We start from the raw sequence: 57671 nt of genomic DNA, 5'->3' as shown, positions 1-57671 counted from the left end.
TATAGTGGCAATAGTTCACCGCCTCTTGTGCCTGCTTCGCATTTTCAATACGCGGAAACACAATGCCTGCTACCCCTGCATCGAGCAAAGGTAGAACTAAATGATTAGCGTTTAAAGGCACTCTTACAAACAGATCGAGGCTCATGGCTCTAGCGGCTAAAATCATGGTCTCGACTTGAGACGTACTAAATAAAGTATGTTCCAAGTCGATAATAATAAAGTCATAGCCCGCAAGTGCCAGTTGCTCGACATTAATCGGAGAAGCTACGGAACAAAATATTCCGTAGAGTGTCTCACCATTTGCTATTCGTTTCTTAAAAGAAATCGAATGCTTATTCATATTCAATTTCCTTAATGAGACTGAGCGGGTTTGGTGTGGTTTGTACTCTTAAGCGAATTTCCGGAAGGAATCGGCGGCTTGCGAGTTGTTCAATATCGATGGTGTCATCTGTAAAGTTAAATAATTCATATCGCTCAGCAAACTCTGGGTGAGCTTCTTTATGCTGATTAATAATGCTTCTTAACATGGTCCAGAATTTGATTTCATCGAAGTCATAATGTTCATTTAAGAAAATCGCTAACTCTGCGAGATTTACAAACCAAAGCGCATCTTGGGTAAAGTCTCTTAACTCATTTGGAGAGTGGGTTTCCAAGAATGAGTTTGGGTTAATCTTGGCATGTTCTTTTGGCGCATCTTGCAAGTTAGGTAAAAGCTCTGGCTCACGTAAAAGATGACGGCTAAAACGGATACCATCGTGGAAATCTTTCAATGCAGCTTTAATTGGTAGACCATTTTTATGAATCAGTACCATGTTTTGTGCATGTGACTCTAAAGCCAGACCGTGGCACCATAAAATATGCATGATAGGTAAATAAGCGTTGGTAAGTAATTTTTCTAACCAGAACTCAATACCGTACTCTTGAATCCACTCATCGATTAGTGGTTTTTGGTCCGTATCAACTTGCATTAGACCCGTTACTGGTGTTGCTGATTCGCCTTCTTTTAAGTAGCTGTAAATACTTTCGCGCCAAATGCAGGCGAGTGCGCCGTATTGAACAGGTAGCGCAATTTGCTGGTTAACTGAAAGACCGCCAATCTCTCTTAAAATAACAGGCTTACGCTGTTTTTCTAAAATATGGTCTTGTTCAACAATGTTATAAAGCCAGTCACTCATTTTGGCTGCATTTTGAACAGTATGTGGTGCCAATACACGAGAGGTCGAAGTATTGACTAAGTTCATTGCCAATTTAAGAGAAAGTGCCGAGATATCGCTAATATTTGATAAAGTTCGAATCGATTGCTGTGGTAAATAAGTCGGACCTTCAATATCTAACGGAATGATCAGTTGGTTGCTAATCGCATCTTGATAATATAATTCAATAATTTTATCCCACTGCCACGGGTGAATTGGGGTGAGGATATAATCTTTAAAATCTACATTTTGCTCTTTCAATTGATTATTAATGGCTTGTAGATCTTTTTCTGAAAAATGCTGTTTATAGAGCTGCTCTAAGTTAATGGTTTCACTTAATACCAGTTTGCATAAGCTGTTATGAGTCGCTACCCATTGAACCGTAAAACCTTCAGAAAGCTCTGGTGCATATTTTTGATTTTCTTTTAAATCGAAGCCAATACGAGACTTAAAACTCGGGTGATATAAATGTGCGTTGGTAATCCGTGCTTCTTGTTCTAAGTAAGGCAAATTTCTTAAAGGTTGAGCAGGTGCTTGGCTCAAAGTCTGCGCATGTTTAACGTAAGTTAAATTCAGCTCATCATTAAAGTTTTGCCATTTAACTGGGTCAGCTTCAATAATATTTTTGAGGTCGGCAAGTAGCGTTTTTAAGTTAGGGCGAGTTTCAGTGCCTAAAGTAATATCAGAACGGACTAAGCTTGAAGGATCTAACTTAATTCGTTTAAAACTAAAATGTCGTTTAGCCGCGCAAGTATAGAAAACAGTATCAGAAATATAAAACTTGATCTGACCTTTAGAAAACTCGTATTTAAAAGTATTTTCAAAAATAAGTGCTTCTAATAATTGGCCCATTACGCGATTTTCCGCAAGGGTTTTATAATTGGTTTGTTGTGTTGGTTGAAGAGGGCAAAGTGCTTCTGCGCCGCGATATTTATAAATAGGGTTTTCAACTTCAATCCAGATTGGATTGCCACCACTGTGGTAGAGCGTATTTAACATATTTGCCTTGATTGGTAATGTGAGTGAATGAATTAATAAGTCGCGGTACTGTTGGCCTTTGCCGCTAAAGTTTTCTTGTGTGAGCGTAAGGCGAGTGGCTTGCCAAAGTTCAGATTCTTCAATGGCTGTAATACGTGCAATTGCACTGATGAGATGAGCAATGTGATTGATCACGAGGTAATATTTTAAAAAGGTCCAAGCATCTTTTTGAGAGAACCAAACAGTACTATCTTCAGAAATAGATGAGTCGTCTTCTATCATTTCCGGAACAATGCTAATGCCTTCCATATCTCGAAGAATAAGGCGATGTGGATAGCCGTTTTTAAATTCCATTAAGCTGTTTTGCATATGCGCTTCTACGCTAATACCTTTGTTTGCAAACAATTCAACTAATGGAATAAGCGAAACTTTAACGTACTGTTTCCACCAGAAAGTAATGAAGTCTTTCGCATCGGTCGATTGTAAGTTTTGATTCGGTGCTGCTTGTTGAATAAAGCTTAAAAGCGGGATTTCATGGTTTTCGTTTTCTTCAACCAAGCCACCGAGCATTCGGGTATTTTCTAGTACAGCAGGAGTCAGCCCAGCTCGATAAATAATGCCAAATGAACTTTCAAGCTCTGGGATTTTGACTGTTTTCGCCTCTAATTCCGGCAGAATCATAAGGTCTGGGTATTGCTCGTTAATTTTGTGATTAATAATAATTTTGCTCGCATCAATGGCACGTTCCATTTCATCCATTGGGTTATTACGAATGAAACTGGTAATTCGCACATCAATGGAAAGCTTTAAGAATAGATTCGATTGAGGTAACCAAACCGTGCGAACGGATGAGGTCGGCCATACCGTTTGACCCAAAGCGCCCAGATAGATCACGTCTTGGCTGTCTAAATATTTCTTTAAAGATGGGTGTTGAAGTAAGAAATTGGCTTGCCACGGATGTGTTGGCATAAGCTCATAATTAGTGAAATTCTCTTGTAAATGGTCTTTTGCAGCTTCTAAAACTTTATCTTCAATATGGTGAGAAGGTTCGTTCTCGCTGACCAGTTTTTGGATTAAAGAAGAATGAACCGCAAAGTAATGGAGTTGGAAACTTGCACCTAACTCAGGGCTATACTTTTTCATGTCCTCTTTAGAAAAACCTAAGTTGGCTTTAGAGGTCACATGAAAAGGGTGCCCATATAACATGCCTTGCTCAGTAGCCTGAAAACCGCTTAATGCTTTAGCTGTTGTTTGGTAGGGCTTATTTTCTAAAAAGAATTTTGTGTTCTCGATACTATTTACAATATCTGAGTACAAATTCTTATTTTGGTTTTTATCTTTAAATAAGCTATTCAGTTCATCTGTAATCAGCCTCACTAACTGCTTAGGGTCGGTGAGCGAGTCAAATGTATTGTCGTTTAAGTTTTGCAGAACAAAACCACGTTGATATCTATGATAACCAGTGGTGGATAGATGCTGAACTGCGCCATAAGCAACCGTGTTAGATGCATGAAATGTATAAGCAAAACATAGCGTGTCTGGTTGCTCTGCATATAGGGTGAATAAAGGAGAGTCTTGAGCTGGAATAATGCATTCTTCAAGATTCACTTTGAGTTCACGAAAGAAAGTATTCAGGTACTGTTCGAAAAGTTTATAAGACCATGCATCTGTTGTAATAATTGAGTTCATTCTTGTGCCTCTTTTAAAATTGTATCCATTAAGAATTTGTTCAAAATCACCACTAATCCCGCACCGATAAAAAATAGTGAGGTGCAGATTAATGCAGCGGTAATATTGAAAAATGAGTAGGTGAGCGTGATGGTGATTGGGCCAATAAGTTGCCCTAAGACAAAGGCACTGTTAGAAATACCAATCACTTTTCCTTGGCTTTGAGCGCCAGCTTTTAGAGAAATGGTGTGTAAGATCGAAGGAATAAGGGCTGCAAAGCAAAAACCTTGTATGAGTCGTAATACAAGAACTAGCCAGATATTCGAAACCCAGATCAATGCAAAAATCGTGATGCCGCAAATCAAAGATGCGTAAACGAAGTTATTAAAAGAATCTCCTTTATCATCATTTCTTTTTCCCCAATAGGTCGCAGCAATAAAGGCTGCTCCCCATGAAAGCGCATGAATGGTTCCCGTTAAACTCGCAGCAGATAACGATGAGTGAGTGCTTTGGCTTATTTCACTAATGTATAAAACAAAGCATGACACCAAACCAAAGCCGCCCGCTTGAACTAAAATGCCAGCGCTTAACCATGAAAAAATCGTTCTATCAAAGAAAGCTGGAAGCTTAGATTTCTCTTTGGTTTTTGTGGTTTCAGTTTTAACGGGATTAGTTAATAAAAATGACGCAATCACAATGAGTGTCACAACAACAAATGCTGTTGCGTTAAGTAATACTTCAACCCGCCATTGATCCATAAATATCCCGCCGAGCACGGGACCACATAGGCAAGCTAGCGCAACACTACTTTGTAGTTGCCCAAAAGCGGCACCTCGTTGTTGTTCATTGGAAAGATATGAAACATAGGCATTTAAAATCACGGAAAGACCGCAAAAACCGAGTAGAATTCGCGCGAAAATAAATAGGTATAAATGCTGGGCGCTCGCCATGAGCAATATTGAAATACAGAAACCAGCCAGTGAAAGTAATAATGCTTTTTTATGGCCGAATGTGTCGGATAGGTGTCCTACAATTGGTGCTGTAAATAAACTGCCAATAGCCGGAGCCGCGAGTGCTAAACCTGCCCAGATAGTGGGAGCACTCATATGCGCCGTCAGTTTTTCCATATAGAGCGGCATGATTGGAATCAGCACCATAAGCCCAAAAGTGGAAAAAAACTGACAGAGCAAAATAATGAAATGATCTAGGCGAGATGAGCGCATGATTTAGATATCCATGGTCTCATAGCTAGAAACAGATAAGCTTTGATAGGGATTCGGCGTAGTTCCGATTTTACTTGGCATGCCTGTTGAGTCGCTTTCTTGCGCAAGTAAAGGCGTAAGTAGCTGTTTGAACGGCCAAGTCTTATTGTCAAAAAGATAGGTTTGAATTTGTGATTTTGTTTGTTCTGAAATGGGTTGGGTTTCTACAAAATCTTGAATAATGTCTTGAACCATCTCCCAAAAATCGCTTTCTGTACGACCTGTATATTTCAGAGTAGCTAGAGCAATTGGGTAGAGGTTAATTTGAATCCCTAAGGTAATGAAGTAGTTAAATAAGTCTTCATTTTGAGTAAAGATAAGATTATTTGGCGTGCTGGTATCAATGGTATAAACCGGAGGTGTAAAACCGCTTTCTTCAATGGCTGTGGTACATATTCTTAAGGTATCGTGGTCACGTAAAATAAAGCATTTCAACTTGTTATTTTCATAACACACCATGGTGTTTTGCCCGTGGCATTCAGGCATGACTCCTTTTGCCCAAAGCGTTAAGAATGTTTGAATAAAATGAACGCTTAAGTCTTTTAGTAATGTCCATTTGTCACCCTTAATGCCTAAAGTTTCCCAAGGGTCAACATAGGTACAGCTTAAAGCTGACATAGTGATTGATGTGACATTTTTGTCTTGGCAAAAGTCAGGTAAATGTCGGACTTGGCAACCAATTACACCTAAATTCTTTACAATCGGCTCTTGTTTACCCAGCACCCACCAGTGCGTTTCGTTACTTAAAAAGAGACGATTTTTTATTAAAGCAGTTTCATTAATGACGTCATTTAAAAAATCATAAGCCGTATGCCCATTCATTAAATAACGGCCTGGCATAGAGCGGATTGCACCTAATGTTTTGGCATTGGTTGAGAGTTTTAAATGTAGAGTAGGGTTTGCGTTGTGAATAAGCGTTCTTAAAGAAGAAGTCGGTAAACCAATTGTGGTGACATGGTTTAGGTCAATACCGCCGTATTTATTTTCATCAAACTTTAAATAGCGATGTTGAGTCTCTAACAGAGGCAGGGCTAAGTAGTCATCTGAAAGCTGAGCCATTTTGTCAGCAATAAGACTTTCCTCAACTTCGGATAATAGAAGCTCTTTGTGAGGAATCGACTTCATATTGTTGATGACATCATCCTTCTTAAATGCCCACCAATACACCTCAATTTCTTTTTGAGTTGTGAGTGGGGCAAGTTCACCTTTTGAGTGAGCGAACGGATGAAATGGACGATCAGCGACCAGCGATAGCAGCTCGCTTTTGATTAAAGGCGAAGACAATGAAAGGGCTGACTGTAAAATTTGAGGAATTTTTTCAGCCGTTACTAAGTTGTCTAGCCAATAATTAATTGCTTTTTGATGGTGTGGTGACGGCCACCAAGTTGCTTGAGTTAAATAGTTAAAAACTTCAGAAATAGAAATTTTAGAAGTTGTATTGCTCAACAGGTTATGAAGCAAAACTTCGGGTTGGGTAACATAGAAAGGATTTACACCATCTACTTTTAAACAGTTGAAATAGAGCTCCAACTCATCATTGAGAGTAATTGCCAGATAAGGCTTTTTATAGGAAATATGATCTTTAAAATCTCCATAATTCTCCATGTAGAGTGCATCTATCGTTTTTTGTAGTTGTGCTGTGTAAATCCGATCTAACATTTTAGTTATTCCTATTCTTATAAAAGCGGTAGAACCGTGCCAACGTTTTGTTCTTGTGCAGCATTGAAGAACCATTTAGCGCAGACAATATCGTCAATCGCCATACCCATTGGGTTGAGCAAAATGATTTCATCTTCGTGTTCGCGGCCGTTTTTATGACCAATAATGATGTCGCCAAGTTCAGCATGCAGTTTTTCACGGCTGAATAGACCATCTTCAACCAACACGTTGATGACTTTCTTTTCTCGGTTTGATTGGTCCCAGTCATCTACAATCACTTTGTCCACTTTTAAGAAGACTTCAGGCTCAATATCCATAATTGAAATGTTTGAAACAAAGCAGCCTTTTTTTAGCCAATCAAACGGAATGTAAGGTTTATCTGAAACTGTGCAGGTAATAAGGACATCTGCTTGCACAATCGCAGATTTAGCACTGTCATGAATTTCAATTTCTAGATTTGGATATTCTGATAAGAACAATGCTTTGAGTTTTTCAGCCGCTTCAGGGTTTACATCAAATAAATGTATTTTTTTCACTTGAGCGTATTGCTCAAGTACCGTCTTAATCTGCATTTGAGCAATTGGACCACAGCCAATTACGGTAATGTCTGAAAAGTCCTTTTTCGCTAAATACTTAATAGAAACACCCGTAATTGCCGCAGTTCGCATGGCACTGATGAGGCTGCCTTCCATCACTGCAACCGGATAATTTGTTTCTGAATCATTTAAAACAATCAGTGCGCTGGCACGCGGAATATTGAATTTTTTAGGGTTATGTTGTCTTGAACCAATCCATTTGATTCCGGCAATAGGGTCGTTGCCACCTAAATAGCAAGGCATTGCAATAATACGGTCCGCAATATGGTCAGCACCTTGCCAGCGAAGATAAGGTTTTAAAGGTTGTACAAACTGTTTATTTGCATGCAGGGTTAAACCTTCAGTAATCGCTTCAATAAATGAATTACTATGATTTGCACCAAGATTTAATAAATCTGATTGACTTAAATAGCGAAGGGTAGCCAAATTGCTCATGAATATGTCCTAAGGAGAAAGTTAAACAACATTTTGTAAAGTAAGGTTTTCTTGACGTCGTAAGTTTCGATTGAAGTGACGTTTCTTGATCATTTCGAACCATTCATCTTCATAAACAAGATCGAGATAGCGGTCGCCGCGATCAGGCAGCAGCGTTAAGACGCATGAACCTTCGGGAATGGTTGGAATCAGTTTTTTTATGGCTGAAATGGACGAGCCGCTCGAACCGCCTGCAAAGATTCCTTCATGTTCAAGAAGTTCTCTACAACCGAGTGCCGATTCATAGTCATCTACATAAATGACATCATCAATTTCATCGGGGGAGAGGAGAGCTGGGACAGTACTTGCTCCAATGCCGGGAATTTCGCGTGGACCAGATGTACCACCGAACAGCACAGAGCCGACAATATCGACAGCGATGACTTTTAATTCTGGAAATCTTTCTTTAAGGCGACGAGACACGCCCATAATCGTGCCGGAGGTACTTGCTCCAATCACGAGGTAATCAATCTTGCGATCAATTTGATTTAAGATTTCTTCTGCTTCACCAAAATAGTGACTTTTCCAGTTGTTTGGATTGGCGTATTGATTAATCCAAACAGCATTTGGTAGTTGTTGGCAGAGTCGTTTTACGGTGTCAATTCGGGTTTTTAAGTAACCGCCGTTTTGGTCTTTTTCAGAAACCATTTCGATATTGGCTTTGTAGAGCTTCAGCATTTGTAGGTTTGCTGAGGCAATTTTCGGGTCAATAACGGCAGTAAATTTTAATCCATATATTTTGCAGGCCATTGCAAGCGCAATAGCTAAGTTCCCTGATGAACTTTCAACAATATGGCTGTCTTTATTAATCACTCCAGATTTCAGGCCTTCCTGTAGCATGAATAATGCTGGACGGTCTTTAATACTTCCTCCTGGGTTTAACAATTCCATTTTCGCAATCACTGAGACTGATTGATGCGTGAATAGCCTTGATAGTTGTAATAGTGGCGTTTTACCTATGCATTCGAGAATATTTTCATGGATCATGGCAGATCTTCTCAGGTTTTTATGTGTTGTAAATGATAATTATTATTAATTAAATTATTATTACGATTTATTCCAAGATTGTTGCTGTTTGTAAAGAAAAAACAGGGGGAGTTATAGGAATTTTCACTAATTTTTTTGTTCTAATTCTTTGAATAATAAAATCTATATTTTACAAAAGGTTAAATTAATAAACTTTTTAAATATAAGCAGATAGGCAGGAACTTACTATTTTATAAAAATTAATCACAGTGAAAAAATAAGTGAGTTGACGAAAAAATGAAGAAAAATAGGTGATGAGGAAAGTTTTTTCATTCATAACTCTTCATACCAAGGTAAGTTTATTGAAACAAAAAAGCTGTAATTTGATAAAAAGAGTACTCCCTATGAAGGAGCTAAGTAGATAAAGCAGTGTTGAATAACTAGTCTTATTTTAAAAATGAAAATCTACTTATTGCCTACTTGAATCATTTTTCTAAAAATTAATCTAATTTAGCGATTAAGTATTATAGACGTGTTGTATTTATGACGACATATGTAAACAAGCCTTAATCTATAACATACGAACACTTTAAAATTATTGAAAATAAAGTTGTAAGGTGTAAGGGTTTGGATTTTTTTAATTATTATCGTGATCTTCAAGCTGAGTTAAGCAACTATCCTTGGCTAGAAATGATAGTTTCACTCACAATTTTGATTTTATTTGCTGCGTTGGCAAACTTTATTGCTAAGCGAATTATTGTTAGGGGAATCCGTCATTTAGTGACTAAAATCAAGTCACTTAACCAATCTGTTTTTGCTCAGCATAGTGTTATTAAACGATTTGCCAATATTGTGCCAGCCATTGTGATTATGAATGGTATTACCACTGTTCCACACTTATCTGAAAAAGCCATTGCTTTGGTACAGATGGGCGCACAGGCATTTATTTTCCTGACTATTGCACTCACTATTAGTGAATTATTAAATATATTTAACTTAATCTATCAGCGTAATCCAAAGTCTAGAAATAAGCCGATTAAAGGTTATTTACAACTCGTTAAACTCATCATTTTTGTTGTTTGTGGTTTGATGATTTTAGGTACCTTCCTTAAAAAGGATGTATTTACCTTACTGGCTGGCTTCGGTGCAATGGCAGCCGTATTAATGCTGGTATTCCAAAATACCATTTTGTCATTGGTCGCGAGTGTACAAATTGCTTCTTATGACATGGTACGTATAGGAGACTGGATTGAAATGCCATCGTTAAATGCCGATGGTGATGTGATTGATATTTCATTGCATACTGTCACAGTCCAGAACTTTGATAAAACCTATACCACCATTCCAACCAATAAACTCGTAACGGACACTTTTAAAAACTGGCGTGGTATGAGTAATGCCGGTTGTCGCCGTATGAAGCGTTCTCTTTATATTGATCAAACTAGCGTTCACTTCATGACTGAAGAAGAGCAGCAAAAACTTAAAGATTTTCTATTATTAGATCAGTATCTCAATGCCAAGCAATCTGAAATTGAAGAATTCAATAAGCATCTAGGAAGTCAGTCACGTTATAACAAAAGACGTTTAACCAATATTGGGACATTCAGAGCATATATTGAATTCTATTTACGTCAGCATAAGGGCATTGCTCAAAACCAAACTCTTATTGTTCGTCAATTACAACCGACGAGTGAAGGTCTACCTTTAGAAATTTACGCTTTTACCAATACTACGGCGTGGGTTTCTTATGAAGCAATTCAGTCTGATATATTTGATCATCTCATCGCGATATTGCCAGAGTTTGGCTTAAGAGTGTATCAGGCGCCTTCAGGCCATGATTTTCAAAAACTAACAGTAGAATAACCAAATAGAAGAATGCTATCTTTTTTTGATTTTTCAAATAGATAGCATTCTTTTAATAATTTTATACATTAATTAATAATTATTTTTGGAAAATTATTATTAAATAGCGGTATAAATCGACTATACCAAGTTATGTGCGTTTCATAACTTGAAAAAGATTAATTTTTAAGCAAACTCGATCTATAACTTTTCAGGAGTAAGGCTTAAGTAACAATTTTGACACTTTGAACAAAGAAAATACTAAATGTTTAAGAATAACAAACAATAAAGTTGCTTTACTAAAATTTGTTAGGTGAGTTGGAGTGTTTGAATGGCTACAGCAATAGAGAACCGAGCTAGACAACTTAAAAACGCAAAACGTGGAGGATATGCGCCAACCATTGCCAAAGATGTAAACAAACACAAAGTCCAAAAACTAAGGAGAGCTCTAGACGAAGCCCGGCGATATGTGAGTGAACTAAATGACGAAACCATTATCTTTGACGATCAAGACGCAAGGCAAAAGGCTGAAGGAGCCAAAGCAATAATTGAAATGTTTGAAGCAGCTTTAAGCGGTACATGAGTACCATCAAGCTAAAACATAAATTATAAAAGACCTTGCTGAAGACACGGTTAAATTTTCAGTCCCTCGACTAAAAACTCGTTATTCAGCAAGGCAGCAAATAAAAAAATAATTCAAAAATTTCTATATTCTATTTTTAGATAAGACATCACAAAAAATATAATTCAAATAATATTATTGATGAGCTTAATTTTTTTCAGAAAATTATTACCAACTATAAAATCTTTCCGCACATAAAATGCGACGAATTTTGCATTTTATTTAATTGCTGTGGCTTATTATGGAAGGCAGTTTCATAACCCTCTTATTGATTACATTTGGCATTTCAACACTTACATACTGCAATAATATATCCATCATACTTCCCTAAAAATCTGATCAATCACCAAAGTCAGAATAAGAGGGAAGGAACCATGCCAAAATTTCTAGTAATCGCCGAGAAGGTGTATAAAAAATTCGAAGAAGATAAATTGTTCTCTGATAACCTGATTGAACAACTAAATAATTTGGTCAGTATTATTCGAAAAGAGATAAAGGGAACCCCTGTAAACTCAAATATAATTTTATAGACTTTGAAGAATGTCTAAGTAAACCCTTAAATGAATGTTCAATTAAACTCGACATGAGCTTAATGCCTAAATATAAAAATAAGGGTGAATATATTATGTGGTTAGCAAGCTTTATTGAAAGAATTACAACAGGTGGTCAGCCAAAACTTCCACCACTTTCAAGTATTGTACCTGCTGACTTTAATACTAAAAAAGAAACTCAATCCGTACTTGAAAGTAAAAAGGCAGTATCAGAAGAAAATGCCAAGATGATCGTGAACTATTTTAATTCCGAAGAGTATAAAAAAAATAATAAAAAAATAAATCTGGTTTAAAACCTATAAAAGTGTGTGTCCACCGCACTTTTATAATTGCTGATAAATTTCAGCAACCGCCTTCTGGGGCGGTTTTCTTTTATATAATTTATTTACTTTATTTGATGGTGACAGTCTTATAATATGCACTTTTTAATTATCATAAGCGAATATTACATATTATGAAATTACGATTTTTTATCTTGGGTTTACTTATTTGTACTAACACTACGGCGGCACCAAACACAAGCTTTGAAGATGAATATTATAGTCTTTTAGAAAAATTCCATATAGCTCAAGCACAAAGAGATACTTTCATCAAAAAGAATGCGAATAAAAATTTAACCAGTTCGCAAAGGAAAAAGCTAGATTCAATAGAATGTAGCTATATGCAATCCGAATTAAAATATAACGAATTTCTTATTTCTAGATTTAAAGAATATAAAACTTTCATGAAAAGATCTGGTCTAGTAGTAGCTGCTGATAAAGAGTTAATTCAAATGGATATTGATTCTTTAAAAGAAGAAATAAATGGTCCTAATGGAAAGTGTAAATAACTATAAGCACCGATAACGGTGCTTTTTAAAAGGAATTTTTTTATTTTCAATACGATATACATTACATACTTAAACAATTAGATCATAAAAAAATCCATAACTTATCTGTATAGCATGTTAAGTTTTTCTACACATATAAATTATAGAAGGACTAAAACATGAAATGTTCATATCAAGATTTGGATGGAAACAGTGTTGAAATAACTTGTGAAAGTTACATACATATACCATCAGGTGCAGGAGTAAACAAAATAGCCGGGAATAATCGGTCGGCAGACCTAATACATATTACCGAAGATTTCAGTTTTTTTAAGAAAACACAAGCAGATTCAATACCCATCTATCGATTTGCTGTTGATGATAATTGTAATGTTTTTAATAGTGATGAGTTACCAGCTTTGGCACAGATTGGAACAAATTGGAAGGTTTTAGATGAATAGTTTTTAAAATGAAAACATAGTCTATAAGTTAATTTTAAATATTTTGTAAAATTTATCAAATAGTAAATATTTAACTAAACTTAATAGAGGTATTATAGACAGCTAAATTAGATGTAGTCTGAATATTTATAGGCAGTTTTAGACTAAATGTTGCATAGTGAGAAAGAACATGAAGCGCCTTATTACATTATTTTTATTGCCTTATGCTACGGGTACATTCGCTCAAGAGCCCTTCGAAGTCAGTAAAAGCTGTTTTGTTGTGAATGGTAAAAATAGTACTGAGACTTGCTTACTCTCTTCTACGAATAACTTAAGTTCTAACTTTGAAAGATTAACTTTTCCAAATAGCAAAGTATTTATCAAAGAATCAAATATTTGTTCTCATGAGGATTCATGTATTTCTGTGGGAAGTAATTTATCGAATTTAAAAGATGCGATTATTTATTATCGTGATTTTAAAACTAAAAAGATTATTGAAGCACCTGAAAAAGATTCATGGACATGCTTTAAGCAACAGCATGATCGGTTAGATTTTTGTGTTTCCTACAATTAACAAAAGCTTACCTCTAAGAGTGATAATTAAAGTAATGGGCGAAAACTAGTTAAGTATTTCTCTCACCCCTAAAACTGCTGCTATTTAATTATCAATACTTTAATTATGTGTGCTCCATTCTAATTTACATTTCTATGCGAGAAGTACAAAAAAGTCTATAAACCTATGCTGATCGTAATATGGATAGTCAGTATTTATAACCTAATCAATGGAAACTATATGAGGTAAGACATGACTAAAATTATAGCTACCCTAGGTTTAGCAGCAATTATTTCAGTCTCTGTTGCGGCATGCCAAGGCGAGAACGATACCAAACAGCAAGATAAAACCACAACGCCGCACTCATTAGATAAAGACTCATAAAACTAAAAAAGCCCATCAATAGATGGGCTTTTTTAATCTTATTTTCATTTAAAAAATGGATTACTCACAAACACTAAACCGACTGAAAAAAATGAGTCATCTTTAGTCTGATTTAAACGGTTACCGTAACTTGCGTTGAACTGTATATTTTCTTTGTACAACATATATTTAATACCGGTTTGATAAAATGAATCACTTCGATCATTTCCATACACTTCAGCAGTAACCGTTAAGGGTTTCGTAATGAATGTTTCTGTACCCACACCCCAAGTAGTTTGCTCGCGGTGAGTGGTGTGTTCTCTAAGCCAGCCCACATTAGTATGCAATAAGAAATGGTCATCCAACATAGAAATACTTAAGGGCACATTCACAGTCCAATCTTTTTCACTAGTGTGGTTGTTATTAATTTGGCTAGAAAATGAAACACCAATTCCCCAGTTATTGGTCTCAAGTGGTTTTATAAGCGTTTTCCCTTGAACAGTTGTATAAGTGATATTACCTGCCTCATCAGAAAAATGACGCCCCAAACCTACACCAAACTCAAAATTGTTACCAATATTGCAAGAAGGAATAACCCAATATTCTTTATCTTTAGGGTTATTCTGCATCCATGAGTCAAGTTGACAAGAATGGGCTGGGACTAAAGAAGCATCATCAACGACCATTGGTCGTCCAGCATAGCTACAAATAAATGCCAAGCAAGTGCTAAAAAAAACGATAGATTTTTTAAAATTAAGAAATAGCATTGATGACTCCAAAACAACAAGGAGCATATGTAAGTATTTACTTGTTTTTTAAAACAACTGATAAATAAGAAATAAAGCAAAAGGGAAGGACTCTCTTAAATCCACAAGAGAGCCAGTGGGCTTTAGTGGATACTTAAATCTGAGTCGATGATTTATTCTTATCAATCGAGCAAGTACTCACAATGAAGCCCCTAAAAATTCGTTGCGCGGATTCTAAGGTGGTTTTTATGAGCTGGCAAGTTAAAGTTTCATGACATATATTTTTTGAACAACTATTAAAAGACTTACAAACTCAAACGTTACTCATCAAATTTATACATAAAGTAAAATTTAATAAAAAGTATCTTTTTTTATAATTATTTAAAAGAATTTTGAGGGTTAAAAATGAAAAAAAATATTAAAATTTTATTATTAACAGGATTAATTGCAACTTTACCATTAACTGTTGTTGCTAAAAATGTTGAAACCAAAGTAAGCTTTTTAAAAGGTTCTGATCAAACAACTTTAACAGGAAAATTTCAGGGCTATGATGATGTAAGGTATCGAGTTTTCGCAAAAAGTGGTCAGGTTTTAAAATTTAACATTAATAGTTATAGTAACTTAGCTTATATTAATGTTTTTGCTCCAGGTCAAAAGCCAGGCAAAGATAAGGCATTATTGGTAGGCTCGACTACAGGCTCTTCAGGAGAAGTAATACTACCCGTTGATGGTGACTATATTATTCAAGTTTATCAAATGAGAAATAGTGCACGAAAAAATAGAACCGTATCATTTAATTTAGATCTTCAAATAGTAAATAATAAAAATATAAAATACTAATTAAGGCAATCTTCTATAAAAGCTCTAATAATTAGAGCTTTTATAGAAGATTAAAAAATATTAATTTAAATAAATTGACTCATGAATTCCGCACTTTTCAACAAAAGCTAAATCATGAGAGACTAATAACACTGCACCTTCATAGCTAGAAATAGCATTTGCAAATAGCTCTCTTGATTCAATATCTAGATGATTTTCTGGTTCATCGAGTAATAAAAGTTCAGGCATAGTCTCTGCATGACTTAAACCTAACAATGCGACTTTTAACTTCTCACCACCACTCAGTTGAGCTAAAGGATAAGTCCCTTTTTCACCACGAAGCCTAAGCTGACCTAGTAGATTTCTCCACTCTAACTCAGAAATATCAGGATTAATATTTCTTAAATTCTCAACAGCAGAGAGATGGTCTAACAAAAAGCTGAAGTTCTGATCTAGATAGAAGCAATTTACAAACAGGCTAATTTCATCTGTAGGCGCTACAGCAGATTGAACAATCTGTTTAAGCAAGGTTGATTTACCGACACCATTACGACCAACTAAGTGAGTTTTTTGAGAAGCTTTGAGGGCAAAATTGATGGGTTGCTGTGTTCCATAGTGAAGTTTTAAGTCATGAACTCTAAGAATTTCTCCTGAACGTTTTTGAAAAGAGGGGAATATAAATTGTTGAGGTTTAACAGTTTCCAGAAGTGATTTTTTATTTTTCAAATCCTGCTGGCTTTGCTCAATTTGACGGTGATGTTGAGACTGGATTGCTCCTAAACTTTGTCCAGCCTGTTCTTTTTTAAAGTCGAGTAAAATTTTAGCTTGTGAGTTTGAATCACGAAGTTTGTTGCCAGCACGCTCACGTTTTTGTGCTTTCATTAAAACATCATGTTGCTTCTGCTTCATGTGCTTAACTTCACGTTGATGTTGATGTACAGACTGTTCTAAAGCCTCAACTCGTGTTTGATATTGCTCATAAAAAATTTCATAGTTTCCTGTAGTGTGCTGTAAGCCATGTTCATTTAAGTGATAAATATGGTCCACTTCATTTAACAAAGTTAGATCATGGCTAATGATAAGAGCACCCGCCGGATGTTTCTTGAGGTGATGAATTAACCACTGTCTAGCATCTTGGTCGAGATGGTTACTTGGTTCATCAAGCAATAGATAGTGGTCGGTTTTTAAAAATAATGCTGCTAACGCTAACTTGGTTTTTTGTCCTTCACTTAACTGTTTCATCGGAAAGTTTAAATCGGTTGGTAAGTGAGCCGATCGCAATAAGGCTTCCCAAACAGAAGGGAGATCCCAATTACCTTCTAATAAATCATAATCATCGAATTCAGCTTCGCCTTGTTCTACTCTTTGTAAAGCTTTATAAAGATGGTCAATCTCTAAAGCTTCTGCAATGGTGGATGAAGAAAGGCGCGTTAATTGAGCTAAATACGCATGCTTAGACAGCCAAGTAATTTGACCACTAATGTGCATTTCTTTGGTGGGCGAAATCTTTTGGAGCAATTGCATAAGTAAAGACTTACCTTGACCATTGCGGCCAATTAAAGCTGATACTTGATGATGCTCAAGTGAAAAATTTAATTCTTTAAACATCACTTTTGAAGGAAATTCTAAAGTGAGCTGCGATACTACACATGCCTGCTGAGTCATAAAAAACCTCATAAATACAGGATGTACAAAATAGGAAAGTTAAGCTTTAAATAAAGACGTTAAGTCACTAAAAATAGTCTATTTTGCACATCAAAAAAGAGAAAATTGATGAGAAAAAGACTTACTTCATTGGCGTGACTCACAAAATAGAGGGGGAAAGACACTAATAGTTTATAACGGTTTTTAAGCTGTGTAAAACTTATGCTTTTTTTACGTAGAAAAGCCTAATCAACTGATTAGGCTTTTATTTGATAAGCAATTATTCTTTTACGACTAAAACTTGGATTTTAGTGCTGTTTAGAACATCTTGTGCAAAACTACCTAAAATAAGTTTTTGGAAACCTTTGCGACCATGAGAACCAATAACGATCAGGTCTGATTTTAAGTCTTCTACAGCTTTTAAAATGCCATCAGATGAGATTTCACCTTGAATAATTTGTGTATCAATATCAACGCCTTCTTCAGCACATAAGGCTTTTACCTTGGCAAGCGTTTTTTCAGCATTCGCACGCGCTTCAACAAAATAATCTTTTACAACAGGAGAGATGTAATAAAAATCAACACCACTAAATGGATCTACTGCAACAAGACTAATTGCTGTAAGTTTACTACCAAAAGCTTTAGCAATATGGGCAGCTTGTCGGGCTGCTGCCAAAGAAATCTCGGAACCATCCACAGGTACAATAATATGTTGATAATTCATAATGTTATTCCTCTTATTTACAAGTTGTTATATGTATGAAGCTTTTCTTACTTAAAGATTAACACATTTGTTTAAAGGTAGAAATCAATTCAATTAAGTTGTCATTAAATTAAATAAAAATGAAATATATAATTGATTTTTATTGCTTTTAAAATGAAATTGCTTGATCGATATAGAGTAGAGTGAAAATTTTATTTTTTAGATGAACTTTACAATAAATTACTTTTCATATTTTTGTCATACAGAACTCGTATAACCAAATAGTATATTGAGTGGGGGAGTATAAGAATGGCAGATTTAACAGCAAAGAAAGTAAGTAAACTTATTGAAGAATTTCGCCAAACAGGTAAAGAACCGGAAAAATTAGTAATTGGATATAAAACTTATGCAAGACTTATGGCTGACGATAAGTTTGCTGAAAAAGTAGTGCCTTCACTGGAAAATTCAAAAGATCGTTTATATAAAAATCTGAAAATAAAACTTATTACTGAAAAGCACTATTTTGAAGTTAAATAAATTATAATTGTGATATTTGTCACAGTTTATTTTTTATTATTAACATTTAGCAAGAATTATTAACATATTGTTTTTGAGTTAATACAAAGAAGGTGTGTATTCAACATTTGAGAACAGTATTTATTGCTAAAAGCGCTAGAATGAGTTGATTTTATCGTAAATGGTTGAATAAACTAAATGTTTAAGTTAATTATAATTTTATTTTATCTACTCACTATTCTAGGTGTTTTATCTATACTAGGAGGTGTATTAACTTTAAGCTTCTTTTTGATAATTATTGGTTTAGGACTAATCTGTGCTGCATTACTATTGAAGAAAGAATTTAAAATTGATGTTTTGTTTTGGAAATAATCAGCCGTTATATATTATTAATTCAATAAAAATAATTAAACCACCTCATCTAGAGTGAGGTGTATATAAAATACTTAAATATTATATATGCTGTTATAATTTATTGGTCTCAACAGTACTTATTACAATTCTAAGTAAAATAGAAAATTAAAAATTATTTCAAGTATTTAAAAATAAAAAGATTTCCTTTAGGATTAAAGTAAAATGAAGTTGTCTCTTTAGTATAAGGCAAACGATAACAAAACAGAGGTGTACGCATGAGCTATAAATACGAATATGCAGGGTTCTGGTTACGATTTGGTGCAATGATTATTGATACACTTATTCTCTTTTTAGCAATTATTCCAGCTGCATGGGTTTTTTATCGTGGAGATTATGATCTGATATTTGCGACAGGAATGAGTAGTAAACCGCAAAACTATTGGTTTGATCTGATTGTAAATTATGCTTTTCCATTTTTATATACCGTTTTATGTTGGCTCTACTTTGCAGGTACACCAGGTAAACGCCTTATGCGTTTAAAAGTTCTCGATGAAAAAACGGGTAATAAGTTAACTTTGATGCAATCCATCATTCGTTATATTGGATATATTCCATCCATCTTAGTATTTTGTATTGGTCTTATTTGGGTGGCATTTGATCCTAAAAAACAAGGCTGGCATGACAAAATGGCGAAAACTGTGGTAGTCAAAGAGCTGTGATTTTAAGCTGGAATTTTGTTAATAAAAAATTACAAAAAAATTCTTGTGTGTTATAGAGTAAAACATATACTTGCCGCGAGTTTATTTAATGGAGATCCTAAATGGGTAGTTGTTCGAGGTTCGAGTTTAATTATCAATTAAACCAAAGCCAATACTGAGCAAGATAACCATTAGGAAGGGCTATCTTGCAATGAGATAGCTTTGTAAAAAATTAGATTAAACCTATACAAATTATTTTTTGTAATTAAGTACTTCAAGCACTTATCTATTTAGTTTCTCGCTAGAAATGGGGAGAAGCCAATGTTCTTATATGCTTCCACACACTGCTATAACTACCAAAATTCAATTTTGGTAAATAATTCGTCTCATACGATTCAAAGTATTCGAGCTATGTTCAAGCCCGCGACTTTCCGTCAGCGTTGGTTCGGCTTTGGGCTAATTTTCTCTTCTTCATCGTAACTTTACGATCTCCGATTCCTTTCTAAATTTTAAATTTTTATAGACTTTATTTATCAATAAGGTCGAGAGCTTTGTACGCCTAAAAAATGGAGGATTTCGCGATGAAATTCTGGCAACGACTCTTCACAGCATTTTTACAAAGATTTCATTTGATGCGTTTTTTTGGTCGTAATCGATCTTTTAAAGAGCTACATCAATCTAGCTATGCTCAAGAAATTAGCAAAAATTTATCTATGCGTTTGCTCGATGCATCAAGAGCCCAATCAAGTGATTTATTAAAACAATTCGATACTCATTACACAGGGCTTACAGAAGAACAAGCACATACCCAGCAAATGGCAGTGGGGCTTAATGAGATCACTCATGAGAAGCCATTAACTTGGTGGCAACATCTTTGGTATTGCTACCGCAATCCGTTTAATATTTTGCTTAGCCTTTTGGCATTAATTGCTTTTTTTACCGATGATTTAACGGGTTCAACCATTATTAGCGTGATGGTTATTCTCTCGACGTTACTTCGTTATTGGCAAGAAGCAAAATCAAATCAAGCTGCGGATGCTTTAAAGGCAATGGTAAGTAATACCGCTACAGTACTGCGTCATCAAGTTAGTGCAGAAGATTTAGAGCTTATGCATGAGCGTTATGGCATTGATATTAAAAACCAAACCAATCACCAATTTGAAATGCCAATTCAATATTTGGTGCCAGGTGATGTGATTTTATTATCTGCAGGTGACATGATTCCTGCTGATTGCAGAATTTTAAATGCCAAAGATTTGTTTGTCTCTCAAGCTGCAATGACTGGTGAATCAATGCCTGTCGAGAAATTTCCATTGCAGAAAAATCTCGAAGAAACGAGTGCTTTAGAGTTAGATAACATTGTATTTATGGGGACCAATATTGTTTCTGGTTCGGCTCAGGCAGTTGTTTTAAGTACGGGTATTCAAACATATTTTGGTGCACTCGCTCACCGTGTTACAGCTACTGATCGAAGTAACACGGCATTTCAAATGGGTGTCAACAAAGTCAGTTGGTTACTTATTCGTTTCATGTTGGTGATGGCACCTGTTGTACTTTTTATTAATGGTTTCACTAAAGGTGATTGGACAGAGGCATTTTTATTTGCATTATCGGTTGCTGTTGGTCTTACTCCAGAAATGCTACCGATGATTGTGACTTCAACTTTAGCCAAGGGTGCGGTTTTCTTATCTAAAAAGAAAGTAATCGTTAAACGTCTAGATGCGATCCAAAACTTTGGTGCAATGGATGTTTTATGTACCGATAAAACTGGAACGCTAACTCAAGACAAAATCTTTTTATCTAAACATATTGATGTTCATGGGGAAAAATCAGACTTTGTACTCATGCAAGCATTTTTAAATAGTTACTATCAAACAGGTTTGAAAAATTTGCTTGATGTGGCTGTGTTAGAAGCTGTTGATGATCAGATCAAAACTCAAAAGTTACGTTATAAGAAGTTAGATGAAGTTCCTTTTGATTTTGATCGCCGCCGTATGTCGGTTGTTGTAAAAACCCCTCAAGAAAAAGTGCGGATGATTACCAAGGGCGCAGTTGAGGAAATGTTAAAGGTTTGCCGTTATGTCGAGGTAAATGGCAAAGTAGAGCCTTTAACAAAACAACGTGAAGTCGCAATTGAAGCATTAACTCAACGTTATAACCGAGATGGCTTGCGTGTTGTTGCTGTAGGGTATCGTGAGTTTGATAATAATCAGGAAAATTATTCGGTTGTTGATGAAAGTGATTTAATTTTAATTGGTTACGTCGCATTTCTTGATCCACCTAAAGAGTCTGCTCGAGAAGCAGTACAAAGTTTGCATGCTCATGGTGTAACCGTAAAAGTACTTACTGGTGATAATGAGTTTGTCACTCAAAAAGTGTGCCGAGAAATTGGTCTGAACTATGACCAAGTTCTATTGGGCGGTGTAATTGAAACCTTAACCGATGAGCAGCTCAAAAGAGCAGTAGAGCAATACCACATTTTTGCGAAGCTTAGCCCTGTACATAAAGAACGTATTGTTGAGCAGTTAAAAGCCAACGGTCATGTGGTTGGTTTCTTGGGAGATGGTATTAATGATGCCGCGGCTATACGCGCTGCCGATATTGGTATTTCAGTAGATACGGCAGTAGATATTGCTAAAGAATCAGCAGATTTAATCTTGCTTGAAAAAAGCTTGATGGTACTTGAAAAAGGTGTAATTGAAGGCCGTAGAACTTTTGCCAATATGTTGAAATACATCAAAATGACGGCGAGTTCAAATTTCGGTAATGTTTTTTCGGTATTAATTGCGAGTGCTTTTATTCCATTTTTACCAATGCTGCCTATTCACTTACTCATTCAAAACTTACTTTATGATGTGTCACAAATCGTGATTCCATTTGACAACGTTGATGAAGAGTTAATTGCAAAACCGCAGCGTTGGCAACCTGAAGAAGTCGGCCGTTTCATGGTGGTGTTTGGACCGATTAGCTCTATTTTTGACATTATCACTTTTTGTTTAATGTGGTTTGTGTTTTCGGCAAATACACCTGAACATCAGACTTTATTCCAGTCTGGCTGGTTCGTAGTGGGGTTACTCACTCAAACGTTAATTGTGCATATGATCCGTACGGCTAAGATTCCATTTATTCAGAGTCGTGCTGCAACCCCATTGTTAGTTATGACAGTAGTGATTATGTGTATTGGTATTTTCTTACCAATGGGCCCTTTAGCAAGTTATTTAAAACTGCAAGCTTTACCATTAAGTTATTTCTTATATTTGCCTTTAATTTTAATTGCTTATATGTGTATTACTCAATGGGTGAAAAAAATCTATATCCGCCGTTACGGCTGGCAATAAAATTATAGGTGCAAGATGAAGTTGCAATTTCTACAACATGCAGATTTATCTAATATTGTTGATACATTAATTAGTCTCTCAGTTGCTTTTATTTTAGGGGCGTTAATTGGATTTGAACGGCAATATAGGCAACGGACTGCTGGCCTTCGAACCAATGTACTGGTCGCTGTAGGTGCTGCAATTTTTGTGGATGTTGCAACAAATCTTACTGGAGCAGATGGCGCTGTTCGGGTCATTGCTTATGTGGTTTCGGGTATTGGTTTCTTGGGCGCAGGTGTAATTATGCGTCAAGAAGGTAACATCCATGGCTTAAATACCGCAGCAACTTTGTGGTGTTCTGCTGCGGTAGGGGCTGCTGCGGGTTCTGACTTAATTATTGAAGCCATACTGGCAACAGCTTTTATTTTATCTGCCAATACGTTGTTAAGACCGATTGTTCATATCATTGACCGTCGTCCATTAGACGATGATACAGAGGTTTTACATGTAATTTATATTATCTGTGACCGAAGTCAGAGCAAAGTAGTTATGGATGAATTAAATCTAACGTTGAAGCACCACAATTACCCTCCCAAAGACATTGATGTAACACCTTTTGGAGAGAAAGAGGTTGAAATAGAAGTGACCTTAATTGCGACTTCAATTGAAGCGGAAGAAGCGCAGCATATTATTAACCACTTAAATGCGATGCCACAAATAAGACAGGCTTTTTGGGATAAAAACGCAATTAATTAATTTAATGAGACTTTGCACTTAATTGTTTATGAAATGCTCTAAATGGTTAAGCGCAAAGTTTCTATTGTAGGTGTTATTTTTTAACCTTAAATTTAAGGACTACAAATACAATAATACCGACAATTAGTCCCCAAAATGCCGAACCAATACCGAAAAATTGGATACCCGAAGCACTACATAAAAAGGTAAATAGTGCTGCTTCACGGTCTTCAATTGGGCCAAAGGCAAGCGCAATGTTATGGCTAATGGTGCCAAGTAATGCAATACCTGCTAAAGCTACAATAAAAATATGAGGAAAGGACATGAGTAAGCTTGTCAGTGTTGCTGCAAATAGTCCCATCAATGCATAGAAAAAACCAGAGCTTATGCCAGCAATATAGCGTTTACTTGGGCCAGGATGAACTTGATCATCAAGGCATACAGCCGCACTAATCGCGGCAATATTGACGCTATAACAACCAAAAGGCGCAAGCAAAACTTGGGTTAAACCGGTCCAGCCAATGAGTTGATTGACATGTGGTTTATAGCCATAACTTTTAATCATGGCAATACCGGGTAAATACTGTGAAGCCATACTAATCACAAACAGTGGTAGCGCTAAGCCTAAAACTGCTGACCAGCTAAAGACAGGACTAATCCAAACAGGTTTAGCCAAAGACCAGTGAAGTGTAGGCATATGAAAGTCTAAAAACACAGGGCAGAGCACAACACCAGCAAGTGCTGTGAACATGATGCTATAACGCGGCCATAATCTTTTGGTAAAGATATAAATGAAGAGTAAAGATAAAACGAATGCCCAATCATTTTGCAAACTTGCGAAAAGTGAAATACCAAATTTGAGTAAAACGCCTGCAAGCATGGCACTGGTCAAGCTTTGAGGAATATATGAAAGCGCCTTTTGAAATATTCCTGAAAAACCTAAAACCGCAGTCAGTACACCAACAACTAAAAAAGCACCAATTGCTTCATTTATGCTATATCCACCGCCAGTTGCAATAATTAAAGCGAGACCGGCAGTAGACCAAGCTGTTGCTACAGGGTATTTAAATTTCCAAGAAAGGATGAGTCCTGATAAACCAAGACCCAAACCTAAAGCCCAAAACCATGAGGTGATTTGTTCAGGTGAAGCATTTAAAGCTTGGGCTGCCTGAATCACTAAAATAGCCGAAACACTAATACCAATTAGAAAGGTAATGAAACCCGCGAATACGGCTGGAATAGAAAAATCTTGAAGAATCTTTTGCATGGCTAAATGTTCTAAATCCCTGAAAAATTAATATGTTTCTGCCTATATTTTCAGCCAGATAAATCTAACAATTTTTTTTAAGAAGGTGCTTTCTATTTTTGGTGTAAAAATGAAATAATATTTTTTAAATAGCTATAAATGCTATTATTCATTTCATAAAAATTAATGAATACTGGATATTATTCTTATGGATGAACAAGCTGAAAATTTGACACCGCTTGAGCTGAAAATTATGCGTTGTTTACAAGAAAATGGACGCTTAAGTAATGCTGAACTAGCAAAACTTGTTGGTATTAGTACCTCGTCATGTTGGAATCATACGCAACGTCTTTTTAAAATTGGAGCCATCTTAGATGTTCGTGCTCGGATCAATCCAAGTATGGTGCAGCGTGAGACCATCGTTTTGGTTGGGGTAGTGCTGGACCGTTCAACACCGGATAGCTTTCAAGCTTTTGAACAAGCCGCAGGTGATTTGGAGAATGTTCTAGAGTGTTATCTGGTTGCCGGAGAAGTGGATTATTTTCTAAAAATTCGTGTTAAAGACTTAGCTGCTTTTAACCGATTTCATAGTGAAAAAATTATTGCCTTACCGGGAGTAAGGCAGGTGAGAACATTCTTTGTACTTAATGAAGTTAAAACAGATGGCATGCTGGCATTTTAATAATCTAATAAGTTTTAACTTTATTCCCTCAGTAACTTACATGGTTGAAGTGGCCAGCTTTAAACCGAACCCAAAAAATAAAATACCAACTAAGAAAATTCCGCTTGCTGCAATTTTATGATTTTGCTTAAAAAATGCTGAGAGTTTAATTCCAGAGAAAATGAGCGCTGTTAAATAGCTAAAACTAATAATTTGTAAAATTACCGCTAAGATTAAAAAACTTAAAGCTGGATAAGCGTAATCTGGATTAATAAACTGAACAAAGAAAGATAAGAAAAATAAAATTGCTTTAGGGTTAAGTAAACTAATACTTAAGGCTGTTTTATAAGGATGAATTTTATCTAAAGCAGGTAAATCAGCCATTTCAGCTTGTGGTTGATTACGTAATTTCCAGCGTTGAATACTGCCTTGTAAAAGTTTAAACCCTAAATAGGACAGATAAAGTGCACCAACGAGTTTAAGAATAATAAAAACCCAAGGGAATGCTTTTAATAAAGAAGCGGCACCTAATACGGTACATAGCATTAAAATAAGATCACCAGTAAAAATACCAAGTGCACCCATATATCCAGTTTTAATACCATAGCGTGAAGCAATTGACATCACATAAAGGGAATTGGGTCCGGGTAATAACACAATTAGGAGTGTACCAATAATATATGTTGTTAGATCTGTTATGCCGAACACGAGAAACTCAATAAAAAACCGATTTTTGTCATGATAACAAAAATCGGTAATTTTGTATGAAAAGTGCAGTTTTTTAAGATTTAATTTCTGCATCAATTCCAAAGGATTGACGTAACAAAAGGCTTAATTGATCTCGCGCTTTAATAAAGCCATCAACACCACCTTGTAAAAGTTGGAAAGCCATTAAGTCATGATTGAGTTCGTCTTTAAAACTTTGTTCGTTCTGAGCAGGTCTAACAATAGCTTCTGCTTGTTTTGCTTGAGTTGCATCAAGTGCGGCTTTAACAGCACGTGTATCTTGCTCAAGTTGAGTAAGTAGTCCCGGCGAAATTGTTAGCAAGTCACATCCTGCAAGGCCAAGCACTTGATCGATACTACGGAAGCTCGCACCCATCACTTGAGTTGGAATATTTTGCTGTTTGTAATAGGTATAAATTTTCTTAACTGAAACTACGCCTGGGTCTTTCTCGATTGGGTAAGCGTCGACACCTTCAGCTTTTTTGTACCAGTCTAAGATACGGCCGACAAATGGTGAAATTAAAGTCACTTTCGCATCTGCACATGCCTGAGCTTGGTGTAAACCGAAAAGAAGAGTGAGGTTACAGGCAATACCTTCAGCTTCGAGTACTTTAGCAGCTTGAATACCTTCCCAAGTCGACGCGATTTTAATAAGAATACGTGACTGATCAATACCATAACCTTTGTAAAGTTCACATAATTCATGTGCTTTTTGAATGGTTGCTTCAGTGTCGTATGAAAGGGCAGCATCAACCTCTGTTGAAACTCGGCCTTCAATCAGTTTTAAAATTTCTACACCAAATTTTACGGTTAAAATATCAATGGTTCTTTCGATCAGCTCATCATTTTTATAGCCTTCTTCTTTGGCTTGATAATAAGCATCTTCAATGAGCTCTTTACTTTCAGGTTGTTCTGCTGCCGCAGTAATCAATGAAGGATTCGTTGTAGCATCTAAGGGACGAAATTTACGAATAGCATCAAGGTCGCTACTGTCAGCAACAACGGTCGTTAATGTTTTTAATTGGTCAAGTGCTGTATGAGTCATTGATATTCAACATCTTCAGTAATAAATCTTATGTTTTCTTTATAGCACAAACTCTATCCATACTGTCGATATATCAATTGTTATGTTTCAAAGAAAAACGTTTATGTTCTGCATCTAAATTGAAATTATTTTAAGGAAGCTGCTGCATTCGCTTATGACGAATATAGTCAATCAAAAACCGTGCAGCGGCGCCGAGTTCACTTTCACGACTCCAGACCAAATCAACGTAATATTCAAAGCGCGGTGTAAAATCAAATACATCTAATGCTTTAAGCTTGTTGTTTAACTCAGGGTTTTCTTTAAACATCTCTTGCGGCAGTACTCCCCAACCTAAATTACGTAAAATCATTAAGCACGCAGAGTGATGGTTGTCTGTACGCCAGTAATGTTTTGAAAATAATAATTCGGGTTTTAAGGTTTCATCTCGACTTGCTACCACAATTTGTCTCGTACCCAAAATCTGCTCATAAGAAACATGCTCTTGGCTTGCGAGCGGATGGGTTTTTGAAATAACAGGAATTAAGGCTTCACGTTTGAGTTCAACAAACTGTTCTCTATTGTCTAAATGCTCACGTTCAAACATAAGGGCCAGTTGGGCAGAGCCATCTAATAACATTTGAAGTGCATCTTCTTGAGGGGCAGACACAATATTAATTTGTAGATCGGGAAAGCGACTTTCTAGTAGACAAACATAGTCGGTCCAATTGGTATGTAACAGTTCAGACACTACAACAATAGTGAGATTTGGTTCCAGCCCAGTACTTAATGCATGTGCGTGCTGTTTCCATTGATTCATTTCAATCAATAGTTGTGTCGTCTTTTCATATAGCACTCGTGCTTCGGCTGTAGGAGTAGGTTCGCGCCCTTTGCGTTCAAATAAAGTCAGGTTCAGATCGATTTCTAAATTAGCAATCGACATGCTCACAGCAGAGGGGACTTTACCGAGTTTCCGTGCTGCTGCTGAAAATGAACCTGTTTCCATAACGGCTTGGAACATGAGAAGTTGTTCTTGATTAATATCCATCTGTCAAAAAAATTGAAAGAACCTAATTGGATTAATCAAAATTATAAAAATAAAATACACATTATCCAAGTTATTATTGAGTATTTAAAAATGTTGATTTCCAAGAGAAGACTCATTCATGCAATCAGTTATGAAGGAATTTTGTTGGTCATCATTGCGATTGCATTAAGTTTTATTTTTGACATGCCGATGGAAGTGACTGGAACACTCGGTGTGTTTATGGCAGTGGTTTCTGTTTTCTGGAATATGATTTTTAACCACTATTTCGAAAAAGTAGAGCATAAATATAATTGGGAAAGAACGATCCCTGTGCGGATTTTACACGCGATTGGTTTTGAGGGTGGTTTGCTGATTGCGACTGTTCCAATGATTGCATATATGATGCAGATGACAGTGATTGATGCATTTATTTTAGATATTGGCTTAACCTTATGTATTTTGGTTTATACCTTTATTTTCCAGTGGTGCTATGACCATATTGAAGATAAGTTTTTCCCAAATGCTAAAGCAGCATCACTTCATTAATTCACATAGATTGAAATGAAATAAGCACCCAGATGGGTGCTTATTTTGTTAGGTCGATAAATAGAAATTATTTTTCTACAATCGCCACCACACCTTCACCACCTGCTGTACAGATCGAGATTAATGCGCGGCCTGAACCTTTTTCATTAATCAATTTAGCTGCAGTAGCCAAGATACGACCACCAGTTGCAGCAAATGGGTGACCCGCACCTAAAGATGAACCATTTACGTTCAATTTAGAACGGTCAATTGAACCTAAAGGTGCATCTAAGCCAAGACGTTCTTTACAGAATTTTTCATCTTCCCAAGCTTTTAAAGTAGAGAGTACTTGAGATGCAAATGCTTCATGGATTTCGTAAAAATCGAAGTCTTGCAGTTTAAGGTTAGCACGCTTAAGCATACGAGGTACTGCATAAGCAGGAGCCATCAATAAGCCTTCTTTAGGACCGTTCTTACCAATGAAATCAACAGCTGCTGTTTCTGAGAAAGAAAGGTAAGCTAAAACTTCATGACCGTTTTCTTTTGCCCATTCTTCAGAAGCAAGCAATACAACAGACGCACCGTCAGTTAACGGAGTTGAGTTACCTGCAGTCATTGTTGCAGTTTCGCCTTTACCGAAAACTGGTTTTAACTTAGCAAGTTTTTCAACTGTACTGTCCGGACGTAGGTTGTTGTCACGGTTAAGACCTAAGAATGGAGTCATTAAGTCATCAAAGAAACCGCGGTCATAAGCAGCAGCAAGTTTTTGATGGCTGCTTGCAGCTAGTTCGTCTTGTGCTTCACGAGTGATACCCCATTCTAAAGCAGTGATTGCTTGGTGCTCACCCATTGAAAGGCCAGTACGTGGTTCACCATTGCTTGGTGCATCAAGAAGCTTTTTAAAATCAATTTTTGTTAAAGCTTTAAGGCGGTCTTTACCTGTTTTAGCAACATTAAGCTCAAGTAAAACTTTACGTAAACCATCACCTACAGCAATTGGCGCATCAGAAGTGGTATCTACACCACCTGCAATACCTACGTCGATTTGACCAAGGGCAATTTTGTTGGCAACAACAAATGCTGCTTGTAAACCTGTACCACATGCAATTTGAATGTCGTAAGCAGGAGTTTCAGGAGCAAGATCTGTGCTCAATACAACTTCACGAGTCATGTTGAAATCACGGCTGTGTTTTAAAACAGCGCCCGCAACAACTTCGCCAATACGCTTACCTTGTAAGTTAAAGCGCTCAACCAAACCATTCAATGCTGCTGTCAGCATGTCAGAATTAGACGCTTTAAAGTAAGCAGTATTTGAACGTGCAAATGGAATACGGTTGCCACCAAGGATTGCAACGCGGCGAACAGTGTTTTGACTCATGGTTTTATCCTGTTGAACAGAAGTTTTGGTTTTTGTTGCTTTTGGTGCTGCAGCTACATTTGAAGATGTAGACGGGGTTGCTGAAGCAGCGCTCTTACTACGAGGGCTACGTGCAGGTGCAGTCGTTGAACGAGTACGTGTCGTTTTTGGTGTATTAGTTGCTGCTTTAGGAGTAGTGCTGTTACGCTTAGCCGTGTTAGAAGCCGACTTTGATGTATTTGACACTTTTTCCTGAGCAGAATTCTCGACTGCTGGATTTTCTTGAGTTGTTTTGCTCATAAGGCTTTTCCAAGCATAATAACGATATTCTTGTAAGCTACCTTAACACAATTCAAATAGACCTGTATTGACTAGAATGACATTGTAGATAGCATTCAGGTCAAGACATCAAAAGATGAACTCAAGTATGATTTGGAGTAACTCTAATGAACGACTGCTTTCATATTGTTTCTTTCCATCTCATAACATAATGAAGCCTGTCGTAGAAAATTCATTTCTTTGAGAGATAATAATCATGACTGATCAATACCAAGCATTTACACAATCTCCTATTGGTAAATTCGTTGTTAAAAATCTGGGTTTACCATCGCCAGTTGTATTAGAGCGTTTTGAAAGTGCTCAGCCAGTAGTGAATGGTGCAGTATTGGTTGGCGCAGCGCCGTCAAGTGTTTTGTCTGGTGCGATTGCACAAGTACTTAGCAATATTCATGCTGACAGCTATGTAGGCAATAATGTTGCATTACAACAAGAAGCTGCAAAAGTTGGTTTAAATTTACGTCCATTCAATGCGGGCGATAAAGAATCAAAATTCAAAGCAGTTGTATTTGATGCATCTGGTATTCAAAACTCAGAACAGTTAAACGAACTTTATAAATTCTTTAATCCGATTGCACGTCAAGTTGCGACTTCTGGTCGAGTGATTGTGATTGGTACAACACCTGAAACTGCAAAAACTGTAAAACAGGCAATTGCTCAGCGCGCACTTGAAGGCTTTATCAAATCTGTAGGTAAAGAATTTAAAAAGGGTATTACTGCTCAAGTTGTTTATATTGATGAAGGTGCTGCTGCAAATCTTGAATCAACATTACGTTTCTTGCTTTCTCCACGTTCAGCCTATGTATCTGGTCAAGTAATTCGTGTATCTAAAGCAGATGTAGTGGATGTTGATTGGGCAAAACCGCTTGCTGGAAAAACTGCGTTAGTGACTGGTGCGAGCCGTGGTATTGGTGAGGCAATTGCACACGTGTTGGCACGTGACGGTGCTCATGTTATTTGTCTAGATGTACCACAACAACAAGCTGACCTTGACCGTGTAGCTGCTGATATTGGTGGTTCTACATTGGCAATTGACATTACAGCTGCTGATGCGGGCGAAAAAATTAAAGCTGCTGCGGCAAAACAAGGCGGTTTAGATATTATTGTTCATAACGCAGGTATTACACGTGACAAAACTTTGGCAAACATGAAGCCAGAGCTTTGGGACTTGGTCATTAACATTAACTTGTCTGCTGCTGAACGTGTAAATGACTACTTATTAGAAAACGATGGTCTAAATGCAAATGGCCGTATTGTTTGTGTATCATCAATTAGTGGTATTGCTGGTAACTTGGGTCAAACTAACTATGCTGCTTCAAAAGCTGGTGTGATTGGTCTAGTTAAATTTACTGCGCCTATCTTAAAAAATGGTATTACCATCAACGCAGTAGCACCTGGTTTTATCGAAACTCAAATGACTGCGGCAATTCCATTTGCGATTCGTGAAGCTGGTCGCCGTATGAACTCAATGCAACAAGGTGGTTTACCTGTTGATGTAGCAGAAACGATTGCATGGTTTGCATCAGCTGCTTCTACAGGTGTAAATGGCAACGTTGTACGTGTGTGTGGTCAAAGCTTGTTGGGCGCTTAAGCACTCTTAGCTAAATAGGGGTGCTTGTGCATCCCTTTTTTATTCAAGAATCTATAAATTATAAAAGGTTAGGTATGAATACTCGTCATTTTAGCCAACTACCAAAAGCGGCATTGGCTTATCCAAAAGTAGTACAAGGCTTAATTTTTAAAAAGCCACAGGGGCCAAAAATCTTACCACAAGTTGAATATGTGGTAGACCGTCTTGAAATTGATCAGAGCCATCTCAAGGCTTATAACGAAGTATGTGGCTTTCAAAATAATGGCTTTGTACCGGCAATTTATTTAGCGGTACTTTCTCAAAGCTTGCAAATGCATATGATGACAGCTGAAGCCTTTCCATTTCCAATTTTAGGTTTAGTGCATATCCGTAACCAGATTAAACAGACTAGACCTATTGGTGTAACTGAAAAACTAACTTTGTCATGCAAATTTGGGGAATTAAAACCGCATGATAAAGGCGTTCAGTTTGACTTTATTACCACGGCAAAAGTTGGCAATGAAGTAGTGATGGAAGGCTTAACGACTTATTTATCTCGCCAAAAAGTCGAGAAAAGAGTGGGTGAGAAAGCCAAAGAAGAACAAGCACCAGTTTATGTTCCAAAGGCCCAGTGGGATATTTTAGAAAACACAGGCCGCCGTTACGCGAAAGTGTCTGGTGATTTTAACTTAATTCATATTCATGCCATTACTGCAAAAGCATTTGGCTTTAAGCAAGCAATTGCACATGGTATGTGGAGCAAAGCTAAAGCACTAGCGAATCTTGAATTACCTAATGCTTATGAAGCAGATGTCTGGTTTAAGCTACCAATGTTCCTACCATCAAAAGTTGAGTTTTTAACTGCCAATACAGACAAAAAGACTGACTTTTTGATTCGTAATGCAAAGTCGCAAAAACCGCATGTTGCAGGAACAGTAAAAGCATTATAAAAATATCAGCAGCCTGAACACAGGTTTGGGCTGCTTTTGAGCAAAATAACAAAAAATGCAAGGAACTTCATGTGATTAAAGAGATTTTACTGGCCGATACCCATAACTATCACGGTATTTTAGATGAACGTTTTATTGATTTAGCTCACCAGTTCAGCCGTCTTCAAGATGCTAGAACAGGACAAGGTGGAGCTGCTTTAGCGGTTTATTTTAGAGGTCAGAAAGTTGTAGATATCTACACCGGTCTAAAATCACAAACTGAAGCTTGGCAACCTGATACTTTGGCAGTTTGCTACTCTACAGGGAAAGGTGTACTTGCAACCTTAGCACATATTTTAGTCAGTGAAGGTTTTTTAGAATATGACAAACCGATTGCGACTTACTGGCCTGAGTTTGCTCAGAATGGTAAAGAGCAAATGACTTTGCGTCATGTGTTGAGCCATCAAAGTGGTATGTTTGATATTCGAAATATTATTGAAAGTGCGAGGGAAATGCTCGACTGGCGACATATGTTGGATGTAATGGCTATGTCCAAGCCAAGATTCATTGCCGGACAGGGCAATGCTTATCAAGCCTTAACATTTGGTTGGCTTGTTGGTGGTGCGCTTGAAAAAGCAACTGGTCAATCTTTAGATCAACTCATGCAAAAATATCTCGTTGAACCGTTGCAGTTAGATGGTGCTTATTTTGGTACGCCTGCAAGCCAGTTGGAACGGGTAGCTCGTTTAATTATTCAACCGAAACCAGAAAAACCAGCATCTACTCAAGCTGAAAAACCTAACAAACCTCAGCCACGCAAAAGTTCACTTTCTGAAAAAATGATTACGTGGACTGGGCAGGACCCGCAAGATTTTCAGGATGCTATGATTCCAAAAGGAATGAAGAATTTTAGTTTCTTTAGTGATGAAGGATTGCAAGCTGTTATTCCAGCAGCAAATGGTACATTTACTGCAAATAGTCTTGCTAAAATTTATGCGATGCTGGCAAATAAAGGCGAATGGGATGGACAGCAACTCATTCGCCCAGAAGTATTTAAAGAGCTGAGTACCATTCAAAGTTATGCACGTGATCGTGTCATGCCAATACCAATGAATTGGCGTTTAGGATATCACCGTATTATTACCATGGGTAAACGCGCTAAAAATGGCTTTGGGCATATTGGCTACAATGGTTCAGGGGCATGGTGTGACCCTGAGCGTGATCTTAGCTTTGCTTATACACATAACTTCCAGATTGGTTCAATCACGGGTGACTATCGTTTATGGGGATTGACTCAAGAAACCTTACGTTGCACTGACCAAATTTTAAAAGGGCGTAAAGGTTGGTTCTAAATTTTATGTAATCAATAAATGCTGGTGTTTTTTAATAAATGCCAGCTCCCATTTATAATAATTCTAGGCGAATAATCGCTTCAGTATGACGCTTAAAGTCGTTTTCAGCTAAACCTTGTAATCCAAGTTGATAAATACCTTCTAATCCGCACACAAAAGCAATGAGTCGCCATGCTATGTCTGTTGAATTAGATATATTTTTAAATTCGCCTTCTTTCTTACCGAGTTCAATTGCTTGCACAATAGATTCATGCCAACTTTGCATGGCAAGGTTATAGGCCTTTTGTATTTCTGCATCTTGTTCAATTAAGAGTTCTGCTTCATTCCATAATCGTAAGTAGGGCTGAAGTCTATCTATGTTTTCTGCACCTAATAAGATGAATAGCCTTTGAAATTGGCTAGTGGTTTTTAGGGTTTGTTCAATTTCATCAAGTTGTTCCATCAGCTTTAAAAAAGCTTCAGCTTTTAAATGAGATGCTGAAGAAAAATGATGATGAACTTGTCCGGTTGAGGTTTGTGCTTCTGTTGCGATTCTACGTACCGTCATGGCTGTAAAACCTTCAGCCAAAGCAACTTGCATGGCAGCTTGCAAAATCATTTCTCTGCGTTGATCGCGATTAAGATAGGCCATGTTTCTTTCACCTGACAGAATTCGACACAAACTACATTAAATTTAAAAATTGGACAAGTGTCCAATTGTGTATATAATAACCATGATTTGAACACATGTCCAATTTTTGGATATTAGAAGAATGTTATGCAAAAGAAATGGTTAATTCTGACAATTATTGTCCTTATTTATTTACCTGTGACAATCGATGCAACAGTGATGCATGTTGCTACACCGACTTTAAGTGAAGCATTAAATTTAACTGCCAATCAGCTTTTATGGATCATTGATATCTATTCACTGATTATGGCGGGTTTAATTTTGCCGATGGGTGCACTTGGTGATCGTATCGGCTTTAAAAAATTATTATTTATAGGAACTGCCGTTTTTGGTATTGGTTCTCTAGCTGCGGCTTTTTCTCCAACGGCCTATGCCTTAATTGCTTCACGTGCTGTTTTAGGCCTAGGGGCAGCGATGCTTATTCCAGCCACTTTATCAGGCATTCGTAATGCTTTTACCGAAGAAAAGCAGAGAAATTTTGCACTTGGTCTCTGGTCTACAGTAGGTGGCGGTGGAGCAGCTTTTGGCCCGCTAGTTGGTGGGTTTGTGCTGGAACATTTCCATTGGGGAGCTGTATTCCTGATTAATATCCCGATTATTTTAGTCGTTCTGGTTATGATTGTAATGATAATTCCTAAACAGCAAGAAAAAACTGATCAGCCAATTAACTTAGGGCAAGCTTTAGTTTTAGTGGTAGCCATTTTAAGCCTCATCTATTCGATTAAATCGGCTATGTACAACTTTTCAATGCTCACTGTTGTGATGTTTGTGGTGGGTATAAGTACTTTAATTCACTTCATTCGAAGCCAAAAAAGAAGTACGACGCCAATGATTGATCTGGAATTATTTAAACATCCGGTGATTTCTACTAGCATTGTTATGGCAGTTGTGTCTATGATTGCTTTGGTTGGCTTTGAATTACTACTGTCTCAAGAGTTGCAGTTTGTCTATGGGTTTTCTCCCTTACAAGCAGCGATGTTTATTATTCCATTTATGATCGCAATTAGTTTAGGTGGTCCACTAGCAGGAATCTGTTTAAATAAATGGGGACTTAGACTTGTATCTACTGTTGGTATTTTAATAAGTGCACTCAGTTTATGGGGACTTGCCCAACTTAACTTTTCGACTGATCACTTTTTAGCGTGGACGTGTATGGTCTTTTTAGGCTTTAGTATTGAGATTGCCTTACTGGCTTCAACTGCTGCCATTATGTCATCTGTACCCCCACAAAAGGCGAGTGCAGCAGGCGCGATTGAAGGTATGGCCTATGAGCTTGGAGCTGGTTTAGGCGTCGCTATTTTTGGTTTGATGTTGTCTTGGTTTTATAGTCGCTCAATTAGTTTACCAGCCGAGCTTCCGTCAAACTTAATTGAAAAAGCGAGTATTTCAATTGGTGAAACTATGCAATTAGCATCTAGCCTTGAAAAACCTTTAGGAGAGCAATTAGTTGCAGTTGCGCAGCAAGCTTTTAGTTATGCACATAGTTGGGTACTTACTATCTCAGCCATTTGTTTCTTCCTGTTAACTGTATTTGTCTGGTTTAGTTTTCCTAAGAAAGTAAACTAAAATAAAGGGTAAAAAGAGAGATTTATCTTTCTTTTTACCCTCAAATGTCTTTTTAATATTTTCTTTATATTCGATTTGGTTATTTAATTCTCATAAATAAACTATTATTTAATAAATTTCATGTTTTTATTTCAAAATGATTCAAATATCATCTTATTGAAATTTAATAAAAACTTAATGATTTGAAAATTGACTGCAAAAAAATGGTTTGTTAACCTGCTATTCGAAAATCTAAAAACAAATAAAAGAGGCTACTGTGAATTTTAAATTAAAAACATCACTTATTATTGGTGCAATTGTTGCATCTTCACTTGTATATGCCGCAACTGTACTCTCACCAAATCAGAATAATAATAGTGGATCAATTCCGACGGGTTATTCAGATTTAGAGTTTTCTTTAGCTAATGGAAATTGGGTAAAAAATCTCTCTTTACCAACAAATGCTAATAATTCAGACAAAATTACAATTCGTTCTAGTGCTGCTTATAGTAGTTATTTAGACACCTCTAATACGAATATTCCGTTAGAAGTGTTGAAGATAAATAGCGGAGATATCTATCAATTCATTTTTAATAGCAGTCAAAATAAATGGATTGCTCAGCTAGCAACGGTTAGTCCTACTACTGGGGCTAACTATGAGTTAATACCGTTAACGACTGCAACCATGCAAAAAGTACTTATTCAAGATGGCAAATGGGCACAAACCATTGCTTTACCAAGTGATGTGCGTGACGGAACAACCGTACAAGTTGTTTCTACAGCAAGTGTAAGTTCGGATATTGATAAAACCAACTTACTATTCCCGAGCAGTTTTACATTAAAAAATGGTTCTGAATATTGGTTTAAATATTATTCTGCTTTAGGAAAATGGGTGCCAGAATATATAAAACCTCAGAAGCTAAATGTTCAGCAAATTGGAACATCTTTAGCCGCAGTAAATAGCCCACTTACTGAAATTGCATTTGGAGATGGAAATTGGGTTTCTAATTTCACTTTACCTACCACTGCAAATGATCGGGATAGGATTATTATCAAGTCTACTGCAACTTGGTCTGCAAAAATTAATAATACCAATGTTAATAGCCAAGCGACCTTAACCCTTAAAACAGGCGATCAGTATGAGTTTATGTATGTAAGCGACAAAGGCTATTGGCAGCTTATCTCTTCACCAACAAAAGTGATTGATTCAACGGCAACAATTCCTGCAATTTTACCGAATATGACCCAACCCACTTTAAAGGTAAAACTGTCTACATCCAATTGGCAGCCGACCTTGCAGCTACCAGCTCAAGCTCAAGTCGGAGATAAGGTGGTTATTGTGTCGAATGCATCGGCCGACACCTATATTAATGCTGCTAATGGTTTGTCGACAGCAATTAAAAATGGTGAAAACCGCCGTTTTATCTACACCGCTCAAGGTTGGACAGTAGATAGTTATACAATTGATATGTTGTTGGTTTCTAGCCCAGAAGTAAACTCAATTTTAGGTGAAAGTGCAGCAAAACTTAGAATGATTGAAGGCGTAAATTTAACAAACTTAACCGCTGAAAATTCAAATGCACGTTTTTACTTAAGAGATGTGGGCTATTTAACTTATAAAATCCCAGCTACTACTTTAAAAGAAGCAATCTCGACTGGACGAGATGACACGACGGTACAAAATGAGCGTAAACGTGTATTGGCAGACGGTGTTTATTATCAAGGTAATGAACCAGGGGATGGCGGTTGTGGCTGGGCTTGGATTAATGCTTCGGCATATAACATGATTGGTGCAAATGATATTGCAGGTTGTTCTTTTGCAGCCATGCGTCATGAAGTTGGGCATAATCTTGGTCTATATCATAATGGCTCAACCAATATCGGTTCAGGTTTTGCTCATCCCTTAGGTAGTACTGCAATGGGTGGCAATAATATTAATTTTTATTCTAGTCCATACCTTTACAATCCTAAATATGGTGTTCGTTTGGGTGAAGAAGGAAAAATTGATGCGGTTAGTGTGATTAACCTAAACGCACAAAAAATTTCTCTATATAACTAATCTCTATTTTTAGCTGTAAATAATGAAGAAAAATAAGTTGTTAATAGGAACTGCTATCGCTTGTGTGGCGTTAGCAGTTTTAGTCTGGTTTGCTTTTTCACAGCAAAGTTCTTCTGCTTTAACGTTCTCTCCAGAAAGTCGGCAACAATCTGGGGCAAAAATGATAGAGAGTCAAAATATTCTGAATTTGAGTCCGTCAGAAAAAGAAAGGTTGTCTCAGCAACAAATTGTTTTTAATGAAATAGAAAAAGATCAATTGCATTCTAAAGCTAATTTTCCCTTGCTTAAAAATGCTAAAGGTATGGTCATTAAATATGATCCAAATGTGATCGAACTTAAAAAAGTCGGGGACACTGTTAAATTTCAGATGTTGGAATATGGCATTAATCGTACAGGGAAAATTGTAGAGATCGAACCTGTTGATCAGGATATTGTTCGATGGACTGGTAGATTTGACCAAGGCGATCCGAACCAGAATTTTTTTACTATTACTCAAAGTCAAAAAGACCACTATACAATCATGCAAATTTTTACCGAGAAAGGAAATTATTCAGCTGAAATTAAAGATGGTGTCGGGTTGGTACAAACTATGGATGAGGGTGTTACGGATCAAGAATTACATCATGATCATCCATAAAGGAATAAATGATTTAGGTAGAGAAAAGAAGCTAGTTCGCAGTTTATCTGTACGGATATGAGCTTTATGCGTTCACACTCTTTTAAAAACAAAGTATGCTTATGCCTGTAACAAGGAGCATACATGTATCAAGTACTTGCTAGAAAATACCGTCCACGTAATTTCAATGAGTTAGTGGGACAAAACCATGTTTCTCGTGCATTAAGTAGTGCATTGGAACGCGGTCGTCTTCACCATGCTTATTTATTTACAGGAACGCGTGGTGTAGGTAAAACTACAATCGCCCGTATTTTAGCCAAGTGTTTGAACTGTGAAACAGGTGTGACTGCTACACCATGTGAAGTCTGTGCAACCTGCAAGGCGGTAAATGAAGGCCGTTTTATTGACTTAATCGAAATTGATGCTGCTTCAAGAACAAAAGTAGAAGATACGCGTGAACTTTTAGATAATGTTCCTTATGCGCCAACGCAAGGTCGTTTTAAAGTTTACCTGATTGACGAAGTACATATGCTTTCTACGCATTCTTTTAATGCCTTATTAAAAACACTAGAAGAACCACCAGAACACGTTAAGTTTCTGTTTGCAACGACTGATCCGCAAAAGCTACCAATTACGGTTATTTCACGTTGTTTACAATTTACTTTACGACCTTTAGCGGTAGATGAAATTACCAAACACCTTGGCGCTATTCTTGAAAAAGAACAGATTACTGCTGATCAAGATGCAATTTGGCAAATTGCTGAATCTGCTCAGGGTTCACTGCGTGATGCGCTATCATTAACTGACCAAGCCATAGCTTATGGCCAGGGTTCTATACATCACCAAGATGTGAAAGAAATGCTTGGCTTGATTGACCGTACGATCATTTATGATTTGATTTTAGCGGTTCATCAAAACCAACGTGAAAAAGTAAGTCAGTTATTACTCCAATTTAGATATCAAGCCTTAGATGTATCGTTAGTGCTTGATCAGCTCATTTCAACATTACATGAGTTAGCTTTATTACAGTATTTACCAGAGCTTGGCTTAAAGTATAGTGAAGAAATTAATGCCAAAATTCTTCAACTTTCTAAGTTAATTTCTGCTCAAGATTTGCAGCTTTACTACCAAATCGCATGTAAAGGCCGTTCAGACTTGCAACTTGCCGTAACGCAAGAGCAAGGTTTCGAAATGTGCATTTTACGCTTATTGGCTTTCCGTCCTTTAGCACCAAATGAAATTTTAGTTTCAGAGCCTGTTCAACAAAATGGGCAAGCAGAAATAGGTTTAAATTCGCAAGCTCAGCCAATAGCTCAAGAGATTACTCCTGTGAGTGCTGTTCAGCCTGTTGAAGTTATTAGCCAACCCGCTATGGTTGAACCTGAACCTGAACCTGAACCTGAACCTGAACCTGAACCTGAACCTGAACCTGAACCTGAACCTGAACCTGAACCTGAACCTGAACCTGAACCGCAGTCTAATCAGGATTTAATGGTATTTGACCCAAATCATCATGAGCTGATTGGGCTTGAGTCAGTACCTGTTCAAGAAACGATTAGTGTTCTAGAGGAAGATTTTATTCCGGTACCAGAACAAAAGGCAGTACATGTTCAGGCTGAAACCCAAGCCAAGCAAACTGAACCTGAGCCAACATTTACTGCTGAGTCGCAAGGTTTGTTTGAAACATCTGATACTGAATTTTCTCTGGGTCAAGATGTGCCTATAACTCATGATTTGGTTTCTGAACCTGTTATTGAGCAGCAAACATTGGTGCAAGCCGAAGTGGTTGTTGAAACTGCTACAGTTATCAAAGAGTCTAGTGCAACTGATAACGCGCAATTGATGCCTCAGGATATTTTGAAGCTTTCTGCTCAAGTTTTAGAAGGCGAGTGGACACTTGAAAAGTGGGAATATTGGTTTAGAAATAGTCACCTTTCCCCAGCCGTTCAAGAACTTGCTCAACACGGTGTGATGACTGGTGAAATTGGAGGCAACACGATTTTCCATATTCCTCAAGAATATGAAAATATGTTAACCCAATTACAGCAAGGCCTAATTGATGCTTTAAAGCAAAAATGGGCAGATACACAGTTTACAGTTGAATATGGTGCACTTCATACATCTACACCTTATGTTATGCAAAGCATTCGTAAAGAAAAAGCTTTCCATAGAGCGACAGAGCTATTACAGCAACAACCCGTTATTAAAAGCCTTATAGAGACTTTTGATGGTGAGTTACAAAATATTCAATTAAAGCCTTAATTCCAATTGAGTTTTGATTTGGTGAAAAATATGTAAATAATAGAATTTTCATATTTTTCACTGGATTGAAATATTCAGGTCACGCCACTGTCATTGTACTTTTCTATGTTAGCCATTTTAGATTTTAATATGGACTATATATCGGCATGAAAAGGCAATGTACAGGAATAACTTCCTTTAAATATTCATATTTCTTACTCATCGGTGCAATCTTACTGAGTGGTTGTAACGACTCTGCAAATGATAATTCGAATACACCAGACACAGGTAAAAAGCCTGTAATGCGCTGTGCTCCATAAACTTAAATAATAAAAAGAATTTGATCATGATTACACGTCGTAAATTTTTAAATTACTCTTTAAATATGGGCTTTGGTGCTGCAGCGTTGGCGGCTTTCCCATCAAGTATTCAAAAGGCTCTAGCAATTCCTGCAAATAATAAAACGGGCACCATTCAAGATATTGAGCACGTTATTATTTTGATGCAGGAAAACCGATCTTTTGATCATTACTTTGGTACGTTAAAAGGCGTTCGAGGTTTTGCTGACCGCTTTACAATTCCTTTGCCAAATGGTCGTAAGGTTTGGGAGCAGCTTAGACGCAATGGGCAAGTTTTAACGCCTTTTCATTTAGACGGTACAGCCAATAATGCACAGCGCGCAGATGGTACGCCGCATACGTGGAATGATAGTCAGTTGGCTTGGGACAATGGCCGTATGGCGAACTGGCCAACCCATAAAACTGATATATCCATGGGCTATTTTAAAGAAAAAGAAATTCCATATCAGTTTGCACTTGCCAATGCCTTTACGATTTGTGATGCCTACCATTGTTCCATGCACACTGGAACAGATGCGAACCGATCTTTTCATTTAACCGGTACCAATGGGGCAACACCGACTAAGCGTTCATTTGTAAATAACGAATGGGACTGGATTGATGGTAATCCCGCTACGGCAGACCGTGGTTACACTTGGAAAACCTATGCTGAACGCTTGGAAGAAGCAGGTGTTAGCTGGATTTGTTATCAGAATATGCCGGATGAATGGGGCGATAATATGTTGGGTGCGTTCCGTTCTTTTAGAAAGGCCAACATTGCATCCGGTTATCCCGTTTCAAGCGGTGGAGAGCCGAATAAACCGTATGCCGATACGGGTCAAAAACTACCGTATAAAGCCTATGATGCGGCTACTGATAATGCCAAAAATCCACTATATAAAGGCATTGCCAATACGCTACCGGGCAATAAACCAGAAGAGTATCTTGACGCTTTTAAAAGAGACATTCGTGAAGGGAAGCTACCTCAAGTTTCTTGGATTAATGCGCCATCAATTTACTGTGAACATCCGGACCCTTCAAGCCCAGTTCAAGGGGCATGGTTTATTCAAGAAATTATTGATGCTTTAACTGCTGTACCAGAGGTGTGGAGTAAAACAGCACTACTTATTAACTTCGATGAAAATGATGGTTACTTTGACCATATGCCATCACCATCTGCTCCATCACGACTTGCAAATGGACAATATGCTGGTAAATCAACATTAAGTAGTGCTGATATGCAGGATGAATATTTTGATCATGCTGCGCCTGAAGGAAGCCATTCTCAGCCTACACCTGATGGACGTGTTTATGGTCCGGGCCCGCGTGTTCCTTTATATGTGATTTCTCCATGGAGCCGTGGGGGTTGGGTAAACTCGCAAGTGTTTGACCATACGTCCGTGCTCATGTTCTTAGAAAAACGTTTTGGTGTAAAAGAACCGAATATCAGTCCATACCGCCGTGCAGTGTGTGGTGATTTGACCAGTGCATTTAACTTTAAAACACCAAATGCAGATGTTTTACCGCAGCTTAATGGTAAGCAAACCCGTGTGCAGGCAGATGCACTAAGGGAAAATCAAGAAGCTTTGCCAGCTGTTCCCGTACCAACTGACATTAAATTACCAATTCAGCAAAGTGGCATACGTCTGTCGCGTGCGCTACCTTATGAGTTGCATACCAGTGCACGTTGTAGCACTGATGGCAAAGTGCAATTAATTTTTTCCAATACAGGTACGCAAGCAGCGGTTTTTCATGTTTATGACAAACTTAACTTAGACCGTATTCCAAAGCGATATATCGTCGAGCCGAATAAAACACTAGATGATGAATGGGATGCTTTAAAAGATAACTTAGGCCGTTATGACCTATGGGTACTTGGTCCAAATGGCTACCATCGTCATTTTAAAGGGGATACTCAACGTATTATCGATAGTGGCGTTAAACCTGAAATTCGAGTGTGCTATGACATCGCGAATGGTGATGTGTATGTCGAACTTATGAATGAAGGAACCAAGGATACAATATTAACGGTAAAACCTTGTGCATATCGACAAGATGCGCCATTACAACTGACCGTAAAAGCGGGACATGTTGTTAAGCAACATTGGTCGTTGGCTGATGTTGGGCATTGGTATGATTTTGAAGTAACTAATCAAAGTGATCCATATTATTACCGACGTTTTGCTGGCCGAGTCGAAACGGGAGAAGACTCTTTTAGTGATCCTGCAATGATGTAAGTTAAGACGAGGCAAAAAGAGCAAATTATTTTCTTTTTGCCTCATCTTTTTATAATAAAAAATTATCTAAAACTTCACGAACTGACTCGGAAATTGGCACAGTCTTGCGTGTTTCGCGATCAACAAACACATGCACAAAATGTCCTTGAGCTGACGCTTGGTCTTGACCTTGTTTAAAGATTGCCAATTCATAGCGTAAAGATGTTGTACCAATTTTACCAATCGCAACACCTACTTGAATAACTTCTGGAAATGATAACTCTTGAAAAAAGCTACAAGCTGAGTCGACGACTAAACCAATTGATTTTGCTTCATGAATATCAAAACCTGTTTTTTGAATGAGTAAAGCATTGGCAGCCGTATCGAAGTAGCTATAGTAAGTCACATTATTTACATGACCGTAAATATCATTATCGGCCCAACGAGTTTGAATATCTAAAAAGAACTTAAATTGATCACGGGTTTTTAAAACGGGTTTAGTCATTAATAAATCGCCTGATAAATTGCTAAAGCAGCGGCTTCTGTCATATCACGTGGGTTGTTTTGTAGTAAGCGGGTTTGCAACATGGCATCTTGAGCAAGTCTTGGTAAGCTAGACTCTTCAATACCCAAATCACTAAGTTTTAAAGTCAAACCGCTACGGTCTAAGTGATTTTGCATATGGTCAATAAATAGATCACATAACCCATCGGTGCTGCCATTACTATATGGATCTAGCCATTGCATAAGTTCTGCATAGTATTTTTTTGTATTCGGCGCATTAAATTTTAAAACTTCAACCAGCACTAAAGCATTGGTATGTCCATGCGATAAATGAAAATGTCCACCCAGTGGGTAAGCTAGAGCATGCACAGCTGCAACAGGTGAGTTAGCAAATGCCTGACCTGCAAGCATTGAGCCGAACAGCATGTTCTGGCGTGATTCTAAATCATTACCATCTTTAAGAACTTTCGGTAAATTATGGTTCAATAATTTCAGTGCATGTTTGGCTAAAATATCGGTATAAACATTTTTTTTGTGTTTAGAAGTATATGCCTCAATGGCATGGACCATAGCATCGATACCAGTTGCAGCGGTAATATGTGCTGGAAGGTTTTGAGTAAAAGTTGCGTCAAGAATTGCTGTATCAGCATATAGTACTGGGGAAACAATCCCCATTTTTGTTGCCTCGCCAGTAGTTACAATTGAGATAGGCGTTACTTCTGAACCTGTGCCCGCAGTAGTAGGAATCAAAATAAGTGGTAGGCGAGTGGTGGTTACTTGGTTTACGCCATACATCTCTTGCAAACTTTGAGTTTGATCAGGATGTGCGAGCAAAGCGATTACTTTTGCCACATCCAAAGAGCTGCCACCTCCAAAACCAATAATGACATCTACATTTTGCTGTTTTGCATAATTGGCCGCATTTAAAACGACTTGTTCTGGCGGATCAGCCTGCACATCTGCATAAATGACATATTCAATATTGAGGGTATCTAAAATTTGCAGGATGGGACGGTGTAATTGGTTTTTAACCATACCAGCATCTGTGACTAGCAATAACTTACGGTAAGATTTTGAAGACAAAACATTCTGTAATTCTTGTATAGAGCCTAAGCCAGAGATGATATTTGGAACAGTTTGAAATTGAAAATGGCTCATATACATTATTTCCTTATTGTTGAAAATTATTGTTGAACGGTTCTATTTAATCTTTAAGTAACTTAGCATAAGACGCTTTAAAATAAAGTAGTTCTGAGGCAATTATGTTGAGGGTTGTATGAGGTGAGCACTGTTTGTATTTGCTAGAAGTGGGGTATATAGCAGATGTACAAGTTATTTAAAAGGCCATTGAACCGTGGGCTTTTTGTTATTTGTGGCCTTGTGTAGATTTTCGAGCAGGCTAGTAGTTTTATATAATGTCTTAACAATTTATAATTTTATTCGGTTCTAAAAATGAAAATTTCTAAAATTTTACTTGGTGTTATTGGAAGTACTTGCTTCATGCTTAGCTCTGCAGCGATGGCGAAAACTAACTCTGGTGTATATTCACCTCAAAAGGGTGTCATTTGTGATAAATACATTTGTGCGGACAAAAAAGGCGTCTCTAAAAAACTTACAGCTAAATATTTAGGTCCTTATAAAGCGAATAAGGCTTTCTCTCAAGGCGATTTTGATACTTCAGCATTTACATTCTCAAATGGTGTGTTTTGTGATACCAAAACAAAGCTATGTCATGTCGATCGATACTTTCAAAATGGGCATCGTAGCAAAATTGATAAAAATATGACTGATAAATTATTCAAAAATAAATAATTTTCCTGTATTAAATAAGGTTTGACTAAAACGATCAATAACTTAAAAGACAAAATTTTGTGTTTTAAGAAAAAATTATGCTATGTTTAAATACGCTTTAATGATGAGCAAGTTTAATTCATGAACTGTTTACCAAAAAAAATCAATACCACCACCACGACCTTTAAAAAAGGCTGCGTGTGATTTTTTATTAGAGCGACTTAATAAGATACCCCAACCCAGCCAATAATGGCTGGGTTTATTTTTCTCTGCTCATTATTGGCTTTTTTAAGAGAAAGATTATGGACCAAAGTTATAACTCAAAATCAGTTTTACTCATCATTGATACGCAAAATGGACTATTCAAAGCAAAGACGACGCCATATAACCATCAATTTGTACTTTCAAATATTCTTAATTTGATTAATTATCACCGTTCCAATAACAAGCCAATTATTTTTGTCCGTCATATTGGCGAAAAAGATACGCCTTTAGATCCCGATAGCCTAAATACTCAGTTGATAACAGAGTTATCTTGCAATCCAGATAAAGATATTGTCATTGAGAAAACATATCCGAGCAGTTTCAAGCATACTGTCTTAAAAGAACTATTAGAGAAACTTGATATTGATGAAATTATAGTGACTGGGATGAAAACGGAATATTGTATAGATACGACTATTAGAGCTGCTTCAGAGTTTGGATACAAAGTAACTTTAATCTCTGATGCCCATACAACATCTGATTCTACGGTTTTAGATGCGCAGCACATAATTGATCATCATAACCAAGTTTTAAACAATGCTTTTGCTAAGGTAAAAACTACTGAAGAGTTTTTCCACTAAATAATGATTATTAGCTATTGGTAGGGTTTTAATTGTTAAGTATTTCTGTAAAATTGAGATGTTGCCTTAAACAACAATAAACCTTAATGATCAGCGCAAAGTCATAAGGGGAAGCCTACTTGAAAGAGTAGGCTTTTTTTATATTATCTATAAATATCTTTCATTTAGGCTTAAACATAAAAGAGGGGGGCATACAAAAATTTATTTCTTATGGCTACGATGAGTTAGTTTCAGTTCCAAATGATTAAAATCTATAACTTGGTCAGATGAATCAACAAGTTTTAATTTGAGTTCATCATCTGAATTTTTCTTAAAAACTTTAACGACATCCCGATCTGCTTCAATAAAATTACCGCCAGATTCAAGCATAGCAAGCAAAACAATATTTAGGCTTTTACCTTTTTTGGTAAGTAAATATTCTTTACGTTCCCTTACACCTATTTCTTTATAAATTGATAACTCAAATATTTCTAATTCAATAAGATGTTTGAGACGATTAGATAAAATTTGTTTTGATATTCCTGTATTTACTAAAAAAGCATTGAATTTTGTTACTCCATAGAAAGCTTCTCTTAACAAGAGGATTGTCCATCTGTCATTCATTATTTCAGTAATTTTAAAGATTCCACATACATCTACGGGAAATTTATGGTCTGGAATAATTTGATTTGACATTAGAGGAAGCTCCAATTAGGATGGGTCTATAATTTAGACCTAGCATTAATTCAGGTAGCATTATGCCATTTATAAATATACAAACTATAGAAGGTTTACTCGATAAAGACAGTAAGGCCGAACTTTTTAAACGGATAACAGACTTATTTGTAGAAATAGAGGGTAAGGGTAATCCTGCTTTTCGAGAACATGTTTGGATAAGAATTGATGAATATCCACCTGAACAGTGGCAATTAGGTAGCTTAAGTCCAACAAAACAAATGATTGAGTTAATGACTTCAGCAAAATGATTTGTTTAAAGCCCTTTAAGTAGGGCTTTTATAATTGAGCGGGCTTTGCTCAAAATATTTTTGATACCACTATTTAAAATAAAAAGACAAAATTAGCTAGTTTATCGACTGATTTATCAACTTTTAATCTATTGATAAACATTATTTTCCTTTTCAACACAAGTGAGTTTTGACAAAATGCAACAGGTCATCAGGATCAATACAGACTTGGCCAGATTTATAGTTTGTTAGCATTTTGCAGTAACTTTGCAAGTAACCTGTTTATTTCTATGTAATTCAAATGTTTGGAACTAATTTCTAATGGAAACACAATATAAGGTTTTATGTGTCTGTTTAGGAAATATTTGCCGTTCTCCCACCGCTGAAATGGTTTTCAGACATTATTGTGATAAGCATCAACTCAATGTAATCGTTGATTCGGCTGGAACGAGTAATTATCACCCAAATAAAGCCCCTGATCAGCGTAGCCAAAAGCATGCTAAGAAAAGAGGCTATGACTTGTCATCTTTACGTGCTAGACAACTTTCAACTCAAGATTTTTTAGATTTTGATTTGATTTTGGCAATGGACCATCAAAACTTTGAAGATATTCATGATTTATTGCAAAACGCTATCTTTCAGTTTGGTAGCCATCGAATTCGAGCAAAAGTCGCATTAATGAGTGAACATGATCCCCAATATCCAAAGCAAGCTTTGCCTGATCCTTACTATGGTGGTGATGACGGCTTCGAGCGTGTACTTGACCAATGTGAATCGAGTACTCTCGCATGGATTAATGTTTTGAAAAAACAATTGAAAGTTTAAGAATAGGTTTATCAATACAATGCAAATTCAAAATCAAGTACAGCTTAAGCCATTCAATACTTTAAGTTTAGATGTAACAGCTTCTCATTATACTAAGATTACGTCTGTTGAAGATATTAAAGAAGCTTTGGATTTTGCTAAACAGCATGAGCTAAATGTACTTGTTTTATCTGGCGGTAGTAATATGTTGCTGCCACAGCAAATTAATGCGTTAGTCATTCACCTTGATATTCAAGGTATAGAGGTTTTATCTGAAGATCAGAATTTTGTTCGTATCAAAGTAGGTGCAGGACAGGTTTGGCACGATTTTGTTTTATATAGTACACAGCAGAACTGGTTTGGTTTACAAAATTTAGCCCTTATTCCTGGCTTAGTGGGTGCTTCACCAGTACAAAACATTGGTGCCTATGGCGTTGAAGTTGGTGAGTTTATTGAGTCAGTACAGGTCTATGACCGTAAACTTGGAGAGACACAATCAATTTTAGCGGCCGACTGTCATTTTTCTTATAGACATAGCATTTTTAAAGATGATCCGACGCGTTACATCATCACGCATGTCACCTTTAAATTACTCAAGCAACCTCATTTAAAGTTGAATTATGGTGATTTAAAGGAAGCAGTTGGAGACAATCTCACTGCTGAAAATTTACAAAATCAGGTCATCCGTATTCGTCAAAGTAAATTACCTGATCCAAAAGAATATCCAAATGTAGGAAGCTTCTTTAAAAACCCGATTGTAAGTGCTCAAGAATTTGACCGCTTAATCACACAATTTTCAACAATTCCACATTATCCTCAAGCCAACGGTAACGTTAAAATTGCAGCGGGTTGGTTAATTGATCAAGCAGGTTGGAAAGGTAAACAACTTGGTGTGGTGGGGATGTTTCATAAACAAGCCTTGGTTTTGGTGAATTATGCCAATGCATCTCTTGCTGATGTAAAGAAAACCTATCAAGCTGTACAACACGATGTTGATCAGCGTTTCCATGTTATGTTAGAACCAGAACCTGTGCTTTATAACAGTTTAGGTTTAATTGAAAATCATACGGAATAGTTCTATGCCAAAAGTACACTTGATGGTACGTTTTGTACAAGTAGTTACTGTACTATTTGTACTATTGGGCTGTTTCGTGGTTTTTCTATATTCGCCATTTTATTCAAAACTTATTGTAGCTGGACTTAACTATTTTGTTCCAGTAGATGTGAATGAAGTGGCAGCGGAAAGCCAGCGAAAAGCTGCATTAAGTGAACATGATAACTTAGAGCCTGGTTCAAACTTATGGATTGCTCGTCAGGCTTATTTAAAGCTTACCGAAGATGCTATACGTGAAAAAAAGACAGCAGACTTGGGCTACATACAAGAAAACTATAAAGCTTTGCAGCAAATTATTCTTTTAGAAGAAAAAGAACAAGAGATGGAAGAAGAGGAAGAAACTTCAGCTGTAAGTGTTCCATTAGTCGCGAAAAACTCAGAAATTGATGCAGCTGATGAAACAAGTAGCCCTATTGATGAAGCGCTTTTTATTAACAGTTCTGAAAACAAGGCTCTTACTGAACAATATACCGAGTTTTTAGCAAGAAAACCTGTAGTACCTGAACATCAAAAAGCGGTAAGTGAGCCTGAGCAAAAAGTTGAATATGTCCGTAAAAATCCTCTGCCAACTCAACCTAAAAAGTTAACAGAACCGTATGCTATTGTAGTACTAGGTGGCGGTTTAACTTTAGATAAAAATGGCAAAGATATTGTAGTTAATAGCTATACCCGCTTAAGACTAGAGAAAACGTTAGAAGTTGAAAAGCAAAACCATCTACCAATTGTATTAAGTGGTGTTGAAGCACCATATATGCAAGCATGGTTAAAAAAACGTGGTGTCGATGCAAAATTATTAGAACAAAGAAGTATGAATACTTGTGAAAATACTCGTTTTAGTTCATTACTGCTTCAAAAGAAAGGCGGTGCGCCTACAGTAATGTTAGTTACAGATGAATATCATATGCCGCGTACGCGCCGTTTATTTGCTCTGAATGGTATCGAAACGATTCCAGTTATTGCCCCTATGCCAACACCGCTTACACGTTGGCAACCGAGTATACAAAACTACGATCATAGTCGTCGTGCAAATTATGAATTACTTGCGACAATTCGTGACATGTTATTTGGTTCAAGTGATTGTCGAGAGGTGCCTTAATGTCTGAGATTCCATTTCTCAATCCTGCCGTATTAAAACAATTAGATTTACCGGTACCTAACCGTGATCTCACTCCACAAGTTTTAAGTCCACTCAATTTAAATACATTAGAAGAGCCTTCTCGTGAACTTTTAGCATACCGCAAATTATACGGTTTGCATTTACTCGACTGTGACCATTGGCAAGGCTATGTTCAAATGCCTTTATTTCGTCTGCATGTCCAAGTTTTTAAGCCTAAATTAGACAAAGTACAGGGGACTGTATGTTTGTTGCATGGCTATCTTGAACATAGCGGGATTTATCAACCTATTATCCGTGAAATTCTTGAACAAGGCTTCAGTGTAATTACTTATGATTTACCTGGTCATGGTTTAAGTAATGGTTCACCTGCAAGTATTCAAAATTTTGATCATTACCAGCAAGTTCTAATGGCTGTTTATCAGTATGTCAAACATGCAGATCAGTTACCAAAACCGTGGGTGGGTATCGGCCAAAGCACGGGTGGAGCAATTTGGATGCATCACTTGCTCGAGTATGCTGAAAAAAGACAAGATCCAATTGTTGATAGAGTTCTGTTACTTTCACCTTTAATTCGACCAGCTAAAACAGCATGGTGGCATAACCCAGTGGGACTCGGCATTATTCGTCGTATTAAACGCCAAGTACCAAGACACTTTAGGCGCAACAATCATAATCCTGAATTTTTACGTTTTGTTCGTTTAAAAGATCCATTACAACCACGCATGATGGGGATGGATTGGATTTTAGCAATGTCAAAATGGATGCAAGAAATGGAAGAGCGTCCAGCTTGTCGTATTCCTGTTTGGTTAGCACAAGGGGCATTAGATCAAACGGTAGACTGGCGCTATAACATTGAGTTCATTCGACGGAAGTTTAGACTTCAAACCTTGTTAATGCTTGAAGAGGGGTCTCATCAATTAATTAATGAACGTGCAGATATACGTGCAGCTTTAACTGGTTTAATTCCAGCCTTTTTACATGCTAAGCCAAAGCATTTTTATTATTAAAAAAATAATGCACTCATTCTAGTAAATAGATTGAGTGCATCAGTTAATCAAATCAGATGATTATTTTAAGCTTTGATAAAGTTCTACGAAATTTTTATACACTGAAGATTGTTTCTGCGGTGAATACATATTCCGCTCAATAATACCTTTATCAGTCTTAACTAACACGTTAATGTTTTTTGCATTTTTAAATTCCTGTAAGAACTGACTTGGAATAATAAAGTACGTGGTCGAGTGTTTAGGAACAAATCTGCTAACAGTAGTTTTCTCAGTGGCTTGAGCTGGGTTATAGCTAAATTGTTTTCCATCAATATCAAATACTAATGAATTAATATCATAGAAGTTATAACTACTGCTTAAATGTACATCTACACGGACTTGGTTTTTCTGTTTCTCATTCCATTTAACAAGTAAGCTTGGACAAAGTTCTGTGGGTAGGCAATTGAGCTGACCCGCTGTTTTTAGCTCAGATGTTGCTGTCGTGGTAGTAGATTTATATGAGGTCGTGCTACAAGCTGTTGTAAGTAAACAAGTACCTAATAAAAATAGGGCTTTTTTCATAATGTAATTCCAAGAAAGCAGATATTATTTATCTTATAGGTGATAAATTTTACCCTTTATTAAAGAGTTTTTGGGCTTAAAAAAGCAAATGGTTTTGCAATTTTAAAATCAGAAGTCGCATCTCCAGCATAGATATGGCTCTGCTCGGGACCGAGATCCAGTCTACGGGTTTTACCATCTTTAAAATTTATTTTCTTCAAGTCCACCCAAAATACATTGGGTGATAAAGCGGATTCAAAAAAATAAAGCATCTGTTTATGGTCTGCAACAGTTCTCCAACGGGTCGATGAAATATTAGGCTCTTCTTGTGTATTTAATCCATATGGAACAGAGGCATTTCGAATAACGCTAAATACAGAAGCCTGCGCTTGTTTCATATCATCATTTTTTGGAATTGCATTAATATAAAATGATGCTCGTGCAAAACGGTCAGAAGCACGGTTAGTACCCGGAAGCATAACGGTACCGCCGATTTGTTTCCAATATTCAGCAAGTGCAAGCTGTTTATCAAATGTAGGGGAGTTAGTCATGATTTGATAACTTCGGCTGTGATGAATCACTTGTTTCCCGCCAATATATTCAATGATTGCACTATCACCTGTTTTATCGGAAATAGACAAATGAAGTGTTGTGAGTCTTGATTCGCCAGGAACACTGTCTGTTACGATTGTATAGGGTTCATTCTCAAGAGCTTTAACGGCTTCATCAACGGTGGCGAAATTATCGAGTACATACTGTGCCCAAGCTGCGATACTTAATAATGGTTTATTAGAATTTTTTACATCTGGATACTGAGATTCGACTAACCATAAAACATTAGCGACTAAACCAGCTTCATTCATTCCGTCGGTCGTAGAGACTTCATAACCTGTTGCAATAACGCTGCCATATTTAGAAGTCCATTTAATTGAATTTGGTCCTGCACTTCCATCACGAGCAACACCACTCGGTAAAATCCATAAATTTGTGCCAGTATCAACTTTCCAGTCCATTGAACGAGCTGTAATAATATGTTGATTGTTGCCTAAATATACCGCACGTGTACAAGCCGATGTATAGCTACTTAACCCTACAGCAAGAGCAATAAAAGTGGGAATGAATGTTTTTTTAAACATGAGTGAATACCTTCTTGTTATTACAGTTTGAGGATATTTATTTAATAAAATTAAAGCGTGTATATTATTTATACTTTTATAGTAGGTGAAAAATATATTAAATACAAACTAAAAGAAGAGGCTATTTAAAGCAAAAATCATATATAAATTTAAAATATGAGAGAGCATCACATTTTAAATATGATGCTCAAATTATTAAGTTAGTATGAATTAAAAATGATTGGCATCAGCCATATTCCACATACGATAATAAAAATTATCATCATCATTTTTTAGTTCAGATTGTAAAAGTTCTCCTTCTTTCAAGAAGAAATGTAATTGAGCATAGTTCTTGATTTCACGGTCATTGACTCGTTGAGCCAAATGATGGGCTTTAATATCTGAAGGATGACGTAAACCGGCAGCAGCAATCATTTCTGATAAAGCATGTAATGTATTTTTATGGAAATTAAATACGCGCTCTGCTTTGGTAGGTACATGGAGTGCTTTTTGACGGTCTTTATCTTGGGTTGCTACACCTACAGGACATTGGTTGGTATGACAACTTTGCGCTTGAATACATCCAACTGCAAACATAAAACCGCGTGCTGAGTTAACCCAATCTGCACCTAATGCAAAAGTACTAGCAATATCAAATGCGCTAATAATTTTACCGCTTGCACCAATTTTAACTTGGTCTCTTAGTCCAGCACCTATAAGCGTGTTGTGTACAAAACGTAAGCCTTCACGTAAAGGAGTACCGATATAGTCACTAAACTCAATTGGTGCTGCACCAGTACCACCTTCAGAACCGTCTACCACAATAAAATCAGGCACAATTTTTGTTTCAAGCATTGCTTTTACAATACTCATAAACTGCCAAGGTTGCCCAATACATAGTTTAAAACCAACAGGTTTGCCGCCAGATAAAGTGCGTAACTTTTGCAAAAAGTGCATCATTTCAATTGGTGTAGAGAAGCTAGAATGTTTTGCTGGTGAAATACAGTCATGATCACGTGAAACACCACGAATTTCGGCAATTTCAGCAGTAATTTTATGCTTAGGTAAAATACCGCCATGCCCGGGTTTAGCACCTTGTGAAAGCTTTAACTCAATCATTTTGATTTGTGGCAATTGAGACTGTTTAGCAAACTTTTGTTCGTCAAATTTTCCATCTAAAGTTCGACAACCAAAATAGCCACTGGCAATTTGCCAGACAATATCACCACCATTTTCTAAATGATAAGGGCTGAGACTTCCTTCACCAGTGTCATGATAAAACCCACCCAACTGTGCACCTTTATTTAATGCACGTATTGCATTTGCACTTAAACTACCAAAGCTCATGGCAGAGATATTCATAATAGATGCACTATAGGGTTGAAGGCATTGTGCATTACCAATTTGAATACGAAAACTCTTAGGATCTGCTGGTGGGCATGGACTAATTGAGTGAACAATAAAGCGATAATCTTGTTGATAGACATCTATGATTGACCCGAAAGGTTTATCGGCATTTTCATTTTTTGCACGTTGATAAACTAAGCTTCTTTGCATACGCGAGAAAGGTAGAGCATCTTGATCGGCTTCAATAAAGTATTGACGAATTTCAGGACGTATATCTTCAAATAAAAAACGAAAATGACCCATAATTGGGTAATTTCTTAAGATAGAGTGTCTATTTTGTAAGACGTCATATAAACCCAATAAGCTTAATGCACCAGTAACGACCCATAAACCATTGAGTAGAGTATCTGAAATAAAATAATAGATACTATGAGGGGTATATACGGTTCTAAACCACGTGATACTAAGTGCCGTAAAAATACACAAGAACCAGAGTGAATGGCGTGAAAAGAATGTATTGAGAAATTTATGTCGAATGATTTGTGCTGGACTCGCCATATGTGAACAAATTCCTAATGTTTTACTGGCACATACCTTGCCAAGAAGCAGCTTAAACTACAAGTAGGGAATTGTTAGCTGTAAGAGCATATATCAATAGTAAATGATTATATTTAAGATTAAATTGAATAGAGGATATTTAATTTTCTAAAAGTTGTGGCGTAATAATTTTAAGATAAAGTTGGTTTTATAAATAATGAACTTTTATAATTATTGCTTTGATTATAAAATATATGAGAGTTTTTTTATGGTTTAGAGATTTTAAATAAGCCTGCTATTATTTAAAAAGCTAGTTAATAAAAAAATTCTAAATAAATCTGGGAGTTAATCTAAACAGTTTTTTAATTTTATAAATTTAATCAAGTCTGAAATTTGCTTGTATGAGTTTGATCAAAAATCTAGCTTTTAAGTTAATGGCTTTATGTTTTTTTAAATATTTTTTGATAGTATTTGTCAATTGAAAGGATATTTTCAATAGATTTTATTACAACTATATAGCATTCTAAAAAATCAAGTAAGGGTTTGAAATGAGCTGGAAATTTTTAACATTTTCTGTTTTTTTTACTGATATTTTTTTATTGTTTTTAATGTTCTATCTTGGCTATGACTTCGAAACTTTTAAAAAAGTAGCTTTAGCTGAAACTTTACTAGTTATTATTGCCCTAATATTTGATTCCATGGAACAAAAGAAGAAACCTATTTTTCCTGGTTGTATCGTCTATCCATTGTTGGGCATTTTATTCATTTTAGGATTTACACCTATTCTTGATTTTTTTGCAGAACGACCAAAAGGATTCCATAGTTGGGATATTAAAAATATGTGGATGATTAATGTGAATGAAGAAAATTATCAATTAAATAGACTTGCTTGGTATGGTAAAGCTTATGTACAACTGGGCTTTGCAATGGTAGGGGGAATTTTAGGATTCATTTTTCATTTAGTCTTTAGAAATACTTAAAGCATATTTATCTTTTTTGCTAAAGCTAGATGACATTTCTTACCTCAATTTTGGGAAAAGTGATTAAACCACCTTTCACTTCCTTAGAATTCTTATTCATAGAATATTATTTTCTTATTCATTTAAAATATATAGAACAAACAAAAGCTTAAATTTTGCTCTCCTAGTGGAAGGGAAATTTTAATAAATGATAAACTATAAAAAATGATGGTAAAATTTAACTAGGGTGTGTTGACACTTTTAGCTTAAAAAAATAGCGAAGTAGTAAAATCAAATCGCCAAACCCAATTTTACTATTCGCTATGCCTCGTACCATGCTGACAGATCAACACTGGCAAAAGTTGAAAGTTATTCTGCGTAATTTATCCATTCACCACAACTCAAATTTACGCAATTTTATTGAAGCTATTCTCTATAGAATTAGAACAGGCTGTCCGTGGCGAGATATTCCTTGCTGTTTTGGTCATTCAAACTCTATTTTCAAACGTTTTAATCGTTGGTCAAGCAGCGGTAAGTTTCTTAGATTATTCAAATTACTAGCCTCATGCCCCGATATGGAGTGGATTTTTATTGATGGCTCTCATGTACGTGCTCATCAACATTCTGCCGGCATAGCGAATCAATCTATTTCTAAAAGTGTAGGAGGAAACTCCTCAAAAATACATTTGATTGTTGATGCACATGGCAATCCTATTGATTTCATGATTACCGATGGAACCACACATGATGTTAAAGTTGCACCTGATTTAATATCAACATTAGATTTAAAAGAGACAAAAGTGGTATGTGCAGATAAAGGCTATGATTCAGAACCACTGCGTGAACAGATCAGGAAAACAGGGACTAAAGCGAATATACCAAAGAAAACAAATAGCCAATCGAACAATGACCATATGGACTGGTATTTATATAAAATCAGGCATTTAGTTGAAAATATGTTTTGTAGATTAAAGCAATTTAGAGGAATAGCTACTCGATATGACAAGCTCAAAAGAAATTATCAAAGTTCTGTTGCTTTAGCCTGTATATTTTTATGGCTACCTTTATAGGGTTAATTATGAACAGTAAATGTCAACAAACCCTA

General features: G+C 36.6%; 52 protein-coding genes and 2 pseudogenes (1 of these 54 running past the window's edge). 33 read left to right on the top strand and 21 right to left on the bottom strand.

What is annotated here, in order from left to right:
* From MKL35_RS11050 to sbnA, 6 genes are all read right to left on the bottom strand, one after another.
* Positions 1-340 carry the start of an HpcH/HpaI aldolase family protein gene (locus tag MKL35_RS11050; RefSeq protein WP_032011798.1) on the bottom strand. It extends 434 nt beyond the left edge of the window, so the window shows 340 of its 774 coding nt (coding positions 1-340); its start codon is at positions 338-340; its stop codon lies off the left edge, out of view.
* Complete coding sequence (locus MKL35_RS11045) at positions 333-3860, bottom strand: IucA/IucC family protein (RefSeq protein WP_106479819.1); 3528 nt, start codon at positions 3858-3860, stop codon at positions 333-335. The genes MKL35_RS11050 and MKL35_RS11045 overlap by 8 nt, the downstream gene beginning before the upstream one ends.
* Positions 3857-5062, bottom strand: a complete 1206-nt coding sequence (locus MKL35_RS11040) for an MFS transporter (RefSeq protein ID WP_106479818.1) — start codon at positions 5060-5062, stop codon at positions 3857-3859. Before MKL35_RS11040 ends, MKL35_RS11045 begins: the two co-directional genes overlap by 4 nt.
* 3 nt (positions 5063-5065) lie before the next feature.
* The gene (locus tag MKL35_RS11035; RefSeq protein ID WP_079377527.1) at positions 5066-6706 is read right to left on the bottom strand and encodes an IucA/IucC family protein; all 1641 of its coding nucleotides are present in this window, start codon (positions 6704-6706) and stop codon (positions 5066-5068) included.
* A gap of 71 nt (positions 6707-6777) precedes the next feature.
* Positions 6778-7791, bottom strand: coding sequence for a 2,3-diaminopropionate biosynthesis protein SbnB (gene sbnB / locus MKL35_RS11030; RefSeq protein WP_002048660.1), 1014 nt, complete (start codon positions 7789-7791; stop codon positions 6778-6780).
* 21 nt (positions 7792-7812) lie between these two features.
* The gene (gene sbnA, locus MKL35_RS11025; protein ID WP_032011794.1) at positions 7813-8817 is read right to left on the bottom strand and encodes a 2,3-diaminopropionate biosynthesis protein SbnA; all 1005 of its coding nucleotides are present in this window, start codon (positions 8815-8817) and stop codon (positions 7813-7815) included.
* A 606-nt stretch (positions 8818-9423) separates the two neighbouring features.
* On the opposite strand from sbnA, the gene MKL35_RS11020 reads away from it, so the two are divergent.
* The 7 genes and pseudogenes from MKL35_RS11020 (at position 9424) to MKL35_RS10990 (ending at position 13996) form a co-directional block, all read left to right on the top strand.
* A complete protein-coding gene (locus MKL35_RS11020; protein WP_032011793.1) occupies positions 9424-10659 on the top strand; it encodes a mechanosensitive ion channel family protein in 1236 nt (411 codons plus the stop codon).
* Positions 10660-10969: 310 nt separating this feature from the next.
* Positions 10970-11221: a hypothetical protein gene (locus tag MKL35_RS11015; protein WP_032011792.1), complete on the top strand. Its 252-nt coding sequence runs from the start codon at positions 10970-10972 to the stop codon at positions 11219-11221.
* A 413-nt stretch (positions 11222-11634) separates the two neighbouring features.
* Positions 11635-12104, top strand: a pseudogene (locus MKL35_RS11010) (hypothetical protein).
* A 182-nt stretch (positions 12105-12286) separates the two neighbouring features.
* Positions 12287-12640 (top strand): hypothetical protein, encoded by a 354-nt coding sequence (locus MKL35_RS11005; RefSeq protein WP_227555537.1) that lies wholly within the window; start codon positions 12287-12289, stop codon positions 12638-12640.
* Between the two features lie 158 nt (positions 12641-12798).
* The gene (locus MKL35_RS11000) at positions 12799-13080 is read left to right on the top strand and encodes a hypothetical protein (protein WP_004708208.1); all 282 of its coding nucleotides are present in this window, start codon (positions 12799-12801) and stop codon (positions 13078-13080) included.
* A 169-nt stretch (positions 13081-13249) separates the two neighbouring features.
* The gene (locus MKL35_RS10995) at positions 13250-13633 is read left to right on the top strand and encodes a hypothetical protein (RefSeq protein ID WP_032011787.1); all 384 of its coding nucleotides are present in this window, start codon (positions 13250-13252) and stop codon (positions 13631-13633) included.
* Between the two features lie 231 nt (positions 13634-13864).
* On the top strand, positions 13865-13996 hold the full coding sequence (locus MKL35_RS10990) for a hypothetical protein (RefSeq protein ID WP_002048661.1): 132 nt from the start codon (positions 13865-13867) through the stop codon (positions 13994-13996).
* 44 nt (positions 13997-14040) lie between these two features.
* Here MKL35_RS10990 and MKL35_RS10985 read toward each other — a convergent pair whose 3' ends face one another.
* Positions 14041-14742, bottom strand: a complete 702-nt coding sequence (locus tag MKL35_RS10985) for a hypothetical protein (RefSeq protein ID WP_032011786.1) — start codon at positions 14740-14742, stop codon at positions 14041-14043.
* A 384-nt stretch (positions 14743-15126) separates the two neighbouring features.
* On the opposite strand from MKL35_RS10985, the gene MKL35_RS10980 reads away from it, so the two are divergent.
* Positions 15127-15561, top strand: coding sequence for a hypothetical protein (locus MKL35_RS10980; protein WP_002053610.1), 435 nt, complete (start codon positions 15127-15129; stop codon positions 15559-15561).
* A gap of 60 nt (positions 15562-15621) precedes the next feature.
* Here the strand turns inward: MKL35_RS10980 and MKL35_RS10975 are convergent, their stop codons facing one another.
* Together MKL35_RS10975 and MKL35_RS10970 are read right to left on the bottom strand one after the other, a co-directional pair.
* Positions 15622-17205: an ATP-binding cassette domain-containing protein gene (locus MKL35_RS10975; RefSeq protein ID WP_032011785.1), complete on the bottom strand. Its 1584-nt coding sequence runs from the start codon at positions 17203-17205 to the stop codon at positions 15622-15624.
* Positions 17206-17464: 259 nt separating this feature from the next.
* Positions 17465-17908, bottom strand: coding sequence for a universal stress protein (locus tag MKL35_RS10970; RefSeq protein WP_002053669.1), 444 nt, complete (start codon positions 17906-17908; stop codon positions 17465-17467).
* Between the two features lie 288 nt (positions 17909-18196).
* On the opposite strand from MKL35_RS10970, the gene MKL35_RS10965 reads away from it, so the two are divergent.
* From MKL35_RS10965 to MKL35_RS10945, 5 genes are all read left to right on the top strand, one after another.
* Positions 18197-18424: a hypothetical protein gene (locus MKL35_RS10965; protein WP_000774578.1), complete on the top strand. Its 228-nt coding sequence runs from the start codon at positions 18197-18199 to the stop codon at positions 18422-18424.
* A gap of 177 nt (positions 18425-18601) precedes the next feature.
* A complete protein-coding gene (locus MKL35_RS10960; protein ID WP_022575551.1) occupies positions 18602-18775 on the top strand; it encodes a hypothetical protein in 174 nt (57 codons plus the stop codon).
* Positions 18776-19032: 257 nt separating this feature from the next.
* Positions 19033-19476: an RDD family protein gene (locus tag MKL35_RS10955; protein ID WP_002053613.1), complete on the top strand. Its 444-nt coding sequence runs from the start codon at positions 19033-19035 to the stop codon at positions 19474-19476.
* 560 nt (positions 19477-20036) lie between these two features.
* Positions 20037-22793: a magnesium-translocating P-type ATPase gene (mgtA, locus tag MKL35_RS10950; RefSeq protein ID WP_032011784.1), complete on the top strand. Its 2757-nt coding sequence runs from the start codon at positions 20037-20039 to the stop codon at positions 22791-22793.
* Between the two features lie 15 nt (positions 22794-22808).
* Positions 22809-23528, top strand: coding sequence for an MgtC/SapB family protein (locus tag MKL35_RS10945; RefSeq protein ID WP_002053619.1), 720 nt, complete (start codon positions 22809-22811; stop codon positions 23526-23528).
* A 73-nt stretch (positions 23529-23601) separates the two neighbouring features.
* On the opposite strand, the gene MKL35_RS10940 is transcribed toward MKL35_RS10945, so the two are convergent.
* Positions 23602-24774 carry a benzoate/H(+) symporter BenE family transporter gene (locus MKL35_RS10940; protein ID WP_032011783.1) on the bottom strand — a complete coding sequence of 391 codons (1173 nt, stop codon included), beginning with the start codon at positions 24772-24774 and terminating at the stop codon, positions 23602-23604.
* A gap of 187 nt (positions 24775-24961) precedes the next feature.
* Between MKL35_RS10940 and MKL35_RS10935 the strand changes: the two genes are divergently transcribed.
* Positions 24962-25435, top strand: coding sequence for an Lrp/AsnC family transcriptional regulator (locus MKL35_RS10935; protein ID WP_000344224.1), 474 nt, complete (start codon positions 24962-24964; stop codon positions 25433-25435).
* Between the two features lie 36 nt (positions 25436-25471).
* Here the strand turns inward: MKL35_RS10935 and leuE are convergent, their stop codons facing one another.
* From leuE to MKL35_RS10920, 3 genes are all read right to left on the bottom strand, one after another.
* Entirely contained in the window at positions 25472-26122 is a 651-nt protein-coding gene (gene leuE / locus MKL35_RS10930; RefSeq protein WP_004708223.1) for a leucine efflux protein LeuE, read from the bottom strand.
* Between the two features lie 73 nt (positions 26123-26195).
* Positions 26196-27185, bottom strand: coding sequence for a transaldolase (tal, locus tag MKL35_RS10925; protein ID WP_002053629.1), 990 nt, complete (start codon positions 27183-27185; stop codon positions 26196-26198).
* A gap of 130 nt (positions 27186-27315) precedes the next feature.
* Complete coding sequence (locus MKL35_RS10920; RefSeq protein WP_270913616.1) at positions 27316-28209, bottom strand: LysR family transcriptional regulator; 894 nt, start codon at positions 28207-28209, stop codon at positions 27316-27318.
* A gap of 90 nt (positions 28210-28299) precedes the next feature.
* Between MKL35_RS10920 and aceI the strand changes: the two genes are divergently transcribed.
* Positions 28300-28734 carry a chlorhexidine efflux PACE transporter AceI gene (aceI, locus tag MKL35_RS10915; protein WP_004701059.1) on the top strand — a complete coding sequence of 145 codons (435 nt, stop codon included), beginning with the start codon at positions 28300-28302 and terminating at the stop codon, positions 28732-28734.
* Between the two features lie 67 nt (positions 28735-28801).
* Here the strand turns inward: aceI and MKL35_RS10910 are convergent, their stop codons facing one another.
* Complete coding sequence (locus MKL35_RS10910) at positions 28802-30370, bottom strand: acetyl-CoA C-acetyltransferase (RefSeq protein WP_002053671.1); 1569 nt, start codon at positions 30368-30370, stop codon at positions 28802-28804.
* A 235-nt stretch (positions 30371-30605) separates the two neighbouring features.
* Here MKL35_RS10910 and MKL35_RS10905 point away from each other — a divergent pair, with 235 nt between their 5' ends.
* The 3 genes from MKL35_RS10905 to MKL35_RS10895 all read left to right on the top strand — a co-directional run bounded on the left by MKL35_RS10905 (position 30606) and on the right by MKL35_RS10895 (position 34257).
* Positions 30606-31997 carry a 3-oxoacyl-ACP reductase gene (locus tag MKL35_RS10905; RefSeq protein WP_032011778.1) on the top strand — a complete coding sequence of 464 codons (1392 nt, stop codon included), beginning with the start codon at positions 30606-30608 and terminating at the stop codon, positions 31995-31997.
* A gap of 74 nt (positions 31998-32071) precedes the next feature.
* The gene (locus tag MKL35_RS10900) at positions 32072-32926 is read left to right on the top strand and encodes a MaoC family dehydratase (protein WP_017393394.1); all 855 of its coding nucleotides are present in this window, start codon (positions 32072-32074) and stop codon (positions 32924-32926) included.
* Between the two features lie 71 nt (positions 32927-32997).
* Positions 32998-34257 (top strand): serine hydrolase domain-containing protein, encoded by a 1260-nt coding sequence (locus MKL35_RS10895; protein ID WP_032011777.1) that lies wholly within the window; start codon positions 32998-33000, stop codon positions 34255-34257.
* Between the two features lie 52 nt (positions 34258-34309).
* On the opposite strand, the gene MKL35_RS10890 is transcribed toward MKL35_RS10895, so the two are convergent.
* Positions 34310-34888 carry a TetR family transcriptional regulator gene (locus MKL35_RS10890; RefSeq protein WP_004708240.1) on the bottom strand — a complete coding sequence of 193 codons (579 nt, stop codon included), beginning with the start codon at positions 34886-34888 and terminating at the stop codon, positions 34310-34312.
* A gap of 126 nt (positions 34889-35014) precedes the next feature.
* Between MKL35_RS10890 and amvA the strand changes: the two genes are divergently transcribed.
* From amvA to MKL35_RS10860, 6 genes are all read left to right on the top strand, one after another.
* Positions 35015-36493: a multidrug efflux MFS transporter AmvA gene (gene amvA / locus MKL35_RS10885; RefSeq protein ID WP_032011776.1), complete on the top strand. Its 1479-nt coding sequence runs from the start codon at positions 35015-35017 to the stop codon at positions 36491-36493.
* Positions 36494-36749: 256 nt separating this feature from the next.
* Positions 36750-38531: a metalloendopeptidase CpaA gene (cpaA, locus tag MKL35_RS10880; RefSeq protein WP_032011775.1), complete on the top strand. Its 1782-nt coding sequence runs from the start codon at positions 36750-36752 to the stop codon at positions 38529-38531.
* Positions 38532-38553: 22 nt separating this feature from the next.
* On the top strand, positions 38554-39168 hold the full coding sequence (gene cpaB, locus MKL35_RS10875; protein ID WP_000739695.1) for a metalloprotease secretion chaperone CpaB: 615 nt from the start codon (positions 38554-38556) through the stop codon (positions 39166-39168).
* 123 nt (positions 39169-39291) lie between these two features.
* Positions 39292-41409 (top strand): DNA polymerase III subunit gamma/tau, encoded by a 2118-nt coding sequence (locus tag MKL35_RS10870; protein WP_270913609.1) that lies wholly within the window; start codon positions 39292-39294, stop codon positions 41407-41409.
* 146 nt (positions 41410-41555) lie between these two features.
* Positions 41556-41708, top strand: coding sequence for a hypothetical protein (locus tag MKL35_RS10865; protein ID WP_155758180.1), 153 nt, complete (start codon positions 41556-41558; stop codon positions 41706-41708).
* Positions 41709-41734: 26 nt separating this feature from the next.
* Entirely contained in the window at positions 41735-43963 is a 2229-nt protein-coding gene (locus tag MKL35_RS10860; protein ID WP_032011773.1) for a phosphocholine-specific phospholipase C, read from the top strand.
* 49 nt (positions 43964-44012) lie between these two features.
* Here MKL35_RS10860 and MKL35_RS10855 read toward each other — a convergent pair whose 3' ends face one another.
* Together MKL35_RS10855 and MKL35_RS10850 are read right to left on the bottom strand one after the other, a co-directional pair.
* Positions 44013-44447, bottom strand: coding sequence for an acyl-CoA thioesterase (locus MKL35_RS10855; protein ID WP_002053618.1), 435 nt, complete (start codon positions 44445-44447; stop codon positions 44013-44015).
* On the bottom strand, positions 44447-45604 hold the full coding sequence (locus MKL35_RS10850) for an iron-containing alcohol dehydrogenase (RefSeq protein ID WP_032011772.1): 1158 nt from the start codon (positions 45602-45604) through the stop codon (positions 44447-44449). The genes MKL35_RS10855 and MKL35_RS10850 overlap by 1 nt, the downstream gene beginning before the upstream one ends.
* A 294-nt stretch (positions 45605-45898) precedes the next feature.
* Between MKL35_RS10850 and MKL35_RS10845 the strand changes: the two genes are divergently transcribed.
* Both MKL35_RS10845 and MKL35_RS10840 read left to right on the top strand, forming a co-directional pair.
* Positions 45899-46258, top strand: coding sequence for a YcgJ family protein (locus MKL35_RS10845; RefSeq protein ID WP_016804716.1), 360 nt, complete (start codon positions 45899-45901; stop codon positions 46256-46258).
* Between the two features lie 281 nt (positions 46259-46539).
* The gene (locus MKL35_RS10840) at positions 46540-47082 is read left to right on the top strand and encodes a cysteine hydrolase family protein (protein WP_270913605.1); all 543 of its coding nucleotides are present in this window, start codon (positions 46540-46542) and stop codon (positions 47080-47082) included.
* Positions 47083-47283: 201 nt separating this feature from the next.
* Here the strand turns inward: MKL35_RS10840 and MKL35_RS10835 are convergent, their stop codons facing one another.
* Positions 47284-47757 (bottom strand): winged helix-turn-helix transcriptional regulator, encoded by a 474-nt coding sequence (locus tag MKL35_RS10835; protein WP_032011769.1) that lies wholly within the window; start codon positions 47755-47757, stop codon positions 47284-47286.
* 62 nt (positions 47758-47819) lie between these two features.
* Between MKL35_RS10835 and MKL35_RS10830 the strand changes: the two genes are divergently transcribed.
* The 5 genes from MKL35_RS10830 to MKL35_RS10810 all read left to right on the top strand — a co-directional run bounded on the left by MKL35_RS10830 (position 47820) and on the right by MKL35_RS10810 (position 52068).
* Positions 47820-48047: a tautomerase family protein gene (locus MKL35_RS10830; RefSeq protein ID WP_004886667.1), complete on the top strand. Its 228-nt coding sequence runs from the start codon at positions 47820-47822 to the stop codon at positions 48045-48047.
* Between the two features lie 300 nt (positions 48048-48347).
* Positions 48348-48851 (top strand): low molecular weight protein-tyrosine-phosphatase, encoded by a 504-nt coding sequence (locus MKL35_RS10825; RefSeq protein WP_032011767.1) that lies wholly within the window; start codon positions 48348-48350, stop codon positions 48849-48851.
* A gap of 19 nt (positions 48852-48870) precedes the next feature.
* Positions 48871-49905: a UDP-N-acetylmuramate dehydrogenase gene (gene murB / locus MKL35_RS10820; protein WP_032011766.1), complete on the top strand. Its 1035-nt coding sequence runs from the start codon at positions 48871-48873 to the stop codon at positions 49903-49905.
* Between the two features lie 4 nt (positions 49906-49909).
* Entirely contained in the window at positions 49910-51040 is a 1131-nt protein-coding gene (locus MKL35_RS10815; RefSeq protein ID WP_002052109.1) for a YdcF family protein, read from the top strand.
* Positions 51040-52068, top strand: coding sequence for an alpha/beta hydrolase (locus tag MKL35_RS10810; protein WP_002052112.1), 1029 nt, complete (start codon positions 51040-51042; stop codon positions 52066-52068). Before MKL35_RS10815 ends, MKL35_RS10810 begins: the two co-directional genes overlap by 1 nt.
* Before the next feature lie 60 nt (positions 52069-52128).
* Here MKL35_RS10810 and MKL35_RS10805 read toward each other — a convergent pair whose 3' ends face one another.
* The 3 genes from MKL35_RS10805 to MKL35_RS10795 form a co-directional block, all read right to left on the bottom strand.
* Positions 52129-52632, bottom strand: a complete 504-nt coding sequence (locus tag MKL35_RS10805) for a hypothetical protein (RefSeq protein ID WP_079377094.1) — start codon at positions 52630-52632, stop codon at positions 52129-52131.
* A gap of 56 nt (positions 52633-52688) precedes the next feature.
* Positions 52689-53744 carry a linear amide C-N hydrolase gene (locus MKL35_RS10800; protein WP_004886670.1) on the bottom strand — a complete coding sequence of 352 codons (1056 nt, stop codon included), beginning with the start codon at positions 53742-53744 and terminating at the stop codon, positions 52689-52691.
* A 210-nt stretch (positions 53745-53954) separates the two neighbouring features.
* Positions 53955-55628, bottom strand: a complete 1674-nt coding sequence (locus tag MKL35_RS10795) for an FMN-binding glutamate synthase family protein (protein WP_032011764.1) — start codon at positions 55626-55628, stop codon at positions 53955-53957.
* A gap of 527 nt (positions 55629-56155) precedes the next feature.
* Between MKL35_RS10795 and MKL35_RS10790 the strand changes: the two genes are divergently transcribed.
* Positions 56156-56587 carry a hypothetical protein gene (locus tag MKL35_RS10790; RefSeq protein ID WP_002052103.1) on the top strand — a complete coding sequence of 144 codons (432 nt, stop codon included), beginning with the start codon at positions 56156-56158 and terminating at the stop codon, positions 56585-56587.
* 302 nt (positions 56588-56889) lie between these two features.
* A pseudogene (locus MKL35_RS10785) lies at positions 56890-57655 on the top strand (IS5-like element ISAba31 family transposase).
* Positions 57656-57671: the final 16 nt, after the last annotated feature.

Source organism: Acinetobacter sp. AOR41_HL (assembly GCF_027854645.1).
Taxonomy (GTDB): Bacteria; Pseudomonadota; Gammaproteobacteria; order Pseudomonadales; family Moraxellaceae; genus Acinetobacter; species Acinetobacter nosocomialis.
Note: the sequence above shows the minus strand (reverse complement) of the source record. Positions and strands in the feature narration are given on the sequence as shown.

Bases quoted from the DNA above. Each gene is read 5' to 3' on its own strand.
- MKL35_RS10835 (WP_032011769.1), bottom strand. From the start codon at position 47,757: ATGTCAAATCAAATTATTCCAGACCATAAATTTCCCGTAGATGTATGT.
- MKL35_RS10830 (WP_004886667.1), top strand. From the start codon at position 47,820: ATGCCATTTATAAATATACAAACTATAGAAGGTTTACTCGATAAAGAC.
- MKL35_RS10955 (WP_002053613.1), top strand. From the start codon at position 19,033: ATGAGCTATAAATACGAATATGCAGGGTTCTGGTTACGATTTGGTGCA.
- MKL35_RS10815 (WP_002052109.1), top strand. From the start codon at position 49,910: ATGCCAAAAGTACACTTGATGGTACGTTTTGTACAAGTAGTTACTGTA.
- MKL35_RS11015 (WP_032011792.1), top strand. From the start codon at position 10,970: ATGGCTACAGCAATAGAGAACCGAGCTAGACAACTTAAAAACGCAAAA.
- MKL35_RS10905 (WP_032011778.1), top strand. From the start codon at position 30,606: ATGACTGATCAATACCAAGCATTTACACAATCTCCTATTGGTAAATTC.
- MKL35_RS10965 (WP_000774578.1), top strand. From the start codon at position 18,197: ATGGCAGATTTAACAGCAAAGAAAGTAAGTAAACTTATTGAAGAATTT.
- cpaB (WP_000739695.1), top strand. From the start codon at position 38,554: ATGAAGAAAAATAAGTTGTTAATAGGAACTGCTATCGCTTGTGTGGCG.
- MKL35_RS10855 (WP_002053618.1), bottom strand. From the start codon at position 44,447: ATGACTAAACCCGTTTTAAAAACCCGTGATCAATTTAAGTTCTTTTTA.
- MKL35_RS11040 (WP_106479818.1), bottom strand. From the start codon at position 5,062: ATGCGCTCATCTCGCCTAGATCATTTCATTATTTTGCTCTGTCAGTTT.
- murB (WP_032011766.1), top strand. From the start codon at position 48,871: ATGCAAATTCAAAATCAAGTACAGCTTAAGCCATTCAATACTTTAAGT.
- MKL35_RS10810 (WP_002052112.1), top strand. From the start codon at position 51,040: ATGTCTGAGATTCCATTTCTCAATCCTGCCGTATTAAAACAATTAGAT.
- MKL35_RS10960 (WP_022575551.1), top strand. From the start codon at position 18,602: ATGTTTAAGTTAATTATAATTTTATTTTATCTACTCACTATTCTAGGT.
- MKL35_RS10920 (WP_270913616.1), bottom strand. From the start codon at position 28,209: ATGGATATTAATCAAGAACAACTTCTCATGTTCCAAGCCGTTATGGAA.
- MKL35_RS10795 (WP_032011764.1), bottom strand. From the start codon at position 55,628: ATGGCGAGTCCAGCACAAATCATTCGACATAAATTTCTCAATACATTC.
- MKL35_RS10800 (WP_004886670.1), bottom strand. From the start codon at position 53,744: ATGTTTAAAAAAACATTCATTCCCACTTTTATTGCTCTTGCTGTAGGG.
- MKL35_RS10975 (WP_032011785.1), bottom strand. From the start codon at position 17,205: ATGACTCAGCAGGCATGTGTAGTATCGCAGCTCACTTTAGAATTTCCT.
- MKL35_RS11035 (WP_079377527.1), bottom strand. From the start codon at position 6,706: ATGGAGAATTATGGAGATTTTAAAGATCATATTTCCTATAAAAAGCCT.
- amvA (WP_032011776.1), top strand. From the start codon at position 35,015: ATGCAAAAGAAATGGTTAATTCTGACAATTATTGTCCTTATTTATTTA.
- mgtA (WP_032011784.1), top strand. From the start codon at position 20,037: ATGAAATTCTGGCAACGACTCTTCACAGCATTTTTACAAAGATTTCAT.
- MKL35_RS10865 (WP_155758180.1), top strand. From the start codon at position 41,556: ATGAAAAGGCAATGTACAGGAATAACTTCCTTTAAATATTCATATTTC.
- MKL35_RS10940 (WP_032011783.1), bottom strand. From the start codon at position 24,774: ATGCAAAAGATTCTTCAAGATTTTTCTATTCCAGCCGTATTCGCGGGT.
- MKL35_RS10900 (WP_017393394.1), top strand. From the start codon at position 32,072: ATGAATACTCGTCATTTTAGCCAACTACCAAAAGCGGCATTGGCTTAT.
- MKL35_RS10890 (WP_004708240.1), bottom strand. From the start codon at position 34,888: ATGGCCTATCTTAATCGCGATCAACGCAGAGAAATGATTTTGCAAGCT.
- aceI (WP_004701059.1), top strand. From the start codon at position 28,300: ATGTTGATTTCCAAGAGAAGACTCATTCATGCAATCAGTTATGAAGGA.
- MKL35_RS10840 (WP_270913605.1), top strand. From the start codon at position 46,540: ATGGACCAAAGTTATAACTCAAAATCAGTTTTACTCATCATTGATACG.
- sbnB (WP_002048660.1), bottom strand. From the start codon at position 7,791: ATGAGCAATTTGGCTACCCTTCGCTATTTAAGTCAATCAGATTTATTA.
- MKL35_RS10935 (WP_000344224.1), top strand. From the start codon at position 24,962: ATGGATGAACAAGCTGAAAATTTGACACCGCTTGAGCTGAAAATTATG.
- MKL35_RS10860 (WP_032011773.1), top strand. From the start codon at position 41,735: ATGATTACACGTCGTAAATTTTTAAATTACTCTTTAAATATGGGCTTT.
- MKL35_RS10980 (WP_002053610.1), top strand. From the start codon at position 15,127: ATGAAAAAAAATATTAAAATTTTATTATTAACAGGATTAATTGCAACT.
- MKL35_RS11000 (WP_004708208.1), top strand. From the start codon at position 12,799: ATGAAATGTTCATATCAAGATTTGGATGGAAACAGTGTTGAAATAACT.
- MKL35_RS10870 (WP_270913609.1), top strand. From the start codon at position 39,292: ATGTATCAAGTACTTGCTAGAAAATACCGTCCACGTAATTTCAATGAG.
- MKL35_RS10990 (WP_002048661.1), top strand. From the start codon at position 13,865: ATGACTAAAATTATAGCTACCCTAGGTTTAGCAGCAATTATTTCAGTC.
- MKL35_RS10845 (WP_016804716.1), top strand. From the start codon at position 45,899: ATGAAAATTTCTAAAATTTTACTTGGTGTTATTGGAAGTACTTGCTTC.
- sbnA (WP_032011794.1), bottom strand. From the start codon at position 8,817: ATGATCCATGAAAATATTCTCGAATGCATAGGTAAAACGCCACTATTA.
- tal (WP_002053629.1), bottom strand. From the start codon at position 27,185: ATGACTCATACAGCACTTGACCAATTAAAAACATTAACGACCGTTGTT.
- MKL35_RS10850 (WP_032011772.1), bottom strand. From the start codon at position 45,604: ATGAGCCATTTTCAATTTCAAACTGTTCCAAATATCATCTCTGGCTTA.
- MKL35_RS10910 (WP_002053671.1), bottom strand. From the start codon at position 30,370: ATGAGCAAAACAACTCAAGAAAATCCAGCAGTCGAGAATTCTGCTCAG.
- MKL35_RS10945 (WP_002053619.1), top strand. From the start codon at position 22,809: ATGAAGTTGCAATTTCTACAACATGCAGATTTATCTAATATTGTTGAT.
- MKL35_RS10970 (WP_002053669.1), bottom strand. From the start codon at position 17,908: ATGAATTATCAACATATTATTGTACCTGTGGATGGTTCCGAGATTTCT.
- MKL35_RS10995 (WP_032011787.1), top strand. From the start codon at position 13,250: ATGAAGCGCCTTATTACATTATTTTTATTGCCTTATGCTACGGGTACA.
- MKL35_RS10825 (WP_032011767.1), top strand. From the start codon at position 48,348: ATGGAAACACAATATAAGGTTTTATGTGTCTGTTTAGGAAATATTTGC.
- MKL35_RS10985 (WP_032011786.1), bottom strand. From the start codon at position 14,742: ATGCTATTTCTTAATTTTAAAAAATCTATCGTTTTTTTTAGCACTTGC.
- MKL35_RS11045 (WP_106479819.1), bottom strand. From the start codon at position 3,860: ATGAACTCAATTATTACAACAGATGCATGGTCTTATAAACTTTTCGAA.
- MKL35_RS10790 (WP_002052103.1), top strand. From the start codon at position 56,156: ATGAGCTGGAAATTTTTAACATTTTCTGTTTTTTTTACTGATATTTTT.